The 57,671-nt window shown below is 40.2% G+C and carries 47 protein-coding genes, 2 rRNA genes and 1 riboswitch (2 of these 50 only partly in view); of the genes, 44 read left to right on the top strand and 5 right to left on the bottom strand.

From position 1 onward, the window contains the following. Positions 1-786 carry the 3' portion of a ribonuclease Y gene (gene rny, locus MKX69_RS11810; protein WP_002287336.1) on the top strand. 771 nt of this gene lie to the left of the window's left edge, so 786 of the gene's 1,557 nt are visible here — the last part of the coding sequence; its start codon lies beyond the left edge, outside the window; its stop codon occupies positions 784-786. Positions 787-864: 78 nt separating this feature from the next. On the opposite strand, the gene proC is transcribed toward rny, so the two are convergent. After that, a complete protein-coding gene (proC, locus tag MKX69_RS11805) occupies positions 865-1,671 on the bottom strand; it encodes a pyrroline-5-carboxylate reductase (RefSeq protein WP_341010335.1) in 807 nt (268 codons plus the stop codon). A gap of 140 nt (positions 1,672-1,811) precedes the next feature. Here proC and mprF point away from each other — a divergent pair, with 140 nt between their 5' ends. From mprF to thiT, 9 genes are all read left to right on the top strand, one after another. Further along, positions 1,812-4,385, top strand: coding sequence for a bifunctional lysylphosphatidylglycerol flippase/synthetase MprF (gene mprF, locus MKX69_RS11800; RefSeq protein WP_341010333.1), 2,574 nt, complete (start codon positions 1,812-1,814; stop codon positions 4,383-4,385). 153 nt (positions 4,386-4,538) lie between these two features. Beyond that, a complete protein-coding gene (gene ispE, locus MKX69_RS11795) occupies positions 4,539-5,390 on the top strand; it encodes a 4-(cytidine 5'-diphospho)-2-C-methyl-D-erythritol kinase (protein ID WP_025479366.1) in 852 nt (283 codons plus the stop codon). A 244-nt stretch (positions 5,391-5,634) separates the two neighbouring features. Beyond that, on the top strand, positions 5,635-6,573 hold the full coding sequence (locus tag MKX69_RS11790) for a metal ABC transporter substrate-binding protein (protein ID WP_341010330.1): 939 nt from the start codon (positions 5,635-5,637) through the stop codon (positions 6,571-6,573). 22 nt (positions 6,574-6,595) lie between these two features. Next, positions 6,596-7,276, top strand: coding sequence for a metal ABC transporter ATP-binding protein (locus MKX69_RS11785; RefSeq protein WP_002287343.1), 681 nt, complete (start codon positions 6,596-6,598; stop codon positions 7,274-7,276). Continuing rightward, complete coding sequence (locus tag MKX69_RS11780; RefSeq protein ID WP_002287344.1) at positions 7,249-8,073, top strand: metal ABC transporter permease; 825 nt, start codon at positions 7,249-7,251, stop codon at positions 8,071-8,073. Before MKX69_RS11785 ends, MKX69_RS11780 begins: the two co-directional genes overlap by 28 nt. Positions 8,074-8,239: 166 nt before the next feature. Continuing rightward, positions 8,240-9,058 (top strand): pur operon repressor, encoded by an 819-nt coding sequence (gene purR, locus MKX69_RS11775; RefSeq protein ID WP_002287345.1) that lies wholly within the window; start codon positions 8,240-8,242, stop codon positions 9,056-9,058. 502 nt (positions 9,059-9,560) lie between these two features. Further along, positions 9,561-10,934 (top strand): bifunctional UDP-N-acetylglucosamine diphosphorylase/glucosamine-1-phosphate N-acetyltransferase GlmU, encoded by a 1,374-nt coding sequence (glmU, locus tag MKX69_RS11770; RefSeq protein WP_202765425.1) that lies wholly within the window; start codon positions 9,561-9,563, stop codon positions 10,932-10,934. A 93-nt stretch (positions 10,935-11,027) separates the two neighbouring features. Continuing rightward, positions 11,028-11,999 (top strand): ribose-phosphate diphosphokinase, encoded by a 972-nt coding sequence (locus MKX69_RS11765; protein WP_002287347.1) that lies wholly within the window; start codon positions 11,028-11,030, stop codon positions 11,997-11,999. Positions 12,000-12,004: 5 nt separating this feature from the next. Further along, a riboswitch (TPP riboswitch) is annotated at positions 12,005-12,107 on the top strand. A gap of 65 nt (positions 12,108-12,172) precedes the next feature. Continuing rightward, positions 12,173-12,742, top strand: coding sequence for an energy-coupled thiamine transporter ThiT (gene thiT, locus MKX69_RS11760; RefSeq protein ID WP_341010325.1), 570 nt, complete (start codon positions 12,173-12,175; stop codon positions 12,740-12,742). An 80-nt stretch (positions 12,743-12,822) separates the two neighbouring features. On the opposite strand, the gene MKX69_RS11755 is transcribed toward thiT, so the two are convergent. Further along, positions 12,823-13,596, bottom strand: a complete 774-nt coding sequence (locus MKX69_RS11755) for a hypothetical protein (RefSeq protein ID WP_341010324.1) — start codon at positions 13,594-13,596, stop codon at positions 12,823-12,825. A 266-nt stretch (positions 13,597-13,862) separates the two neighbouring features. On the opposite strand from MKX69_RS11755, the gene MKX69_RS11750 reads away from it, so the two are divergent. The 18 genes from MKX69_RS11750 to MKX69_RS11665 all read left to right on the top strand — a co-directional run bounded on the left by MKX69_RS11750 (position 13,863) and on the right by MKX69_RS11665 (position 32,723). Further along, entirely contained in the window at positions 13,863-15,563 is a 1,701-nt protein-coding gene (locus MKX69_RS11750; protein WP_341010323.1) for a patatin-like phospholipase family protein, read from the top strand. Beyond that, a complete protein-coding gene (locus tag MKX69_RS11745) occupies positions 15,533-15,751 on the top strand; it encodes a YdbC family protein (RefSeq protein ID WP_002287352.1) in 219 nt (72 codons plus the stop codon). The genes MKX69_RS11750 and MKX69_RS11745 overlap by 31 nt, the downstream gene beginning before the upstream one ends. Positions 15,752-15,770: 19 nt before the next feature. Beyond that, positions 15,771-16,661: a YicC/YloC family endoribonuclease gene (locus MKX69_RS11740; RefSeq protein ID WP_002298192.1), complete on the top strand. Its 891-nt coding sequence runs from the start codon at positions 15,771-15,773 to the stop codon at positions 16,659-16,661. Between the two features lie 17 nt (positions 16,662-16,678). Further along, complete coding sequence (locus MKX69_RS11735) at positions 16,679-16,963, top strand: hypothetical protein (protein WP_002287356.1); 285 nt, start codon at positions 16,679-16,681, stop codon at positions 16,961-16,963. Between the two features lie 730 nt (positions 16,964-17,693). Then, on the top strand, positions 17,694-18,308 hold the full coding sequence (gmk, locus tag MKX69_RS11730) for a guanylate kinase (RefSeq protein WP_341010321.1): 615 nt from the start codon (positions 17,694-17,696) through the stop codon (positions 18,306-18,308). Positions 18,309-18,312: 4 nt separating this feature from the next. Beyond that, on the top strand, positions 18,313-18,618 hold the full coding sequence (gene rpoZ / locus MKX69_RS11725) for a DNA-directed RNA polymerase subunit omega (RefSeq protein WP_341010319.1): 306 nt from the start codon (positions 18,313-18,315) through the stop codon (positions 18,616-18,618). Between the two features lie 252 nt (positions 18,619-18,870). Then, a complete protein-coding gene (gene priA, locus MKX69_RS11720) occupies positions 18,871-21,279 on the top strand; it encodes a primosomal protein N' (protein ID WP_341010317.1) in 2,409 nt (802 codons plus the stop codon). A gap of 14 nt (positions 21,280-21,293) precedes the next feature. Beyond that, positions 21,294-21,785: a peptide deformylase gene (gene def / locus MKX69_RS11715; RefSeq protein ID WP_002287369.1), complete on the top strand. Its 492-nt coding sequence runs from the start codon at positions 21,294-21,296 to the stop codon at positions 21,783-21,785. Further along, positions 21,778-22,716 carry a methionyl-tRNA formyltransferase gene (fmt, locus tag MKX69_RS11710; RefSeq protein WP_002301208.1) on the top strand — a complete coding sequence of 313 codons (939 nt, stop codon included), beginning with the start codon at positions 21,778-21,780 and terminating at the stop codon, positions 22,714-22,716. The genes def and fmt overlap by 8 nt, the downstream gene beginning before the upstream one ends. Then, positions 22,716-24,074 carry a 16S rRNA (cytosine(967)-C(5))-methyltransferase RsmB gene (gene rsmB / locus MKX69_RS11705; RefSeq protein ID WP_002298188.1) on the top strand — a complete coding sequence of 453 codons (1,359 nt, stop codon included), beginning with the start codon at positions 22,716-22,718 and terminating at the stop codon, positions 24,072-24,074. The genes fmt and rsmB overlap by 1 nt, the downstream gene beginning before the upstream one ends. Positions 24,075-24,086: 12 nt before the next feature. Next, a complete protein-coding gene (locus tag MKX69_RS11700) occupies positions 24,087-24,827 on the top strand; it encodes a Stp1/IreP family PP2C-type Ser/Thr phosphatase (RefSeq protein ID WP_002287376.1) in 741 nt (246 codons plus the stop codon). After that, positions 24,824-26,893: a Stk1 family PASTA domain-containing Ser/Thr kinase gene (pknB, locus tag MKX69_RS11695; RefSeq protein WP_341010314.1), complete on the top strand. Its 2,070-nt coding sequence runs from the start codon at positions 24,824-24,826 to the stop codon at positions 26,891-26,893. The genes MKX69_RS11700 and pknB overlap by 4 nt, the downstream gene beginning before the upstream one ends. 164 nt (positions 26,894-27,057) lie before the next feature. Next, positions 27,058-27,957, top strand: a complete 900-nt coding sequence (gene rsgA, locus MKX69_RS11690; protein WP_002287379.1) for a ribosome small subunit-dependent GTPase A — start codon at positions 27,058-27,060, stop codon at positions 27,955-27,957. A 12-nt stretch (positions 27,958-27,969) separates the two neighbouring features. After that, positions 27,970-28,620, top strand: coding sequence for a ribulose-phosphate 3-epimerase (gene rpe, locus MKX69_RS11685; protein WP_002287380.1), 651 nt, complete (start codon positions 27,970-27,972; stop codon positions 28,618-28,620). Beyond that, the gene (locus MKX69_RS11680; RefSeq protein WP_002287382.1) at positions 28,621-29,259 is read left to right on the top strand and encodes a thiamine diphosphokinase; all 639 of its coding nucleotides are present in this window, start codon (positions 28,621-28,623) and stop codon (positions 29,257-29,259) included. 154 nt (positions 29,260-29,413) lie between these two features. Continuing rightward, complete coding sequence (mreC, locus tag MKX69_RS11675) at positions 29,414-30,268, top strand: rod shape-determining protein MreC (protein ID WP_002298185.1); 855 nt, start codon at positions 29,414-29,416, stop codon at positions 30,266-30,268. Positions 30,269-30,271: 3 nt separating this feature from the next. Further along, entirely contained in the window at positions 30,272-30,781 is a 510-nt protein-coding gene (gene mreD, locus MKX69_RS11670; protein WP_002287385.1) for a rod shape-determining protein MreD, read from the top strand. A gap of 253 nt (positions 30,782-31,034) precedes the next feature. Further along, positions 31,035-32,723 (top strand): C40 family peptidase, encoded by a 1,689-nt coding sequence (locus MKX69_RS11665; RefSeq protein ID WP_341010309.1) that lies wholly within the window; start codon positions 31,035-31,037, stop codon positions 32,721-32,723. Positions 32,724-32,790: 67 nt separating this feature from the next. On the opposite strand, the gene MKX69_RS11660 is transcribed toward MKX69_RS11665, so the two are convergent. Continuing rightward, complete coding sequence (locus tag MKX69_RS11660; protein WP_341010307.1) at positions 32,791-34,590, bottom strand: M3 family oligoendopeptidase; 1,800 nt, start codon at positions 34,588-34,590, stop codon at positions 32,791-32,793. Positions 34,591-34,712: 122 nt separating this feature from the next. Here MKX69_RS11660 and MKX69_RS11655 point away from each other — a divergent pair, with 122 nt between their 5' ends. Together MKX69_RS11655 and MKX69_RS11650 are read left to right on the top strand one after the other, a co-directional pair. Then, the gene (locus tag MKX69_RS11655; RefSeq protein ID WP_002287389.1) at positions 34,713-35,219 is read left to right on the top strand and encodes a VanZ family protein; all 507 of its coding nucleotides are present in this window, start codon (positions 34,713-34,715) and stop codon (positions 35,217-35,219) included. 78 nt (positions 35,220-35,297) lie between these two features. Further along, positions 35,298-36,023: a YebC/PmpR family DNA-binding transcriptional regulator gene (locus MKX69_RS11650; protein ID WP_341010305.1), complete on the top strand. Its 726-nt coding sequence runs from the start codon at positions 35,298-35,300 to the stop codon at positions 36,021-36,023. Between the two features lie 77 nt (positions 36,024-36,100). Here MKX69_RS11650 and MKX69_RS11645 read toward each other — a convergent pair whose 3' ends face one another. After that, positions 36,101-37,501, bottom strand: coding sequence for a L,D-transpeptidase family protein (locus tag MKX69_RS11645; RefSeq protein ID WP_341010303.1), 1,401 nt, complete (start codon positions 37,499-37,501; stop codon positions 36,101-36,103). 171 nt (positions 37,502-37,672) lie between these two features. Then, complete coding sequence (locus MKX69_RS11640; RefSeq protein WP_341010301.1) at positions 37,673-38,647, bottom strand: L-lactate dehydrogenase; 975 nt, start codon at positions 38,645-38,647, stop codon at positions 37,673-37,675. Between the two features lie 352 nt (positions 38,648-38,999). Here MKX69_RS11640 and pth point away from each other — a divergent pair, with 352 nt between their 5' ends. The 14 genes from pth to MKX69_RS11570 form a co-directional block, all read left to right on the top strand. Beyond that, positions 39,000-39,560, top strand: a complete 561-nt coding sequence (pth, locus tag MKX69_RS11635; RefSeq protein WP_341010299.1) for an aminoacyl-tRNA hydrolase — start codon at positions 39,000-39,002, stop codon at positions 39,558-39,560. 16 nt (positions 39,561-39,576) lie between these two features. Continuing rightward, positions 39,577-43,098 (top strand): transcription-repair coupling factor, encoded by a 3,522-nt coding sequence (mfd, locus tag MKX69_RS11630; protein WP_341010297.1) that lies wholly within the window; start codon positions 39,577-39,579, stop codon positions 43,096-43,098. Positions 43,099-43,112: 14 nt separating this feature from the next. Next, on the top strand, positions 43,113-44,702 hold the full coding sequence (locus MKX69_RS11625; RefSeq protein ID WP_341010293.1) for a putative polysaccharide biosynthesis protein: 1,590 nt from the start codon (positions 43,113-43,115) through the stop codon (positions 44,700-44,702). Between the two features lie 17 nt (positions 44,703-44,719). Then, complete coding sequence (locus tag MKX69_RS11620) at positions 44,720-44,989, top strand: RNA-binding S4 domain-containing protein (protein WP_002318863.1); 270 nt, start codon at positions 44,720-44,722, stop codon at positions 44,987-44,989. 66 nt (positions 44,990-45,055) lie between these two features. Then, positions 45,056-45,481 carry an FtsB family cell division protein gene (locus tag MKX69_RS11615; RefSeq protein WP_002287409.1) on the top strand — a complete coding sequence of 142 codons (426 nt, stop codon included), beginning with the start codon at positions 45,056-45,058 and terminating at the stop codon, positions 45,479-45,481. A 45-nt stretch (positions 45,482-45,526) separates the two neighbouring features. Beyond that, complete coding sequence (locus MKX69_RS11610) at positions 45,527-45,997, top strand: S1 domain-containing RNA-binding protein (RefSeq protein ID WP_002287412.1); 471 nt, start codon at positions 45,527-45,529, stop codon at positions 45,995-45,997. 119 nt (positions 45,998-46,116) lie between these two features. Further along, entirely contained in the window at positions 46,117-47,562 is a 1,446-nt protein-coding gene (gene tilS / locus MKX69_RS11605) for a tRNA lysidine(34) synthetase TilS (protein WP_049142428.1), read from the top strand. Further along, complete coding sequence (hpt, locus tag MKX69_RS11600) at positions 47,562-48,107, top strand: hypoxanthine phosphoribosyltransferase (protein WP_002287415.1); 546 nt, start codon at positions 47,562-47,564, stop codon at positions 48,105-48,107. Before tilS ends, hpt begins: the two co-directional genes overlap by 1 nt. A gap of 89 nt (positions 48,108-48,196) precedes the next feature. Continuing rightward, a complete protein-coding gene (gene ftsH / locus MKX69_RS11595) occupies positions 48,197-50,305 on the top strand; it encodes an ATP-dependent zinc metalloprotease FtsH (protein ID WP_104856508.1) in 2,109 nt (702 codons plus the stop codon). Positions 50,306-50,521: 216 nt separating this feature from the next. Then, positions 50,522-51,409 (top strand): Hsp33 family molecular chaperone HslO, encoded by an 888-nt coding sequence (gene hslO, locus MKX69_RS11590; protein WP_002298174.1) that lies wholly within the window; start codon positions 50,522-50,524, stop codon positions 51,407-51,409. Continuing rightward, positions 51,410-52,414 carry a tRNA dihydrouridine synthase DusB gene (dusB, locus tag MKX69_RS11585; RefSeq protein ID WP_002307694.1) on the top strand — a complete coding sequence of 335 codons (1,005 nt, stop codon included), beginning with the start codon at positions 51,410-51,412 and terminating at the stop codon, positions 52,412-52,414. 110 nt (positions 52,415-52,524) lie between these two features. Continuing rightward, a complete protein-coding gene (gene lysS, locus MKX69_RS11580) occupies positions 52,525-54,021 on the top strand; it encodes a lysine--tRNA ligase (protein WP_002296055.1) in 1,497 nt (498 codons plus the stop codon). Between the two features lie 680 nt (positions 54,022-54,701). After that, a 16S ribosomal RNA gene (locus MKX69_RS11575) occupies positions 54,702-56,261 on the top strand. Between the two features lie 344 nt (positions 56,262-56,605). Beyond that, a 23S ribosomal RNA gene (locus MKX69_RS11570) occupies positions 56,606-57,671 on the top strand (it continues 1,849 nt past the right edge of the window). The 16S and 23S rRNA genes sit together here, the layout of an rRNA operon.

Genomic DNA, 57,671 nt, shown 5'->3' with positions numbered 1-57,671 from the left:
CCAATCCGAAGAGAAATCGCACGGATGACCTTGGAAAAACTGATACAAGATGGACGAATCCATCCAGCGCGTATCGAAGAAATGGTCGAGAAATCTCGTAAAGAAATGGATGAACGTATTCGCGAATACGGGGAAGAGGCAGCGTTTGAAGTCGGTGCTCATACACTTCATCCAGATCTAATCAAGATCATCGGACGTCTGCGATTCAGAACTAGTTATGGACAAAACGTCTTGAAGCATTCGGTCGAGGTTGCAAAATTAGCTGGTATCTTAGCAGCAGAGCTTGGCGAAGATATCCAATTAGCAAAACGTGCCGGGTTGCTCCATGATATTGGGAAAGCACTTGACCATGAGATTGAAGGATCTCACGTTGAGATCGGTGCGGAATTAGCTGCCAAGTACAAAGAAAACCCAGTAGTAATCAACGCAATCGCTTCTCATCATGGAGATGTGGAAGCTACTTCTGTTATCTCTGTCCTTGTAGCTGCAGCAGATGCGCTCTCAGCAGCAAGACCTGGTGCGCGAAGTGAATCATTAGAAAACTACATCCGTCGTTTAAGAAGTCTGGAAAATATTTCGAACAGCTTCGCCGGTGTAGAATCAAGTTACGCAGTTCAAGCTGGACGCGAAGTTCGGGTAATGGTCAAGCCAGAAGAAATCTCGGATTTAGACGCTGTTCGTTTAGTACGTGATATTCGTAAACGAATCGAAGAAGAACTTGATTATCCTGGACACATCAAAGTAATCGTTATTCGGGAAACTCGTGCAACTGATTATGCTAAATAATAAAAAATACAAAAGAAGAGCCGCGGCAAAAGCCACAGCTCTTCTTTTTTTGTAAGGCACGAAAAAACATTGCTATCATTATTTTTTATTCAACATCTCAAGATCTTTCTCGATCGTCGTATTGATTCCTTTGATGACGGCTGGGATGAATCCTGCTTCTTCTAAGGCAACTACACCTGCAACAGTTGTACCTCCAGGAGAAGAAACTTGGTCTACAAGTTCCCATGGATTTTTATCACTTAAAAGGAATTTTTGACAAGAACCCATAATTGCTTTTGCAGCAATCTCAGTGGCTGTCTGTTTGGACAAACCATTCAGTACACCAGTCCGTCCCATCGCATCGATCAGCATGTAAACGAATGCGGGTGAGCTGCCAGCAAGGCCAATGAATGTACTGAAATCTGATTCTGCTAAAGGATAGACGCTGCCGATTGCTTCAAAAATCATCGTAGCTTGCTGAAGCTGTTCCTCCGTGGCAGCTTCATTTTTGCAAATCGCAGAAACGCCTGCTCCTACGCTGACATTGACATTCGGCATCACACGTACGATGGAGGCCTGAGGATCTTCAAGCGCTGTTTCTAAATCTGTTAATGATTTTCCTGAAGCAATAGAAATGAATAAGACTTTCTGGCTATATTCTCTTAGTTCTTCCAATACTTTTTCAATGATTTTTGGTTTCACGGCTAAAAGAACGATATCTGATTGTGATGCAACTTCCTGATTACTTTTGCATGCATGGACGCCAGTTTCAGCAGCAAATTTTTGTGCATTTTCAAAATGTCCACTGGAAACGAACACCTCTTCTTTCGAGACTGTTCCTTTTTTTAATAAACCATCAATAATAGCTTGTGCCATATTCCCTGTGCCGATAAATCCTACTTTCATGTTATCCTCTCCTTTAGCATTAGGATATCTTTCTTTTTCTATCATCGCAAGCAAAGAACAGGTCTAAAGTGGAAAAATTAAAATAAATAAGATAACATTGAGGTATGACACAAAAGTATACAAGTTAGGAATGGGAAAATGTGAAAAATAAACGATACTTGATGCTGCAATGGATAAAGGAACATAGTCTGATTTTAAAACTGATTTTTTTCGGCTCCGTGTTAATCTTTGTGGCAAATCAAGTCGCAAATATTGCTAATGGCATGAGTTGGCAAGATATTTGGCAAAGGATGGGACAACAAAGCCACATGACGATCCTGCTCATGATTATGGCTGGACTGCTGGGTGTCACTCCGATGTTGTTGTATGATTGGGTGACGATCAGAGTCTTAGAAAAACAAGGAAAACCAAAAATGGAAAGAAAAGAGTTTCTTCTTGCTGCGTGGGTAACAAACACGATCAACAATCTCGCCGGTTTTGGTGGTGTGGTAGGAGCAAGCCTGCGAGCTAGTTTTTATGGAAAGCAGACAAATAGAAAAATGGTTTTAGCTACTGTATCAAAAGTCGCACTATTTATGCTGACTGGTTTGTCTATATGGTCGTTTCTTACATTCATTGATGTCTTTTTTATTCAGTCAGAAAGTATTTTTCGAAGCTATTGGATCTGGCTTTTCGGCGGTAGTTTTTTAGCACCAGTCATTTTCTTTTTTGCTTATCTAAAGAGAAAGACATTGTTCTTCGAGTTTTATCCAAAAGGCTTGCTTGGTCTGCTACTGGCATCCTTTGGACAATGGACGGGAGCCCTTGCGGTATTTTTGATCATCGGCAAGTTGATGAGAATAGATATTTCGATGCTTTCGATCTATCCTATGTTTATGATTGCTACATTGATAGGAATGCTGACGATGGTCCCAGGTGGAATGGGGACTTTTGACGTTTTGATGATCTTAGGAATGAGTCAATTGTCTGTTCGGCAAGATGTAGCAGTAGTTTGGCTATTATATTATCGGTTGTTTTATTATGTTCTACCTTTTATGACGGGACTTCTATTGTTCATCACACATACAGGAGTCAAAATCAATCGATTTTTAGATAACATTCCGCGACTGTTTTTCCAAAAGGTTGCGCATATCGTGCTCGTAAGTGCTGTCTATTTTGCGGGAATCATGATGGTACTTCTATCAACAATCACTAATCTGTCTGCAATCAGTCGGCTATTTCAAGTATTATTGCCGTTCTCATTCAATTTTTTAGATCAGACAGTGAATCTATTGGTTGGCTTTTTATTACTCGGCCTTGCTCGAGCACTTTCAGTAAAAGTCAAAAAGGCATTTCTGCCTACGATTGCTTTACTATCTTTTGGTATTTTAAATACAATCACACGTACGTTATCTTGGCAGTTGATATTGGTATATGTCTTGATTCTGTTAGCTGTGTGGTTATCCAGAAAAGAATTTTATCGAACAAAATTCGTTTATTCTTGGGGAGCTATAATCTTTGATGCTAGCTTGTTCGGCTTTTTGTTTATCGTTTACGCAATCGCAGGTTATCACAGCGGACGCTTTTTAGTCGGTCGAATAACAGGAAACCATTTTATTTTGTTTCCTTCAGATGATGTGTGGTTCTCAGGGCTTATTGGTTTGGGCATCTCATTGCTAGCTTTAGTGGCGCTTTATCAATATTTAGCTGAAGATACTACGAAGCTTGGCAGTGAGTACGAAAAAGACCGTTTTGACCGTTTATTGGAAACATACGGAGGCACAGCTACAAGCCATCAGCTTCGCTTGTCAGGTTACAGTTATTTTTATTACCAAGAAGATGAGCAAGATCAAGTCGTTTTTGGTTATCAGATCAAAGGAAACAAATGCTTTGTTTTAGGAGATCCAGTTGGCAATCCTAAAATGATGCGGGCAGCAACGAATCAGTTTATGAAACAAGCAGATTGTTTAGGCTATCAGCTTGCGTTTTATAAGATATCAGAAAGCTACGTAGTGATGCTTCATGAATTGGGTTTTCACTTCACGAAAGTAGGTGAAGCAGGGATTGTTGATCTAGCAACAGAAGACTTGTCTCGGCTGAGTCAGCAACTTGAATATCAACGTTTGATGAAAGAAGGATACCATTTTACTTGGTACGATCAACTGCCAGAAGAATTACATCAAGCTGTAAATGAAGTTTCACAAAAATGGCTTCAAGGTGCACGAGAAAAATACTTCTCTGTGGGACGATTTGATAAATCATATGTATTATCTAACGGTGTCGGTATTGTTCGTAAAGATCAAAAAGTCGTTGGCTTCATCACCGCTCAGCCGATGACGAAGAAGCAGGCGGGATATGATTTGTTGCGGGTCTTACCTAAAGAATCTGAGGAATTAGCTGACTATCTGTTAGCCAATCTGTTTATTGTATACGAGAAAATGGGCTACTCGGAAGCCAATCTAGGCTTAGCTCCATTAGCTAATGTTGGAGAAACAGATTTTTCTTTCTTTCAAGAAAAAGTCATGCATATCGTATATAATTATGGTAATTTTTTCTATTCCTTCCAGTCTGCTTATGAAAAGAAATTAAAATATGTCGATCATTGGGAAGGACGTTACTTTGCTTATAGGAAAGGAAGTAATTTCGGATTTGCTACCATGCAGCTACTCAGTCTGATAGGAAAAGAAAAAGGAAATGTTCCGAGTTTGGCAGAAGAAGTGCTCACAGAATTATAAGAATCACTAGAACTTGTTTGGATTATGAAGAGAAAATTCTGTGAAAGCTGTTGAAACGATGACAAAATCAAGCACTAGGCAGACATAAGCTATACTTTTATTTTTCCCTATGATAGAATACTTGCGACTTAGACTTTTCGAATGGGTGAGAGGATGGAATTGATTGAAAAAGCGCCAGCCAAGATAAATTTAGGACTGGATGTATTATATAGACGGCAAGATGGGTATCATGAGTTGGAAATGGTGATGTCGAGCGTAGACTTGGCAGATCATCTATTTTTTGAAGAAATAACAGAAGACAAAATCATTGTAGAAACAAATAAAGCATTTTTACCGGTAGATGAACGGAACAATGTTTATCAAGCTGCTTTATTGTTAAAAAATAAATACAATATCAAAACCGGTGTCAAGATCTTTGTTAAGAAGAATATTCCAGTAGCAGCTGGATTAGGCGGAGGAAGTACAGACTGTGCAGCTGCTCTAAGAGGGATCAACCAATTATGGAATCTGGGCTGTTCGTTAGAAGAACTGGCAGAAATCGGTTTGGAAGTCGGTACAGATGTTCCTTACTGTGTCTACGGAAGTACGGCATTTGTCGGTGGCAAAGGGGAAGAAATCCAAGTATTACCTTCTATGCCACAGTGCTGGGTTGTGTTGGTCAAACCAAGAATGAGTGTCTCTACACGTACAGTGTTTAGAGAAGTAGATACGCAAGCCATCCAACATCAAGACATCCACGGACTTGCTGAAGCCATCCGAGAGCAAAATTATCAGCAGATGATCAAAAAAATGGGAAACAGTTTAGAAGATATAACGGGAAAGCGGCATCCAGTCATCCATCAAATCAAAGAGCGTATGATCAAGTACGGAGCAGATGCTGCATTGATGAGTGGAAGCGGACCAACCGTTTTTGCCTTGTGTCAACATTATTCAAGAGCGCAGAGAGTATATAATGGGTTAAAAGGTTTTTGTGAGGAAGTTTATTTAGTACGAACCCTGCAATAAAATATAAGAAGTAAAATAGGTGATGAAAAACTGAGGAATCCTAAAATGGTTTTCTTCAGTTTTTTATTGTAGTGAAATGACTAGATATGAGCAGCAACTCATCCATTTTACGATTTAATCAAGAATATACATGCTTAAATCAGAAATTGATGGATTTCTATTGACTGTGTTTTTTTATTTTGATACATTAGTTCACGCTAATAAATCGTAAAATTACGATTTGTTCATTGAAAGGAGCATATAAATGAAAAAATATCTTTTGACAGCTACGGTAATGATAGGTGCTTTACTGTTTGCAGCATGTGGAAATACGAACAAGGAAGCAGACAAAAAAGAGGATTTGACGATCGTTACGACTTTTTATCCGATGTATGATTTTACAAAAGAGATCGTAGGGGATGAAGGAAACGTGAAACTTTTGATCCCTGCTGGAACGGAGCCGCATGATTTCGAACCAAGTGCAAAAGAAAGAGCAGAAATTTCCGATGCAGATGTTTTCGTGTATAATAGTTCAGACATGGAATTTTTTGTGGATTCGTTAAAGGATTCAGTGGATAGTAAACAGACCTTGATGATCGAAGCAGCTAAAGGAATCGACCGTTTAGAATCGCAAGAAGCAGACGAACATGAAGAGTCAGAAGAAGGGCATGGTCATTCACATGAATACGATCCACATGTTTGGCTCGATCCGGTATTAGCTATAAAAGAAGTCAGAACGATTGCTGAAGAATTAGGCAAAAAATATCCAGATAAAAAGGAAACATTTACGAAGAATGCCGATGCTTATATCAAAAAGCTTGAAGCACTGGATCAAAAATACTCCGATGAGCTAAAAGATGCAACAAACCGCACATTTGTCACTCAGCATGCTGCTTTTGCTTATTTAGCGAATCAATACGACTTAAAACAAGTAGCGATTTCGGGCGTTTCACCAGATCAGGAACCCACACCAAGCCGCTTAGCTGAACTAAAAGAATTTGTGAAGAAAAACAACATCAAAGTGATTTATTTTGAAGAAAATGCCTCTTCGAAGGTAGCTGAGACATTGTCGAATGAAACAGGAGTGAAGCTAGAAGTGTTAAATCCTTTAGAAAGCTTGACTAATGAACAAATCAAAGCAGGCGAAAATTATATTTCTGTCATGGAAAAAAATCTGGAAGCTTTAAAAGAAAGTATCAATTAAGTTTTAGAATGGAGGTTGTAAGGTGCGTTATATCGAAATATCTGATTTGACCTTTTACTATGATGATGAACCTGTACTAGAAGATGTCTCTTATCATGTAGATGCGGGTGAATTTGTCATTTTAACTGGAGAAAATGGAGCAGCCAAGTCAACCTTGGTGAAAGCATCGTTAGGATTACTGAAACCTTCAAAAGGAATGATAAAGATTGCTGAGAAAAATCAAGAAGGAAAAAAATTAAGTATCGGCTATATTCCCCAACAAGTTGCATCTTTCAATGCAGGTTTTCCTAGTACGGTGATCGAATTAGTCCGTTCAGGAAGATATCCAAGAGGCCGCTGGTTCAAGCGTCTCTCTGAAAAAGATCATCAACATGTACAGCGTGCTTTAGAAGCTGTAGGGATGTGGGATATGCGAAATCGGCGAATAGGTGAATTGTCTGGCGGACAAAAGCAGCGAATCAGTTTAGCGCGTATTTTTGCTACTGACCCTGACTTATTTGTTCTTGATGAACCAACAACAGGTATGGATGAAGAATCCAGAAATGAATTTTATCGTCTTCTCCGACATAGTGCGCATGTCCATGGGAAATCAGTTCTAATGATCACCCATGATCATGAAGATATCAAACAGTATGCGGACAGACAGATCCGACTGGTGAGAAAGGAGGATTCTCAATGGCGTTGCTTTCATATGAATTCATGAGAAGAGCGTTTCTTGCCGCTATCTTCATTGCCGGAATCGCCCCGATGCTAGGTGTGTTTTTAGTGATCAGAAGACAATCGCTGATGGCTGATACGCTTTCTCATGTCTCTTTAGCAGGGGTAGCGTTAGGATTCTTTTTGAACCTTAATCCTACACTTACGACCATGCTAGTCGTTGTATTAGCAGCTGTGATATTGGAGTATCTGCGAACGATCTACCGAACCTATTCAGAAATCTCCATTGCCATTTTAATGGCTGGTGGTTTGGCGCTAGCGTTAGTATTGATGAATTTGAGCGGTGGGAATTCAGCAACAAGTATCCAATCCTATCTGTTTGGTTCGATCGTGACCATTACATGGGAGCAAGTCATCTTTTTAGGAATCTTATTCGTTGCCATCGGTATATTGTTCTTTTTATTCAAACGGCCGATGTATGTTCTGACTTTTGATGAAGATACCGCCCACGTGGATGGGCTACCCGTTCATTTGATGTCGATGATGTTCAATGTGATTACTGGTGTGGCTATTGCTGTGATGATCCCGATTGCCGGTGCACTTTTGATATCCGCAATCATGGTTCTTCCCGCAGCAATCGGTATGCGATTAGGCAAAAGCTTCAATGTCGTGATTGCTATCAGTGTTTGTGTAGGATTTCTAGGGATGCTGTCAGGACTAACTAGCTCGTTTTATCTAGATACCCCTCCAGGAGCAACAATCACATTAGTCTTTATTGCTTTGTTCCTGATTGTAAATATCATCAAACGAATATTGGTTGCCTTCAGAAGAAAAAATAACTAAATTATAAAGAAAAGAAGCCTTATAAAAACGAAAAATTTTTTATAGGCTTCTTTTTATTTTAATAAATACCGAACTATTTTCTTATTTTTTCATAAAATGCTCGAATTTTTGAAGAAAAACTTATATAATGTAAAACGATAAAATTTCTTAAAAGGAGTTGGAATAGGTGAAAGTACGTCGCAGTGAACGTCTAGTTGACATGACACAGTATTTATTGAATCACCCGCATGAATTGATTTCCTTAACAAGCTTTGCCGAACGTTATGAATCTGCTAAATCTTCCATCAGTGAAGATTTGGGAATCATCAAGAAAACATTTAAAGAACGAGGGTATGGAACCTTGGAAACAATCCCAGGTGCTGCAGGTGGTGTATTGTTCATCCCTGAAATTTCATATGAAGAGGCGAAAAAATATATTGAATCTCTAGCAGAACGTCTATCAGAACAAGACCGTCTGCTTCCAGGAGGATATGTTTATCTCTCTGATTTGTTAGGAGAACCTGAACTGCTACGTCAAGTTGGAAGAATCATTGCTTCTAAATACCTTGGTGAAAAAATCGATGCTGTGATGACTGTAGCCACAAAAGGCGTACCTATTGCCCAAGCTGTGTCCTATTATCTGAATGCGCCATTCGTTATTGTACGCCGGGACTCAAAAATAACAGAAGGATCAACAGTAAGTGTCAACTATGTGTCTGGATCTTCTGAAAGAATTGAAAAGATGGAACTGTCTAAGAGAAGTTTGAAACGTGGTTCACGTGTCCTTGTAGTGGATGATTTCATGAAAGGTGGCGGAACAGTCAACGGAATGAAGAGCTTGATTGAAGAATTCGAATCAGAACTTGTTGGCATCACTGTATTTGCCGAATCAAAATTCAACGGTCATCGCGCCATCGATGATTATACTTCACTGCTTTATGTCAAAGATGTAGATACTCAAACGAAAAATATTACGGTTGTGCCGGGAAATTATTTTTCAGAATAAGAGGTTGTGAAAAAGCCGCTTAGTTTCGAGTAGTAAGAAAAATTTTGTGAAAATGGCTTTCCACATTTTTTCATAAATTTGGCTTAATACCGAGAAACCGGCTTTTGAACACCGTTTATCTAGAGGTTGTGAAATCAGCGTCCTGTCCTGAGTATTAGCTCAATAAACGGAAAAATTGCTCCTCATATTTTGCCGTTTATTGAGCTAATACCGAAGGTCAGCTGATTGAAAACCGTTTAATGAAGAGGTTGTAAGCCTACCGTTTAACTCTAAGTCACAAGAAACGATTTCAAAAAACAGCTTTTCATGTTTTATGAGTAGTGTGACTTGTGACCGAGGAGTTGGCAGGAGAGCACCGGTTACCAAATAGATAGGCCCGTTATGGTCTATCTATTTTTTTATCCAGAAAACGCTGAGATAAAAGAAAATCACTTGTTTTGTTGAAAAAATGGGTATACTGGGATAAACTGAAATCAGCAAACTATATTTAGGAGTGACGCAGTTGGACGCACGTTATGCAATTATTTTGGCGGCAGGGAAAGGTACCCGCATGAAGTCAAAATTATATAAAGTTTTACATCCCGTTTCTGGTAAACCTATGGTAGAACATATCATTAATCGGGTCAGTGAAACGAAACCAGATGAAGTGATTACGATCGTTGGACACGGAGCAGAACAAGTTAAAGCACAACTAGGAGAACGCAGTAAATATGCGTTACAAGCAGAACAATTGGGAACAGGACATGCTGTTTTGCAAGCTGCTTCTTTCTTGGAAGGAAAAAAAGGAACAACGTTAGTTATCAGTGGCGATACACCATTATTGACTACTGAAACGCTGAACAATCTTTTTGAATATCACCAAGGAAAAAATGCAAGTGCAACGATCTTGACGGCACAAGCAGAAAACCCAACAGGATATGGACGAATCATCCGTGACCATATTGGGATCGTAGAAAAAATCGTGGAACAAAAAGATGCAACACCAGAAGAAGCTCTTGTACAAGAAATCAATACAGGAACTTACTGTTTTGACAACGAAGCTTTGTTCGATGCGTTAAGCAAAGTTGGAACAAACAATGCTCAAGGTGAATACTATCTAACAGATATCATCGAAATCTTAAAAGAAGAAGGCAATACAGTTGCTGCTTATCAAACGGATGATTTTGAAGAATCAATGGGAGTCAATGATCGGATCGCGTTAGCTAAAGCAAATGAGATCATGAGAAAGCGAATTAACCAGATGCATATGGTCAATGGCGTAAGCTTTGTCGATTCAGCAACGACATACATCGATGCAGGCGTAGAAATCGGTCCAGACACATTGATCGAAGCAGGTGTACAAATCCAAGGAAATACAGTCATCGGTTCTGATTGTGTCATCGGGGCACATTCAAAAATCGTAGACAGTAGGATTGAGGATCACGTCGTCATTGAAAACTCAGTCATTGAAAGCAGCCATGTCAAGAAACATGCAGATGTGGGACCTTATGCACATTTACGACCAAAAGCTGAAATTGGCGAAAACGTCCATATCGGAAACTTTGTGGAAGTGAAAAATGCTCAAATCGGCAAAGAAACTAAAGTCGGTCACTTGACTTATGTTGGTGATGCTACGCTGGGAGAAGAAATCAATGTCGGATGTGGTGTTGTCTTCGTCAACTATGATGGAAAGAACAAACATCATACGACTGTCGGCGACCACAGCTTTATTGGTTCTAGCACGAATATCATCGGACCTGTCGAGGTAGCTAAAAACAGTTCGATTGCTGCCGGGTCAACAATTACAGACAATATTCCAGAATATGCGCTGGCAATTGCGAGAGCAAGACAAGTCAATAAAGAAGGATATGCAAAAAAACTCCCTTATCTAAACTAAGACTTTTGCAAAATCACTTGATTTATTTAAAAAATATGACTACTATTTATTAGGTAGAATTCTAGAGTTGTGAAAAAGAAAGTGGAGGTCCCCATGTCAAAACATTACTTTGACCCAAGATTAAAAATTTTTGCGTTAAATTCCAATCGCCCATTAGCAGAGAAAATTGCAGCAGCAGTCGGCGTCGAGTTAGGAAAATCATCTGTTACTCAATTTAGTGATGGAGAAATTCAAGTAAACATTGAAGAAAGTATTCGTGGTTCGCATGTCTATGTTATTCAATCAACGAGTAGCCCAGTCAATGATAACTTGATGGAGTTGCTGATCATGATTGACGCACTGAAACGAGCAAGTGCAAAAACAATCAACGTAGTCATGCCTTATTATGGCTATGCGCGTCAAGACCGTAAAGCACGTGCACGGGAACCAATCACAGCGAAATTAGTAGCAAACATGATCCAAAAAGCCGGTGCAACAAGAATGCTGACTTTGGACCTTCATGCAGTCCAAATCCAAGGTTTCTTTGATATTCCAGTCGATCATTTGATGGGTGCGCCACTTATTGCCAATTATTTCTTAGAGAAAGGAATCAAAGGCGATGATGTTGTTGTTGTTTCACCAGACCATGGTGGTGTCACACGGGCACGTAAATTAGCGGAATTTTTGAAATCTCCGATTGCGATCATCGACAAACGCCGTCCAAAAGCAAATGTTGCAGAAGTAATGAATATCATTGGACAAGTCAAAGGCAAAACTTGTGTACTGATCGATGATATGATCGATACAGCAGGTACGATCACATTGGCTGCCAATGCTTTGAAAGAAGCTGGTGCAACTAGTGTGTATGCTTCATGTACACATCCAGTATTATCCGGCCCTGCTTTACAAAGAATAGAAGATTCAGCTATCGAGCGTCTAGTTGTTACAGACTCGATCTATCTTCCAGAAGATCGTAAAATCGACAAAATCGATGAAGTAAGTGTTGGCGGACTAATGGGAGATGCAATCAAACGTATCCATGAAAACAAACCAGTTAGTCCATTGTTTGAAACAAAAAATAAATAATAAATAAACTCACAAAGGGGAGTCCAATTGGGCTGAGATTGAATCTATTTCTAAACCCTTCGTACCTGTATCGGTTATGCGAGCGTAGGAATTGTGAATAAACAGCTGTTTGACTATTTTCGAAAGCTGCTTCCTCCTTTGTGACTTTTTTATTCAAAGGAGGAAGTTTTTTTATGGGAAAAAATAGAGTTTGGGTAGAAGGAACGATTGTTGCAGCGTTAGCGATGGTGTTGTCGTTGATGCCGATCCAGATCGGCAGCAGTTTTTCTATTTCATTAGGGCAGATTCCATTGACTCTTTTTGCGTTAAGAAGAGGGACAAAGGCAGGGATGCTGGCAGGTTTCATTTGGGGCATCCTACATTTTCCGTTGGGACAAGTTTATTATTTAAGTGTCGTTCAAGTGTTGATTGAGTACCCGATTGCCTATACTTTTGCAGGCGCAGCAGGGCTCATGGCTTCAAATGTCCAAAAAGGCTATGTAGACGATAATACGAAACAAATTAGAAAAAGCATCGTGTTTGGTGCATTGATTGGCGCACTTTCCAGATATTTTTGGCATTTTATTGCAGGAGTGGTTTTCTGGGGAGCGTATGCACTATGGGGGATGAATCCTTGGCTCTTTTCTTTCGTAATGAATGGTGCCAGCGGGTTGAGTACAGCTATTGTAACGATCATCGTTTTATTAGGAATCCAACAAACGATTCCTTCGATTTTTGTGCCAGATAAACGACAGGAGCTGTAAATAAAAAAGAAGCAAGAAACTTGAGACAGAATCATGTCCTAGTTTCTTGTTTCCTTTTTATTTTTTGATAAGAAATAGATCTACTTCAATAGCAGATAAGAAAGATCGGCATCTTCCACCAATTGCCAGTGTCGATCGGTGACAGAGTAGATTAAAGTAGCGATGATTTCCTCTTCTCGATACCGGGTGCCTTTTAATTTCCAAATATAATCTTCAATCACATAGATTGGGATACGATATTCACCATCGATCAAACCAACTTGATCAAAAGAAAAAATGATCCCTTCCTGCATCAAATTACGCATTTCTTTCAATAATTCCACACTGATTTTTTCAACAGGTGTTTCTTTTTTGAAAAAAGATTTTTTTACATTGATCTTATCTGACAAGATCGAACTTAATTTACTAGCAAAAATCCTATAAAATTCATCTAAATAGCGATAATAAATCCGATTCAGCTGATCATTAAGATCGAAGTATACAAAATTATTCTGTAGTTTATAAAAAAACGGCGAATGAAGATGTGTTTTCATATGACCAAAATATAATAATTCTGAAATTTCTAAAGGTGTCAATTCTTTCAGCATCGTTAAATCAGTAAAGTCGATCCACTTCAATTCATCGAATCCACGCCTGTTACGAGAAGAGGAAAAGAAACGCTGGATATTTTCTGTACCACGGATTACTTTCAGTCCTGTATGGGATTCATATTCTCCAGCAGAAGCAGATGGATCAAGCAAGAGCAAGTTTTGAGGAAAATGCACGATACTGTTTGCAAAGTCAGTAGCAGTCAGCCCTTTTGTTAAAACAGCATTACTTGTGGTATCAATATGTACATAAACTGACTCAGTCATCATGTTCCTCCTCTTATTTACTCTTAATCTCTTTTATTTTACAACATTTGCATTAAAAAAGCTTGTTTCTTTTATTTTAAAATTCCATTACAAAATCACGTTTTCATTGAAAACACTCTCATTTTCAATTAATTTTTGTGATTTTTGTATTTTTTTATTTAAAGGAGGTTTTATGAATTGTTTTCTTATGGAATCTACAAAGTCGAATACGAGACTCATGACCTTTTTATGACGTACTGGTATACTTGAAGAAAAAGGAGAGAGCGATGGAGATAAAAAAAGTTTACTTTTCACAGAAAATGTCGCTGTATTCGCCTATCCAGCAAGCAAAACAACCCCTTCCATTTTTTCAAAGTCATCAAGAAAGTAGAGACGCTTTTTGGCGTTCTGCAAAAAAGCAATGTGCTTTTAAAGCAGTATCGAAAAAATATACCGTCTATTTTACTATTGCTAAAAGTAGAGGAAATGTTATTTTTAATAATCTGTTGATTGAAGGTGAAACTTTTGAATGGAAAAATTTTTTTCGGTATATGGAAGCTTGCGCTCGTTTTTTTATTAAAGAAAACTGTTGTTTTTTATTTCAATTTCCTCTATCAGAAGAATGGTTGCGTATTTTTCATAAAAACGGCTATCAAGGAACCACACAATTAAATAAAAAGCTGGTCTATCATACAGCACTTGTTTTAGGTGGAGGAGGAGCGCACGGTGCTTATCAGATTGGTGTGTGGCAGGCGCTGAAGGAACATGATATCAACTTTGAGATTATCACAGGTACCTCGGTAGGTGCGTTGAACGGCGCATTGATTTTACAAGGAGATATGAAAAAAGCTGTGAATTTATGGAAAAAGCTGTCGACAAGACAAGTGCTTGCGTTACCAGAAATGGCTGCGGTTGAAGACCTTCGTGAACGCTTCTATCGAGAAAGACGCCAAATGACGAAAACAGCACTAATTGAAGGCGGGGTTTCTTCTGCTCCATTGGAAAAGATGGTCAAAGACAATTTGGATTTGTCCTTACTCAAACATAATCCCAAAATACGTTTATATACGGTGTCTACTAAACTGCCAGAACTAGCGGAAGTAGTGACTGATATCCAACAGACAAAAACAGAAGAAATACCAGCTTGGATACTCGCCTCTGCTTCATTTTATCCCGCTATGGCTTATCGAAAGATCGGAAAAAATAAATATGCAGACGGTGGGTATCGCAACAAAATACCTATTGATATTGCGATTAACAAAGGAGCAACAGAGGCATTTGTCGTAGATGTGCAAGGGCCAGGCCCAGCGAAAAAAATTCGTATGCCAGACATTTTTATCCATTGGAAATGTCAAACATTGTGGACACTAGGCAGCTTTCTGCTTTTTGATGGCCAACGGAACCAATTAAATTTACAATTAGGCTATCTGGAAATGAAAAAAAGATTAGGCTATTACTATGGGAACTGGTATACATTTCATTCTGTTAAATCTGCAAGAACATACTGGCGAGGATTTTTGTCTTACTTAACAAAAGAAATTCAGTTAGAATTATCTTTTTTCAAAAGCATAAAATTTTGGCAAAAACTGCGTAATTTATATAAGAACAGGGTCGTACCAGAGACATGCGGATTGGCGATGCTAGAACTTTTAGCAAAAAAACATTTTTTATTGCCCAATGAAATCTATCAAGTAGACATGATGATTCAAATGATCTGCCAACAAGATATAAAAAGTATGCCGGATGATTTATTGGCACAAATTGGTCAATTAAGTACTGAAGAATGGCGAAGGTATCGAAAATACCAGCAAAAAATACAAAATGAGCGCACGAAAACTGTTTATTTTGATTATCTGCTACAAGGAAAACGCAAGGATCGTTTGCAGCATGAATTGCTTAAGCAACCAGTTGACACATTACTGATCCTATATTTATATTATCTCAAGGAGGAACAACCATGGCACAAGAATTTTCATATGAAATCGTAGAAGAAATCGCTATATTGTCAGAAAACAACAAGGGGTGGCGTAAAGAACTGAACCTAGTCAGCTGGAATGGTCGCCCGCCAAAATTCGATCTTCGAGATTGGGCGCCAGACCATGAAAAAATGGGGAAAGGCCTGACATTGACGAACGAAGAGTTTGAACAACTGCAAAAAGCAATAGAAAATATGTAATGAGGAAGGACCCTGTCGAATGAAAAGTATGACTGGTTTTGGCAAAGCCATCCGCGAAACAAAAGCGTATCAGTTAGATATTGAAATAAAAAGTGTCAACCAGCGTTTTCTAGATGTTCAAATACGAAGTCCTAAAATCCTGAACTTTATTGAAAACGATTTTCGTCAGCTTATTAAACAGCAGTTAAGCCGCGGTCGAATCGAAGTATTTGTGAATCTAGCTTATATTGGCAAAAACGAAAAACAGATCGTCATCAACTGGGAATTGATTGATTCACTTATCACTCAACTGACAGACGGAATTCAACAACGATACGGTAGTCAAAATCAAGTGTCAATTAGTCGGATGGCGGAACGCTTCGCGCTGGACGAAAACTTCGTAACGGTAGAAGAAAAACCGGAAGAGAGCATGGAAGAATTGGCACAGTTAGCTCTAGATACATTGAAAAGCGCACTTGATTCTATTGAGGCGAGTCGAGAAAAAGAAGGTCAAGCTTTAGCTTTAGTGTTGAAAAAGAATACTGAAGAATTCAAAGAAGTACTAAAAAAACTCGATAGTTTTGTAGAAATCTATGAAAAGGAATTTCAAATAAGGTATCAAAAAAAGCTGGAGGAATTTCTTGGAGCGAAAGTCGATGAGCAACGGTTGTTGACGGAGCTAGCCATCTTGTTGGAACGCGGAGATATTCACGAGGAACTGGATCGTCTGGCGATCCATGTACAAAAACTAGATGAACTTATCGAAGCACAATGTCCTGTAGGTCGGGAATTAGATTTCCTGATCCAAGAAATGAATCGGGAAATCAACACGATCGGTTCCAAATCAAATGCAATCGAAATTAAAAATCAAGTCGTCCAGTCTAAGACGATCTTAGAAAAAATCAGAGAACAAGTACAAAATATTGAATGACGAAAGAGGTAGAGATAATGAAATACTATGACGTAACGTTCCACGAATTAAGTGGAAAAACTGTGGTTAAACGGGATATCCCTTCTGAAAAAAACGGCTTTGACGTATGGAAAGATGCCTGTGCAGACTATAATGAGAACGAACTGTTTATTTTGATCAACGACGGTGCTTACGTGACGATGAATCGGAAATTTATTGTTCGAATCGACACAGAAGAGGTAGAAGATCCGACAGAAAAAGCACGTTCTCGAAAAGATGAGATCATGGGTGTAGTGAATACTTTGTCCAATATGGGCTTTTAGCAAGGATGCTGAACAAAGAAATACAATAAATAATCAGAATTGGATTTCTTCGCTTAGCTTCTTTGCTCTAGGAATACATTTAAAGGTTGTGACAAAATTCGTGTCACAACCTTTTTTTATTTTGAATAAGTGATGTTCAAAAACCATTTTCTCGGTATTAAGCCAAATTTATGCAAAAATGTGAGAAACCATTTTCACAAAATTTTTCTTCATACTCGAAACTAATCGGTTTCTTCACGACCTCTTATACACGGCGTTCAAAAGCTTGCATCTGCGGTAATAACCCCAACCAAACGAAAAACATGAGAAGCTGTTTATGTTTGGCTGTTCTTATTACTTGATGCAGGACAGCTTTTTTACGACCTCTCATACACGGCGTCCAAAAGCTTGCATCTGCGATAATAACCCCAACCAAACGAAAAACATGAGAAGCTGTTTATGTTCGGCTATTCTTATTACTTGATGCAGAACAGCTTTTTTACGATCTCTTATACACGGCGTTCAAAAGCTTGCATCTGCGATAATAACCCCAACCAAACGAAAAACATGAGAAACTGTTTATGTTTGGCTGTTCTTATTACTTGATGCAGAACAGCTTTTTTACGACCTCTTGGTACAGGGTAGCTTTTTTACCAATTTCTAGCTATAATTAAAGATAACCTTGAAAGTTGCAGAAAAAAAGTGCAAAATAAACGATAAGTACAAAAAGACTAGTTGAAAGGACGTCGTCATGTCAGAGCGTGGATTATTAATCGTGTTGTCTGGTCCATCCGGTGTAGGAAAAGGCACAGTACGAAAAGCAATTTTTGAGAGTGAGGATAATGATTTTCAGTATTCGATCTCAATGACTACCCGTAAAATGCGTGAAAGGGAGGTCGAAGGCGTTGATTATTTCTTCCGAAGCAAAGAAGAGTTTGAATCAATGATCGAAGCTGGAGAGATGCTGGAATACGCAGAATATGTCGGGAATTATTATGGAACTCCTTTGTCATATGTCAACAAGACATTGGATGAAGGAAAAGATGTTTTCTTGGAGATTGAAGTCCAAGGAGCAAAACAAGTCAAAGAAAAAGTGCCCGATGGTGTATTCATCTTTTTGACTCCACCAGATTTAGCGGAATTAAAATCACGGATCGTAGGCCGAGGAACAGATGCAGATGAAGTAATCGAAGAACGAATGAAAGTTGCAAAAGAAGAAATCGAAATGATGGCTCTTTACGACTATGCTGTTGTAAATGATGAAGTGCCGCTAGCAGTTGAACGAATCAAAAACATTATTGCCAGTGAACATTTTCGAGTAGATCGCGTAATCGGTAAATATATTAAAATGTTAAAGGAGATGTAGTCTTATGATGTTAAAACCTTCAATTGACTCACTATTAGATCGTGTAAATTCAAAATATTCTCTAGTGATTTTAGCAAGTAAACGCGCGCATGAATTGGATGCAGGTGCACAGCCTACTCTAGATTCTTTTGATTCAGTAAAAAGCGTCGGTCAAGCTTTAGAAGAAATCGATGCAGGAAATGTAGTCAATGATCCACATCCTGAATTAAAACGTGAACGTTTGAAGATGGAAGAAGAGGAACGTCAAGCACAAAAAGAGCGTGAACAACACGAATTGGAATCACGTATCCGTGAAGAGCAAAAAATGTAATAAAGAAAAATAGAGCGAACATCTAAAAAGAAAAGCAAACCCAGCTGTTTCCTTTTCAAACATTCGCCACTTATTGTCTGGTAGAAAAGGCTGTGTCTGAACTTTTTGACACAGTTCTTTTTTTTCTTATCTGCTGTTAATCTTTTGTTAGGATTTGGCAGAAAATAAGACAAATCCATCGATCTCTAGTAAAATAGGCAAGGAACTTTTTGTCGCTTGATAAGAAAAGACAAAAAAAGGAGGAAACGAACCATGATATTAACAGCTGAAGTCATTGTGGACGTACCTACTATGCAGACCGATCAGCCATTCACTTATTTGGTTCCCTCTGAAATGGAAACAGCTTTGCAAGTCGGGATGCGAGTAGAAGTCCCTTTTGGTAATGGCAATCGTCATGTCCAAGGATTTGTTATGGCTATCCAAAAATCAGAAGAATCAGCTAATCCATCTTTGAAGGCAGTTATTCGTTTGCTAGACCTTGCTCCGGTGGTCAATGAAGAATTGCTTTCATTAGCTGATTATATGAAAAAAATTACTTACGCATTCAAAATCACTTGTCTACAAACGATGCTTCCGAGTGTGATGAAAGCAGAATATGATAAATTGATCTATCCTTTGGCAGACACACCAGAAGTTCAGGTATTGTTTGATCAGCGGGAAGTGATTTCCTGGAAGGAAGCAGAAGAAGAAGGCAGCCTTTCTCAATTGATTCGCTGGCGCCAAGAGCAATTAGTAGATATCAAATATGAAGTCCATACACGAAATAAAGTAAAAACGATTCGTTTGGTCCGTTCTTTGTTAACTGAAAAGCAAATCGAAGAAGAATGGGCAAAATTACGGCAAAATGCCAAGAAACAAAAAGAACTTCTTTTGTGTTTATCTGAACTGAGCCAAGAAGAACCAATTGCTTATTTCAAAAATAAAGGAATCAGTACTGCTGTCTTGAATCAAGGAAAAGAAAAGGGCTGGCTGGAGTTTATAGAATCAGAACGTTATCGCGACCCTTATAAAGACCGAGTATTTGACCAAACGACGGCATTGGAACTGAATGCAGAACAAAAAAATGCTGTCGAACAAATCATCACAGCAGGTCAGCAGCAAAAAGATCAGGTCTTTTTGCTGGAGGGAATCACCGGCAGCGGGAAAACAGAAGTATATCTTCAAGCAATCGCTGATGTTTTGTCAGAAAATAAAACGGCTATTATGTTAGTGCCTGAAATCGCATTGACTCCGCAAATGGTCGAGCGATTCAAAGGACGCTTCGGAGAATTAGTTGCGGTCTTACATAGCGGACTTTCCCAAGGCGAAAAATATGATGAATGGCGCAAGATTGAGCGGGAAGAAGCGCAAGTAGTAGTAGGCGCACGATCTGCTATTTTTGCCCCGCTGAAAAATATCGGGCTGATCATTATCGATGAAGAACATGAATCAAGTTACAAACAAGATGAGACACCGCGTTATCATGCGAGAGATCTAGCAATTTGGCGCAGTAAATATCATCATTGCCCAATAGTTCTAGGAAGCGCGACGCCCTCTTTAGAATCAAGAGCACGAGCTCAAAAAGGCGTTTATCAGTTATTGCAGTTAAACCACCGAGCCAAAGCAGCTGCACAGCTTCCAGCTATTGAGATCGTAGATATGCGTGAAGAGTTTCAGAATCATCGGACCTCTACTTTTTCTGCTAATTTGCAGGAAAAAATACAAAATCGATTAGACAAAAAAGAACAAACTGTCCTACTGCTCAATCGTCGAGGATATTCGTCTTTTGTGATGTGTAGGGACTGTGGATTTGTTCTTCCATGTCCTAATTGCGATATCTCTCTTACACTGCATATGGATACACGTTCAATGCGCTGCCATTATTGCGGACATGAAGAACCTATTCCCAATCGCTGTCCTAATTGTGGCGGCAATAAAATCCGCTACTATGGAACAGGTACTCAAAAAGTAGAAGAGGAACTCCGAGAACTTTATCCGCAAGCTAGGATTTTGCGTATGGATGTAGATACCACTCGAAGAAAAGGGGCACACGAACAGATTTTACAAAAATTCGGTACAAAAGAAGCAGATATATTATTAGGGACACAAATGATTGCTAAAGGTTTGGACTTTCCAGAAGTGACATTAGTTGGGGTGTTGAATGCTGATACCTCCCTGAATTTACCGGATTTTCGTTCTAGTGAGCATACATTCCAATTGCTTACCCAAGTTTCAGGACGAGCAGGGCGAGCGGAAAAAGCAGGCGAAGTCGTGATCCAAACATTCAATCCTCAACATTACGCCATAGAATTGGCTAAAAAACAAAATTATGAGCAGTTTTATCAGCAGGAAATGCATGTACGGCATCGTGGAGGCTATCCTCCTTATTACTTTACTGTGAAAATAACCGCCAGCCATCCTGAAGAACAAGTGGCGGCAAAGAAAATCTTTCAGATTGCCAATCAGCTAAAAGAAGTGTTAAGCCCTCAAAGCTTGCTATTAGGGCCAACGCCCAGCATGATTTTGAGAGTGAAAAACCGATATTATTATCAACTAATCATCAAATATAAACATGAACCGAATCTTCCTCATGTTTTGGATGAAATTTTGAATGGAAGCCAGAAAGAACAGCGACAAGGTCTTTTTGTGGCAATTGACAACGAACCATTAAACTTTATTTAAGAAAGGGCCAAATTATGCGCTATCCTATATTGATCCACCCTAATGATAAATTAAAAAGAACTGCTCAGCCAATCGATGTAATCACGGACGAGACAATCGCTTTATTAGACAATTTATATGAGACAATGATTGCGAATGACGGAATAGGGATCGCTGCTCCTCAAGTAGGACAAAACAAGAGAATTGCTGTGATCGAAGTAGATGAAGGCGAGAAATTTGAACTGATTAACCCAGAAATTATCGAAGCAAAAGGTGAAAGCCTTGACGTAGAAGGTTGTCTCAGTATTCCGCATGTCTATGGAACGGTCAAGCGAGCAGATGAAGTGACCGTGCGTTATTATGATCGAGACGGAGAAGAGATAGAAGTGACGGCTTTTGGCTATTTAGCCCGTGCCTTCCAGCATGAAATCGATCACTTAGACGGTATCTTGTTCATTGAGAAAATGATACAGCAGATCCCGGAAGAAGAACTTGAAGAATATATGGAGGAACATCTTGATGACTAAGCTAGTATTTATGGGCACACCTGCTTTTTCTGTGCCGATTCTTGAAGGGCTGATAGAATCAGGTTACGAGATCCAGGCAGTGGTAACACAGCCCGACCGTCCAGTTGGGCGGAAACGAGTAATTACGCCGACACCGGTAAAAGAAGCGGCTCTGAAGCACGGTATCCGTGTGTTGCAGCCAGAGAAAATCTCCGGTTCGCCAGAAATGGAAGAAATCATTGAATTGGCGCCTGATGTGATCGTCACTGCGGCATTTGGCCAATTCTTGCCTGAAAAGTTATTGCAAGTACCAAAATTAGGGGCAATCAATGTCCATGCTTCTTTACTTCCTAAATATCGGGGAGGTGCGCCTGTTCATTATGCCATCATGAATGGGGAGAAAGAAACTGGTGTAACGATCATGGAAATGATCAAAAAAATGGATGCAGGCGGAATCTATGCGCAAGAAAGCATACCAATCACTAAACAAGATGATGTAGGGACGATGTTTGAAAAGCTTAGCCTTTTAGGAAGAAAGCTATTGCTAGAAACATTGCCCAATATTTTGGATGGACAAAAACCAGTACCTCAAGATGAGTCAGAAGCAACTTTTTCGCCAAACATCACACGGGAACAAGAAGCAATCGATTGGCATAAAACTGCAGAAGAAATTGACAACCAAGTACGCGGAATGCGTCCTTGGCCAATTGCATTCACGACCTATGAGGGCATACGCTGGAAATTATTATCGGTTGAAGTATTGGCAGAAACTACAGACAAAGCACCTGGTACGATCATCCGGAAAGACAAAAAAAATCTATGGATTGCTTGCGGTAAACAGACCGTCTTAGCCATCAATGAATTACAGCCAGCTGGTAAAGGAAAACAGGCCGTACATGATTTCCTTAACGGAAGCGGTCAGCAAGTTCAGATTGGTCAGCAGGTGAAATAATGAAAAAAATCCCTAAAAAAATGAAAAAATCAGTACGATATATGGCATTACTGACATTAGAGCGAGTGAACAAGGGTGGCGCCTACTCGAATCTTTTGTTGAATGAGATGATCAAACAAAGCGAGCTAAATCAAAAAGATGTGGGTTTATTTACAGAATTGATCTACGGTACAATTAGCCATCAGCGACTATTGGAATTTTACGTTGCACCATTGATCGCTAAAGCAAAAAAAGTGGATGACTGGGTCAAGACGCTTCTTTATCTTTCTGTATACCAATTAGAATTTTTAGATAAAGTCCCTGCACATGCTATTTTAAACGAGGCGGTCGAAATCGCAAAAGTAAAAGGAAATCCTGGGACAGGGAAATTTGTAAATGGTGTCTTGAGGAATTATCAGCGTCAAGGAGCACCAGATCTGCAAGGCATTGCTGATCCTATCGAAAGACTTTCTGTCAAAATCAGCCTGCCTCTATGGATGACGAAACGACTGGTGGATCAAATCGGATACGAAGAAACTGAAAAGCTCGGTTTATCGCTATATCAGCCTAGCCATGCTAGTGCCCGAGTAGATACACGCCGACTTTCCAGAGATCAGGCCATCACTGTTTTGCAAGAAGAAGAGATCACAGCTGAAAAAAGCCAAGTCAGTCCATACGGTATAGTAGCGAAAAAAGGGCATTTAGCTTCTAGCTCATTGTTCCACGATGGCGTCATGACGATCCAAGATGAAAGTTCGATGCTTGTAGCGCCGTCTATGCAAATCGAGCCTGAACATCATGTCTTAGATGCCTGTGCAGCACCCGGAGGTAAGACGACGCATATTGCTTCTTTTTTAGATCCGTCATGCGGTGGAGAAGTGGTCGCTTTAGATGTACACGAACACAAAGTCAAACTCATTGAAGATAATGCAGCACGTCTAGGTGTCTCTTCTGCTGTCTACGCTCAAAAGATGGATGCTAGAGAAGTCAGTAAACAGTTCGAAGCAGAGCAGTTTGATCGGATTTTAGTAGACGCGCCTTGTTCAGGTCTTGGGCTGCTTCGGCGAAAACCAGATATTCGTTATAAAAAACAGCCGGATGAATTAGCGAATTTACCAAAAATCCAATTGGAAATTTTAGAAAGCTGCGCACCAGCTTTAAAGTCTTCCGGTATTCTGACTTATAGTACTTGTACGATCTTAAAAGAAGAAAACCAAGACGTTGTTTCTGCTTTCTTGGAAAGACACCCTGATTTTGAGAGGATTGATGTTTTGACCAATCCTATGCTACAATCATCAATCGAAGAGAAAATGTTGACTTTGTATCCGCATCAGTTTTACACAGATGGATTTTTCATTTGTTGTTTGCGCAAAAAGTAATGAGGTGAAAAAATGCAGATTGAATATCAATCAGATGTAGGAAGACGACGTAACACAAATCAAGACTATGCCAGTGTATTTACCAGCCGTTCAGGTCTCAAGCTTGCTGTATTAGCAGACGGGATGGGTGGTCATCGTGCCGGAGACATTGCCAGTCAGATGGCGGTAACGAATCTAGGCGAAGCTTGGGAAAAACAAGAAGCTGTTGACGATGAAAAAATCGCCCAATGGTTCATTCAATCGATTCAAGAAGAAAATATGCTGATTTATCAGCGTGGACAAGAACAGCCGGAATATAACGGTATGGGAACAACAATCGTAGCGGCCGCTCTGTCAGATGACTGGTTCACGATTGCCAATGTTGGGGATAGCAGAGCTTATTTGATTCGTGAAGATAAAATCATGCAATTGACGGAGGATCATTCTTTAGTCAATGAACTAGTCAAATCAGGAGAAATCAGCGAAGAAATGGCAGTGAACCATCCAAGGAAAAATATTTTAACACGTTCTGTCGGCATGCCTGGAACAGTCGAAGTAGATGTTTCTACTCATCTTTGGCAACTAAAAGATCGACTGCTGTTATGTTCAGATGGCTTGACGAACATGCTGTCTGAAGAAGAAATAGGAACGATCATCAATCAAGAAGGCCCATTGTCTCATAAAGTAACTGAGCTGATTGATCGTGCCAATGAAGCAGGCGGAGCGGATAATATCACCGTTCTTCTTATCGAATATAAGGAGGACAGTGTATGATCGAGTTGGGAAAAAAATTAAATGGCCGTTATCAAATCACTGGAAATATCGGTAGCGGTGGTATGGCAAATGTATTTTTGGCGCACGATTTAATCTTGGATCGTGATGTAGCAGTTAAAGTCTTACGATTTGACTTTCAAAATGACCAGACTGCGATTCGACGATTTCAGAGAGAAGCTTTAGCAGCAACAGAACTCGTTCATCCAAACATTGTTAGTGTTTACGATGTTGGTGAAGAAGACAACATGCAGTATCTGGTGATGGAATACGTCAAAGGAATGGACTTGAAACGATATATCCAAACACATTATCCTGTTCCTTATGAAACAGCAGTAAATATTATGCAGCAGATCCTTTCTGCTATTTCTTTAGCTCATAACCATCAAATCATCCACCGAGATTTGAAACCCCAAAACGTACTGATCGATAATGAAGGTGTTGTAAAAATCACGGATTTCGGGATTGCTATCGCTTTATCTGAAACATCGATCACGCAGACGAATACGATGCTAGGATCTGTTCATTATCTGTCCCCTGAGCAGGCCAGAGGAAGTATGGCAACGAAGCAGTCAGATATTTATGCTTTAGGGATCATCCTTTATGAGATGTTGACGGGTAGCGTACCGTTTGATGGTGAATCTGCTGTAACAATTGCTTTAAAACATTTTCAAGATGATCTTCCATCTATAAAAGCACTTGATCCAAATGTGCCACAAGCACTGGAAAACGTGATTTTACGGGCAACGGCTAAAGAACCTGCAGACCGTTATAAGTCAGCCGAGGAAATGTCTGATGATCTTTCTACAGTATTATCACCAGCTCGTGCAAACGAAGAAAAATGGCAGCCTCATGTGATGGATAATGAAACAAAAGTTATCACACCCCTTACGGAAGATGCACCAATGCCTGATTCATTCAAATCTATGCCTCTGCCAAAAGACAAGCCAGAAAACGAAACCTTACCAGAGGAGGAAGAAGTTCTGCCTGATCCTAAAAAGAAAGGACAGAAAAAATGGTGGCTGATCCTATTAGCTATTCTTGCTGTTTTAGGAATCGGAACAGCTGTATTCTTTGCTTCTGGCGGGCGAGGAGAAGTTGTTGTTCCTGATGTTTCTGATCTTTCTGAAGCTTCTGCTAGAGAAACACTCGCAAAAGCGAAATTAGAAGTAGCAACAAAAACAGAAGAAATTGCAGATGACAAAATCGAAGAAGGTAATGTAGTGAAGACAGACCCGGCAGCGGGAACGACAGTCAAGCAAAAACGCGAAGTCACTCTGTATATTAGTAGCGGCACGAAAAAAATCAAATTAGATGATTACAGTGGTAAAAGTTATGAAGATGCCGAAGCAAGTTTGAAAGAATTAGGGTTTTCTGCTGACTTGATTCAAAAAGAAGAGGAATTCAGTTCAGAGGTAGAAAGCGGAATGATCATTTCGCAATCTCCATCAGAAGATACAGAAGTCGATCCTAAAACAGACACGATTACTTTCACAGTCAGCAAAGGACCAGAAACAGTGACTTTGAGTAGTCATGTAGGAGAAAACTACGAAACTGTTCGTAATTGGCTTGTTACACAAGGATTCAATATCAATAATATTAGTGCTACTTATGACTATAGCGACACTGTACCATCAGGTTCGATCATCAGTCAGGATCCAGCCTCGGGTGAAGTTGTAGCAGAAGAAACTTACATCAATTTTGTCGTAAGCCAAGGAACAGAGCCTAAATTGAATGATATCTCCGGCTATACAAAAAGCGAAGCACAAAGTTATTTAGCTAGTGTCGGTGCAGAATATATCGGGCATGAGACTTCCGAATATTCAAACACGGTGGATAAAGATAAAGTGATTCGTACAGTACCAGGGGCAGGAACGACAATTACCAAAGGAATGGTTGTGAACGTAATTTACTCTAAAGGACCAGATCCAGCGTCTTCTAGTTCTGAAAAAGACTCTTCAGACAGTTCTAGCAGCTCAAGTAGCTCCAGTAGCACAAGCAACTCTTCAAAAGAAGAATCTTCCAGCTCCACAAGTTCATCAGCTAGCCCCTCAGAAAGTTCAAAATAAGTGCTGAATAAAATATATCAGAAGGGAATGCGACATTGATTTGTTGCATTCTCTTTTTTGTGTTTCTATCTCTTTTGATCAATTTTCAAGCCTTATACTTTGAGAAGTTTGCATGGAATAACACCTACTTTCCTCTTCGTATGGTAAAATAAACAAAAACGGAGGTGGCACTTATCAAAGGACAAATCAGAAAAGCAATCAGCGGTTTTTACTATGTATACGCAAACGGAGAGACCTATCAAACAAGAGGAAGAGGAAATTTCCGGAATCGGAAAATCACGCCGCTTGTCGGAGATCAGGTGATCTTTGAGAGTGAAAATCAAACAGACGGCTATCTTCTGGAAATCTTGCCGAGAAAAAATCAATTAGTTCGCCCACCAGTCACAAATGTTGATCTTGGAATCATTGTCACAAGTATCGTAGAGCCTGCATTTTCTTATAATCTACTTGACCGCTTTCTAGTTACCTTGGAATACGAGTCGATCGAACCGATTATTTTTTTGACAAAGACCGACTTGTCAGACGACCCAGAAAAAATCGAAGAGATCAAGCAAACCTATACTAAAATAGGCTATCCGGTGATTGTACCCAATCATACGGGTGATACGACAGAACTGATCCGTTACTTCCCAGAACGGCTATCGGTCTTTATGGGTCAGTCTGGAGCAGGAAAATCGACGCTACTGAATCAAATATCACCGGAACTGAATTTAGCAACAGGAGAGATTTCTGATGCACTTGGAAGAGGACGGCATACAACACGTCATGTGGAACTGATTCCTATCTATGGCGGGTTAGTAGCAGATACACCAGGATTTAGCTCGATTGACTTTTTGACAATTGAAGCAGGAGAACTGCCGAGACAATTTCCTGAATTTGTAGAAGCTTCTGTCCATTGCAAATTTAGAGAGTGCATGCATGCTAAAGAACCTGGCTGCGAAGTAAAACATAGAGTAGAAACAGGTGGTATCGCACAGACACGTTACGACAATTATTTGCAATTCTTACAAGAAATCGAAAAAAGAAAACCAATGTATGCAAAAAAAGAAGGTAAACGAAAATAGGAGGAAACAAGAATGAAGATAGCACCATCCATTTTGAGTGCAGATTTTGCCAATTTACAAAGAGACATTGAGTTAGTGGAAAAAGGAGGAGCGGATTACATCCACGTAGATGTAATGGATGGCCAATTTGTCCCAAATATCACATTAGGGCCAAATATTGTTCAGGCAATCCGTCCTGTTACTAAATTACCGTTAGACGTCCATCTGATGATCGTTGATCCAGAAAACTACATTCCAGCATTTGCAAAAGCTGGAGCAGATATCATTACTGTCCACGTCGAAGCAACTCCTCATATTCATCGGGCACTTCAAATGACAAAAAGCTTAGGAGTTAAAGCTGGAGTAGTTATCAATCCAGGAACACCAGTCTCCATGATCAAACATGTTTTGCCTTTGGCTGATCAAGTACTAGTCATGACTGTCAATCCTGGGTTCGGCGGACAAAGCTTTATTGAAGAAACAGTAGAAAAAATTACGGAACTCGCTGATCTACGTAGAGAGAACAATTGGACTTATGCAATCGAAGTAGATGGCGGAATCGTTCCAGAAACAGCAAAAATCTGTAAAGATGCAGGGGCGGATGTCTTCGTTGCAGGATCATATATCTATGGAGCCGAAAATCCAGTCGGACAAATCGAACGATTAAAAGAGGCATTAGACTAAATGAAAATTTTATTAGCTGCTGGAGGTAATCCGCAAAACTGGCCGCAGTCTCTGCTGTCCAAATACGATGCCTATGTCGGGATAGACCGTGGTGCGCTGTACCTGCTTCAAGCAGGCTACCCAGTAGATCTGGCAGTGGGTGATTTTGATTCATTGTCGAACGAAGAGCAGAAGGAAGTATTTGCAAAAGCCAAAGAGTATACCCGTTCCCCTGCAGAAAAAGACGATACAGATACACAGTTAGGTATCTTAAAAACATTTGAACGTTACCCGCAAGCGGAAGTCACTTTGATTGGAGCTACGGGCGGAAGATTGGATCATCTTTTAGCCAATCTCTGGTTAGGTATGGAACCTCGCTTCAAACCCTTTGCCCATCAGCTTATTATCAGAGATTGTCAAAATTATTTGTCTTATTATTTGCCTGGAGAGCATATAGTAAGACAGATACCAGATATGAAGTATTTAGCTTATTGCTGCTTGACTCCCGTCTCGAATCTTACATTAAAAGGCAGCAAGTATGTATTGGAAAATAAAGAAGTAGAATATCCGACATCTTATGCAAGTAACGAATTTCTTTCAGATACCGCAGAATTTTCTTTTTCAGATGGTATGATTGCAGTTATTCAAAGCAAAGATTGATCCATAAACAAATAAAAAAATTTGTCTTTCAGGCTAAAAATGACAGAATCTATTATTTGCTAAAAAAAAGCTTAAGAGGAGCAACTTACCTTTTGTTTCACGGCATTTAGTGATAAAATTGAACACAAGAGTCTAATTAATTCGAGGTGTCTTTGTGAAGAAGTTCAATCCTAATAAAAATATTATTATTACCTTGGTTATTGTTATCATCGTGGTGACGATACTAAGTGTGACCGCTGCGCAGCGAGCGAATGAAGGAAAGCCCAATTTCTTCCAATCCATCGTTAATGACAGTGTTGCAATGGTTGATAAAACAATCTCTGCCCCAGTACGGTGGGTACGAAATGGAGTAGATTCTGTCCATAATCTTTTTTCAACTTATGCCGAAAATGAGCGGCTAAAAGAAAAAATCGATAGCTATGATGACGTTTCACAGCAAAACAAGAATTACGAGAGAGAAATCGAATCGTTGAAAAAAGAACTTGAGTTGAATCAGACGCTGACTAGTTACGAAAAAGTAACGGCAAATGTCATTACTCGTTCGCCTGACAGTTGGCAGGACATGCTGATCGTAGACAAGGGTTCTAAAGACGGTATCGAAGCAAATATGGCAGTCATGTCGCAAAAAGGATTGATTGGCCGAGTGATCGAGGTCAATACGGCTTCGTCTAAAATCGAATTACTGTCATCCTCTAATGAAAGCTCCAATCATTTTCCAGTACGGGTATCTTCGGCTAATGGCGAAGCGTTTGGTTTGCTTAAAAACTATGATGAAAAGCTCCATGCCTTAGTGGTGACCCAATTAACTGGTGATACGGATATCAAAGAAGGGGATGTTGTCCAGACATCCGGTCTTGGAGGGAATTCTCCAGCTAACTTGCCGATCGGTACGGTTATTAAAACGAAACCAGATAGTTATGGGCTGGATCGGGAAGTTTATGTGAAACCTTATGCAGAAATGTATGACGTGTCAGTTGTGACGATTGTCCAACGGCTAGCGGAGGATTAGTCCATGTTGAAGAAAGAAACAATGAAGTACTATCTGCCAATCGTTTTGTTCTTTTTGATGTTGATAGATGGTCATTTAACAAGAATGCTAGGGGAGTGGTCGAAAGGCACCTATATGTCAAATGCCCACTTTCTGATATTGGCATTATTATGTTGCAGTATGGCGTTTGAAAAACGTTATTTACTGATTACCACGATTGTTCTCGGGGCTATCTATGACGCTTACTATATTGGCGTTATCGGTATCTATGCAGTAGCTCTCCCTTTAATTGTATGGTTGATGTATGTAATGAAAGACGTTATCCATGTCAACATCTTTACTGAATTTTTCAGTATGATCATCTTTGTCACGGGTTATGAATTGTTTACGATGGTGGTCCAGTTGATTTTTAAATTAGCAGTAGTAAATAACACGTATTTTATTACAAGGTTTTTAGGACCTACACTGCTGTTGAACATGATTATATTTGTATTATTCATTTTTCCATTTAAGAAATTATTCAGTGATGAATAATTTCTTTTTTTATTTTTAGGTCGAAAGCGAAAAAAATCGTTGTTATCTTAAGAAATGCTAGACTTAACGCGGCTTTTTCATGATCATTTTCTGAAACGAACAGTTTTGTCATTTTTAAAAGTTGTTTTGAAACATTTTTGTAACATAACTATTATATCGTTGACATACTGCTATGGTACAATTTTTATATCGTTAAGAAAGACTTAAATATATTTAGATATTTATTAAATTAAGCCAGTCGGAGGAATGAAGAGTGAAAAAGAGTTTAATATCAGCAGTAATGGTATGTTCAATGACCTTGACTGCCGTAGCATCACCGATCGCTGCCGCGGCGGACGATTTTGATTCTCAGATACAACAGCAAGATCAAAAGATTGCAGACTTGAAAAATCAACAAGCAGATGCACAATCACAAATCGATGCCTTAGAAAGCCAAGTTTCTGAAATCAACACACAAGCACAAGACCTATTAGCAAAACAAGATACATTGCGTCAAGAATCTGCACAATTAGTAAAAGACATTGCAGATTTACAAGAACGTATTGAAAAACGGGAAGATACAATCCAAAAACAAGCACGCGAAGCACAAGTAAGCAACACAAGCTCAAACTACATCGATGCTGTATTGAATGCTGAATCATTAGCAGATGCTATTGGACGCGTTCAAGCAATGACAACGATGGTAAAAGCAAACAACGACTTGATGGAACAACAAAAACAAGATAAAAAAGCTGTAGAAGACAAAAAAGCTGAAAACGATGCTAAACTAAAAGAATTAGCTGAAAACCAAGCTGCTTTGGAATCTCAAAAAGGCGATCTTTTATCTAAACAAGCTGATTTGAACGTACTGAAAACTTCATTAGCTGCTGAACAAGCAACTGCTGAAGACAAGAAAGCTGACTTGAACCGTCAAAAAGCAGAAGCTGAAGCAGAGCAAGCTCGTATTCGTGAACAACAACGTCTAGCAGAACAAGCTCGTCAACAAGCTGCACAAGAAAAAGCTGAAAAAGAAGCACGCGAACAAGCAGAGGCTGAAGCACAAGCTACTCAAGCTTCATCTACTGCACAAAGCTCAGCAACAGAAGAATCATCAGCTACACAATCTTCAATGACTGAAGAATCATCATCAGCTACACAATCTTCAGCAACAGAAGAATCAACAACACCTGAATCTTCAACAGAAGAATCAACAGCGCCTGAATCTTCAGCAATAGAAGAATCAACAACAGCGCCTGAATCTTTAACAACAGAAGAATCAACAACAGTGCCTGAATCTTCAACAACAGAAGAATCAACAACTGTACCTGAATCTTCAACAGAAGAATCAACAACACCTGCGCCTACAACACCATCAACAGATCAAAGTGTTGATACAGGAAACGGCACAGGAAGTAGTACTCCGGCTCCAACGCCAACACCTGAACAACCAAAACCTGTAACACCTGCAACACCTGCGCCTACAACACCATCAACAGATCAAAGTGTTGATACAGGAAACGGCACAGGAAGTAGTACTCCGGCTCCAACGCCAACACCAACACCTGAACAACCAAAACCTGTAACACCTGCTCCAGCTCCTTCTGGAAGTGTGAATGGTGCAGCAATCGTAGCAGAAGCTTACAAATATATTGGTACTCCATATGTTTGGGGCGGTAAAGATCCAAGTGGCTTTGACTGCTCAGGGTTCACACGCTATGTTTACATGCAAGTAACTGGTCGTGACATCGGTGGTTGGACAGTTCCTCAAGAATCAGCTGGAACAAAAATTTCAGTTTCTCAAGCAAAAGCTGGAGACTTGTTATTCTGGGGATCACAAGGCGGAACTTACCACGTAGCGATTGCTTTAGGCGGAGGACAATATATCCATGCTCCTCAACCAGGCGAAAGCGTAAAAGTTGGTTCAGTTCAATGGTTTGCACCTGACTTTGCTGTCAGCATGTAAGAATGATTAATCAAAAAGAGTTAGCCCATTCTGGACTAACTCTTTTTTTATTGTGATAAAATAGAAATCAGATAAATTCTTCTGTCAATTCCATGAACGTTTGGATATCTTCAGTCACCATGTCGATACCTGCTTGCCAAAAATCTGGTTGGGTAAGATCGACATTCAAATGTTTCTTCGCAAGATCTTCCGTCGTCATTGAGGCAGTATCGCGTAGTAAATGGATATATTCTTCTTCAAAATTTGCTCCCTTTTGGTTGGCGTAAGCATAGATGCCCAAACTAAAGAGGTAGCCAAATGTGTATGGGAAGTTATAAAACGGTACGTCATCAATAAAGAAATGCAATTTTGCAGCCCAGAAATATGGATGGTAAGTAGCTAAAGCTCCTTGATAGCCTTCTTTTTGCGCCTCAACCATCATCTCTGTGATCTTATCTTCTGAGACTAATCCTTCTTGCCGTGCTTCATAGAATCGATTTTCAAAAATGAATCGGGAATGGATATTCATGAACATAGCTAAAGCATTTTGCAGTTTTGTATCTAGCAAATTGATTTTTTCTTCTTTTGTTTTTGCGACTTTTAATGTAGCATCGGCTACGATCAGTTCTGCGAATGTACTTGCTGTTTCTGCGACATTCATGGCATATTCGCGATTTAAAGAAGGTAAATCCCACATCGTGCTGCTATGGAAAGCATGTCCTAGTTCATGAGCAAGTGTCGCAACCTCATTAACAGAATTACTGTAGGTCATAAAGATCCTTGATTCTTTTGTTTCTGGTAACTCAGTACAATAACCACCAGGACGTTTCCCAGGACGATCTTCTGCTTCGATCCAGCTCTTTTCAAAAGCAGATTGGGCAAATTTAGCCATTTTTGGACTGAATTTGTTAAAGTTTTCGATAATAAATGCTGCTGCTTCGTCAAAACTAAAGGTTTTTTCTTTCAAATCGCCTAAAATAATAGGTGCATCTTGATCTTGCCATTCCATTTTTTCTTTACCGAAAAGATTAGCTTTTCTAGTCAAGTAATCAACAAGGGGTTGTTTGTTTTTCTGGATTGTATCCCACATGACAGACAATGTTTCTTTCTTCAACCGATTGTACTCTAATGGTTTTTGTAGAAAATCTGTGACACCATGAAGTTCATAGTCAGAAATTCTAAAACCATCTAAATGATTCAAAGTATCCGTGAAGAGGGGTGCCTTTTCTTTCCAGGCTTCTTCCCATGCTGCGAAAAGTGTTTCTCTGACTTTTGGATCTGGATCGCCCATCATCTTATTGAAGGCTTGTCCAGCAGATAATTCGACTACTTGTCCATCTTGTTCGAAGGGAATCGAAATGCTGGCTACAATCGTATCATAATGACTGCTCCAAGCATTTAGACCATCTAAAGAAAGCGTATTTATAATGTTTTCTTCAGCTTCTGATAATAATTGTGAGCCATCACGACGAATCTCGTTTAAACGAAAAGCAATTGTTTCAAACGAAGATTGAGAAAGCATCTGATTCCAATCATTGTCAGATATTTCTGCAAATTTCTTTGACAATACAGTTTCGGCTGATTGCAGACGAGGCAGCATTGCGTAAAGCTTGCCCGATAAGACCTTTGCATCTGAATCATTGACATTGGCAGAAAGCAATGCAGTAATATAGCTGCTGCATTGGGTAAAGCCATTCGTAATCGTTTCTTGCAATTGAAGAATAGCGTTTAACTGCTCTGCATTGTCAGAACTAGGTGACCATTTTGTTACGCGGTGATAATACTCGTTCATTTGGTCTTCCAATTGCTTCATCCGTTGGTTCAAAGCATCAGAATGACTGCCTCCGGAAAAAATAGAATCTAGATTCCAATTTAATGAATAACTCATGAAAAAACTCCCTTCATATTGTAATACAAAATTAAGTATAGCACTTTTTTATGGAAGAAGTCTCTATGAAAATGATTGTTGTTTCTTCAAAAAAAGTCTAAGATAAAATACAGAGGTGACTTATGAATTCTTCAAAAAAACAAATGAAAAACGGAAATATTTATTTAGTAATCGCACTGATAGTCGTTATAATCTTATTTTACAGTTCTTCTCAAACTTACGGACAGCAATCACAAGTTTCGCGATTAGAAAGCTGGCTGCCTAATCAGCCATTTAAAGACACATTAGCGGGTATACGTTTTAATTATGGTGGAAGTATGGTGAGTATCGACCATCTGGGCTACGCCAAATTTTTAGAGTTCTTTTTAAGGAAGGGCGCACATTTCGGTACCTATTTTATTTTGGGAGGCAGCTTGTTTTTAGGTGTTTTCCCCAAGCTAAAAATTTGGTGGCTGACAGCGATCCTTGCTTGGCTTTCAGCAACAGGGTACGCAGGTTTGGACGAATTCCATCAGATGATGACCGGTGGACGAACACCTATGTTCCAAGATGTCATGTTGGATTCGATCGGTGCTCTGACTGCTGTGATATTATGTGTGCTTTTTGCGGCATTCAAGAAGCGTTTATAGATTGGCTGTGGCTTTGTTTTTTTGTGAAATAGTACTAGAATAGAAGTGTATTCTCAAAAGAACAAGGGAGGAAAAATCATGTCAGGACATAGTAAATGGCATAATATCCAAGGAAGAAAAAATGCCCAAGATGCAAAACGAGGGAAAGTCTTTCAGAAACTTTCTCGTGAAATTTATATGGCAGCTAAAGCAGGCGGTCCTGATCCATCTATGAATCCAGCTTTGCGGCTTGTTGTGGACAAAGCAAAAGCTGCAAATATGCCTAACGACAATGTGGAACGGGCGATTAAAAAGGCTACGAGTGCCGTAGATGAAACGAATTACGATGAAATCACGTATGAAGGATATGGTCCGGGTGGAGTAGGAATCTTAGTCCATGCATTGACAGATAACCGTAATCGGACAGCGACAAATGTCCTCCGAGTAGCTTTTACTCGAAACGGTGGATCACTGGGAGAAACGGGTTCAGTCAGTTACTTGTTTGACCGCAAAGGATATATCGCTATTGAACGCGATGGGTTGACTGTTGATGAAGAGACGATGTTTGAGGATGTATTAGAGGCGGGGGCAGAAGATCTGCAAACTTCTCCTGAAGTATTCGAGATTTATACTGCACCAGAAGATTTTGCTGCTGTACGAGATGAGTTGGAAAAAGAGTTCACTTTGGCGCAAGCAGAATTGACGATGATTCCACAAACGACGATTGATTTAAATGAGGAACAAAAAGAGCAATTGGAACGTCTAGTAGATAAGCTAGAAGACGATGATGATGTTTCAGAAGTCTTTACTGCTGCTGAAATGTAAGTAGCACATGGTTAGATAATAAAAAGAAAGCACCTGTACCAATCGTACGGGTGCTTTCTTTTTATATATTATTTTTGTTAGAAGACCAATACAGGCGTTCCTTTTTCGACCATCCCGAATAATTCCTTCATTACACTTGGTGGGGTGTTGATGCAGCCGTGTGAACCGCGGGTTTTCCATAAGTCTCTACCGTATTCAGGTTGCCAGTCTGAATCGTGGATACCAACACCTGTCCAGTCAATCGGCATCCAGTAGTTTACCGGACTCTCGTAAGGTGTTCCATCGTCATTTGTTCCTTTTAAAGTTGCATCTTCTTCTTTATTCCAAACATAGAAGACTCCAGCAGGTGTAGGTGTAGTTGGCTTTCCGGAAACGATATCTGTTTCAAGGGCCGCTTTTCCGTCTTTGTAATACCACATATGCTGGTTCTCCAGATCAACTTCGATATACGTATCTTCGATCAATGGATGATCAGCGGTTGTGCCACCTTGCACAATGGGTGAACGAGTAAAATCTTGGCCTGCCAGAATCGCTTTTTTCAATGCTTCTGTCTCGCTGTCTGTTTGGATCGTCCAACTGTAAGTGCCAACTGGGACCGTAACTTCTCCTCTTTTTGTACTTTTAAATTTTGTGTCATTCGTACTTGTGTTATACTTTGTGCCTAAATCTGTTACATATTGACGTACTTGTTCTGTATCTAAATTGACTTTTCCATCATTGTAGGTCAGCCAACTCATAATATCACTTGATGGGATCTGGAAAGTCTCACCGTTTATACTGTAAGTAGCTTTTACATTTGCGATAGCATTCATGGATGCGAGTTGTTCTTTCAGTGAGCTGTCTTCAGATGTTACTTTTGGTTTTTCTTTGAATTCAGTCAATTCAATTGTATCTTTACCAGAGTTTACCGCACTTTTTAATTGTTTGACCGCAGCATCGACGTCGATCGTATTTCCATTGACTTCAGGCTTGATAACGAAAGAGTCACCTGCTTTTTCGATCGTTGCATCAGTAGTAGGTGTCCGGTCTTTGTTCAAATCAGTCAGCTTAGTTGTCAATGTCTGAACGGTAGTGTCTAGTTTTTGGTGGTTTTGACTGACAGGATCTATTTCTTGTTTTTCTGCCGCTGAGACATAAGTCATTCCCCAAGTCCATCCGTTTTGTTCATTTAGGATCGGAGAAAGCTCCGAAGTGAAATCATCTTTGTAGCCGAGCTCGGATTTTGGTACTTCCTGCCAGACTTTTCCATCTTCTTTAATAGCCAGTTTTTTATCAGAATAAGCTTCTTTTAATTTTTCATTTGCTTTTTCGACTGTTAGATTGCTGACATTTATTCCATTTATTTCTGTATTCGGCAAAAAATGCTTTGTGTAGTATGTACTGCGATAGGTATAAAAGCTGATCAGCACTAAGAGAACACCAAGAGCTGAAAGCAAAGCAACATGTTTCGATTTTTTTCGATGCGAAGATCTTGTCATATCGACAACTCCTTAAGTAAAAGTTTAGGGTGGAACGGTCTCATGATAGCATAATTTAGAGGAAAAGACGAAGGTTATCTCTACTTTATGAAAAAATTTAGAAACCATAAGGGTGATAAAAATAAAAAAAACGGAAAACACCGAATAGATGTTTTCCGTCATGTTCAAAGATTATTCAGCGTCTAGTTTAGCAAAAGCTTCATCTAGAATTTCTTTTAATTGCTTAGCAGAAGCAGCCATACGTTCTTGCTCGCTGTCACTTAAAGGAATTTCGATTACTTTTTGGATACCTTGACGGTTGATAACAGCAGGTGCACCAATGTAGATGTCGTTCAATCCATATTCGCCATTCATGAATACTGATAAAGGAAGAACAGCATTTTCATCATCTAAGATGGCACGAGTGATACGTGCTAATGCTACTGCGATACCATAGAAAGTAGCGCCTTTTTTCTCGATAATTGTGTAAGCAGCGTCACGTACGCCAAAGAATAGGTTAACCATAGCTTCTTCATCGATTTCTGGGTTGTTTTTTACCCATTCATAGATTTGCAAGCCGGCAACATTTGCATGTGACCAAACTGGGAATTCTGAATCTCCGTGTTCACCTAAGATGTAAGCATGGACGTTGCGTGCATCAACGTCAACTAATTCCGCAAGTGCTTGACGGAAACGAGCTGAGTCAAGAGAGGTACCTGAACCGATTACGCGTTCTTTAGGGAAACCTGAGAATTTCCAAGTTGAGTAAGTCAAAATATCTACTGGGTTAGCGGCAACTAAAAAGATACCGTTAAATCCTGATTCAACGATTTGTGTGACAACATCGCGGTTGATTTTTAGGTTTTTGTTTACTAAGTCTAAACGAGTTTCACCTGGTTTTTGTGGTGCACCAGCTGTAATAACAACTAAGTCAGCATCATGTGCGTCTGCGTAAGTAGCAGAATAGATTTTTTTAGGTGAAGTAAATGCCAAAGCGTGAGACAAGTCAATTGCGTCTCCTTCAGTTTTAGCAGTATTGATATCCACGATACCTACTTCTTGAGCGATATTTTGAGTAACTAGAGCAAAGGCATAGCTAGAACCTACGGCGCCGTCTCCAACAAGAATAACTTTTTGATGATCTTTTTTTTCTGCAGCTGCAGTCATTTAGTATCAATCCTTCCATTGATTTGTTTTTTCCCATGCTTATGCTAACATTTCTCAAGCCCCATGTCACGCTATTTGGCTATAAAATATAACAGATAACAAGGTTGTATTATATGTAAAAGCTTACATGTGCGTTATTTCACTATTTTTATATATCAATTATTTTATTAAACTTTGAAGAAATTTTTAATTTCTTTATCATTTATTAACGATTCTCTTTTAGCCGAAACGCCTTGTTTTGTGTTATACTATGCATTGACAAGTATAAAAAAGAAAAAAGCTCGATGGACTGGACCGCTAATTAGCAGTCCAGCCTTTTGTGCTGCTTTTTAGAATTAGGTGGAAAACAAAAATGAAAATGATCGTCGGGTTAGGAAACCCAGGTACCAAATACCAATATACAAAACACAATATCGGCTTTATGGTCGTGGATAAAATTGCACGCGAGCATCAAGCTACTTTCAAAAAAAATCCGTTCGAAGCAGAAGTTGCCGAATTTTTTCATAATGGAGAAAAGATCCTTTTAGTCAAACCACAAACATTCATGAATGAATCTGGTCGTGCAGTCGGCCCGCTAATGACTTATTTTGGGATTTATCCAGAGGAATTAGTCGTAATCTACGATGATTTAGATCTGGCAGTGGGAAAAATCCGGCTCCGTCAAAAGGGAAGTGGCGGCGGGCATAACGGTATCAAAAGTATTATTTCCCATTTGAATACGAATGTCTTTGATCGAATCAAGGTGGGAATCGGCAGGCCAGAAGGGAAAAAAACAGTAGTCCAGCATGTGCTTAGTCCTTTCAGCAAAGAAAATCAGCCTTTGATAGAAGAAAGCATGTGTCAATCTGTTAAAGCAGTCGAATATCTCATAGAAGGGCATTCGTTCGTGGATGCGATGAATCGATTCAATTGAGGAAGGAGGAAAAGGAATGGATATTATTCAATTAGTCGGAAAAGATCCGCAAGTAAAAGAATGGGTCAGCAATTTAGAAGAAAAAATGCCTAGACAACTAATCACAGGATTAGCGGGCTCAGCGAAAACACTTCTATTTGCTCGAGCGTTTAAGAAAACAAATAAAAACATGATTATTCTGATGCCAAATTTGTATTATGCGAATCAGTTAGCAGAAGATCTGCAACATGTGATTCCGCAAGATCAGATCCATTTATTTCCAGTGGATGAAGTGCTTTCTGCTGAAATGGCCTTTTCTTCTCCAGAAGCGCGAGGCGAGAGAGTCGCAACGCTTAACGCACTTCAAGAAAAAAAAGCAGGTATCTATTTGTTGCCAGTCGCATCTTTGCACAAGCGACTGCCGAATAAGAAAACTTGGCTACAGGCGCAATTGAATTGGCATATTGGTGATGAGATAGACGTGGAAAATCTTCCTCGCCAATTGACTTTGATGGGCTATGTACGAGAAGAGATGGTCGCAAAACCGGGAGAATTCAGTATTCGAGGAAGCATTATCGATATTTACCCGTTAACGACAACCTATCCTGTTCGTGTAGAACTATTTGATGTAGAGATAGATTCTATGCGGTATTTTGAAGCAGAAACACAACGCTCAATCGAAAAAACGGAAGAAATCTGGGTTTCCCCAACGAGTGAACAAGTCTACGGACCAGAGGATCTAGAACATGGAATAGAGCAAATGCAAAAAATGCTAGAAAAACGGCTTGCTGCGACCACAGAAGAAGCAGACCGCGAGTTTTTGCAAGATTACTTCGGTCAGCTGACTTCAAGCTGGCAAGCAGGTGTCCCGACAGAAGAAGCAAAATTCTACTCAGATCTTCTTTACCAAGAATCTGTGACGATCTTGGATTATTTCCCTTCAAATAGTTTACTAGTCGTTGATGATTATCAGCGAATCATGGAAACAAATCGGGAAATTGAAAGGGAAGCGGCAGAATGGCAGACTCAAAAAATCAGCGAATTGCGGGTGTTTTCTGAGCAGACATTTTCAGCAGATATACAAAAAATCGTGCAGAAGGAAAAGTTCACCACAACCTTTTTCTCGCTCTTTCAAAAAGGAATGGGAAATCTTCGCTTCCAAGCAATCCATAATTTTCAATATCGGACGATGCAACAGTTCTTCGGACAAATGCCATTGCTGAAAACAGAAATGGACCGTTGGCGCAAGCAAAAGCAAACTGTTGTGATTTTTATTCCGACAAAGGACAGGATACGCAAAGCAGAACAAATGCTTCGAGATGAAGACATATTAGTAGTAGAAACAGAAAAAAATGCATTGATCAGAGGACAAGTGCAATTAGTTGAAGGAGCTTTGCAAGCTGGTTTTGAACTTCCTCAAGAAAAAATAGTAGCTATCACAGAAAAAGAAATTTTTCAAAAAACAACAAAAAAACAAACGAGACGTCAAACAGTAACAAACGCAGAGCGATTGAAAAGCTATAATGAATTAAAAGCAGGAGATTACGTTGTCCATGCCAATCATGGTATCGGGAAATACATCGGGATGGAAACGCTAGAAGTAGATGGCGTTCACCAAGACTATATGACTATTTTGTACCAAAACGACGATAAACTGTTTATTCCTGTTACTCAACTGAACCTGATCCAAAAATATGTCGCCTCTGAAGCCAAAGCGCCTCGCATCAATAAGCTAGGCGGAAGTGAATGGACGAAAACCAAGCGAAAAGTCTCTTCAAAAATCGAGGATATCGCTGACGATCTAATCAAATTATATGCCGCAAGAGAGTCAGAAAAAGGATATGCTTTTGGACCTGATGACGCCTACCAAAAAGAATTCGAAAATGCCTTCCCCTACTCTGAAACTGATGACCAGTTGAGAAGTGCAGCGGAGATCAAACGGGATATGGAAAAAGAAAAACCAATGGATCGGCTACTCGTAGGTGATGTTGGTTATGGGAAAACAGAAGTAGCGCTTCGAGCGGCCTTTAAAGCGATAAAGGAAAGCAAACAAGTAGCCTTTTTAGTTCCAACAACGATCTTGGCACAGCAGCACTATGAAACGATGCTGGAAAGATTTGAAGGTTTCCCCGTAAATATCGGGCTATTAAGTCGTTTCAGAACAAGAAAGCAACAAAAAGAAACCATCGAACAACTGCGTACAGGTCAAGTTGATATTGTTGTAGGAACCCATCGAATCTTGTCAAAAGATATTGAATTTAGCGATTTGGGTCTACTGATTATTGACGAAGAACAACGTTTTGGTGTAAAACATAAGGAACGATTGAAACAGTTACGTGCACAAGTGGATGTTTTGACTCTGACTGCAACACCGATTCCGAGAACTTTGCATATGTCGATGTTAGGCGTGCGGGATCTTTCAGTAATCGAAACACCGCCTGCGAATCGTTATCCGATCCAAACATATGTTATGGAAAAAAATCCTGGGGCTATTCGCGAAGCAATCCATCGAGAAATGGGACGAGGTGGACAAGTATTCTATTTATATAATCGGGTAGAAACGATCGAACAAAAAGTAGAAGAAATCCAAGAACTCGTTCCGGAAGCACGGATCGGTTATGCTCATGGGCAAATGACAGAGGCGCAATTAGAAAATACGCTTTTTGAGTTTATTGAAGGTCAGTATGATGTTCTTGTCACTACAACCATCATTGAAACAGGAGTAGATATCCCGAACGCAAATACGTTGTTCGTTGAGAACGCTGATTATATGGGATTATCCACGTTATACCAATTGCGAGGGCGGGTAGGAAGAAGCAGCCGTGTCGCATATGCTTACTTTATGTATGAGCAGCAGAAGATCCTTAACGAAGTCAGTGAAAAACGTCTTCAGGCAATCAAAGATTTTACAGAACTGGGATCTGGATTCATGATTGCGATGCGGGATCTTTCCATTCGCGGTGCAGGTAATCTCTTAGGTGCTCAGCAGCATGGATTTATTGATGCAGTCGGTTTCGATATGTATTCTCAAATGCTAAGCGAAGCTGTTTATCGTAAACAAGGAAAGAATAGTCAAGTGGAGAAGACCACTGTTGAGATCGACCTCGGTGTCGATGCGTATCTACCTGAAACATACGTGGCAGATCAACGGCAGAAAATCGAGATCTATAAACGAATTCGTGAACTTGATTCGCAAGAAATGCTAGATGAACTAGAAGATGATCTGCTCGACCGTTTTGGAGAATATCCAGAAGAAGTAGCACATCTCTTGACAATTGGGCAGATCAAAATGGATGGCGATCGAGCGCTCCTAGAAACGATAAGGAAACAGGAGGCGCATATAGTCTTTACTCTAAGTAAAGTTGGAACAAAACGCTATAGTGTGGAACAGTTATTCGAAGCACTGACAGCGACAAAACTAAAAGCCAGTCTAGGCGTTGAAAAAGAACAGATGGTGATACGCTTGACGATCCCCAACCAAATGGAAGAAGCAGTATGGCTTCAGGAAATCCAAAAGTTTGTCAAAGCGTTGCGTGAGCAAAAATATCTGTCAGCGTAGGAAGGAGCAATGATTTGGATCATAAAGAAATGCGGCGCGTCATGCAAGGAGCATTTGTATTGACGATTGCTTCTTTCATAGCAAAAGTATTAAGTGCCCTTTACCGAATTCCCCTCCAAAACTTAGTCGGCGACGAAGGTTTTTATGTTTATCAGCAAGTTTATCCAATTTATGGGATAGCAATGACTTTAGCTTTATCCGGTCTTCCGCAGTTCATATCAAAGTACGTTGCAGAAAGAAAGAATCCTTTCGAGCGAAAGCAAGCTTTGCAAAATCTTTATCCCTTAGTATTTTGGACAGGTGTCTTTTTGTGGTTGTTTGTCTTTGCATTTAGCAGCTGGATTGCTTGGATGATGGGAGACATACAATTGAAACCGCTGATCCAAGTAGTTTCCTTTACCTTTTTGCTGATGCCTGGTCTATCTTTTTATCGAGGGAATTTCCAAGGAAGATTCTTGATGGAACCAACTGCTGTTTCTCAAGTAGTTGAGCAGTTCGTTCGTGTTTTTGTGATTGTCTGTAGTGCGTTTGCTTTTAGAAAGCTTGGATGGACGGTGTACCAAACAGGGACGGCAGCAATGAGTGGAGCTGTTTTTGGCGGTTTATGCGCATATGGGATCCTTCACTACTATGAACAAAAGATTCATGGAGGAGCGTTAGGCTTCCGACGGTTTCCATTGTTCAAACAGCCGTCAAAGCCCTTGATCCGGCGTTTTCTGGTAGAAGGCGGACTGGTTTCGATTTATAGTGGATTGCTTATCTTTTTCCAGCTGATCGACTCTTTCTTTGTAAAAAATGCTTTGGAAGTTTACGGACTGTCAGAATACGGTGCGAAGATAGCAAAAGGGGTCTATGATCGAGGTCAGCCTTTAGTACAATTAGGTTTAGTGATTGCCACTGCATTAAGTGCGACATTCCTGCCTGCGTTGACTCGTCATTTGACCAACCGGATCTATCGTCAGTTTTTACAGACAGCCAAAATATATCTTAGATTGACGACCGCTTTAGCATTAGCTGCGTCTTTGGGATTAGCCTTGCTGCTCCCTTATATCAATTATGCGTTGTTTAAAGATTATGCGGGAAATGCAGCGCTTGTATTGTTTGTTTTTTCCATTGCTTTCACTGCAGTCATCCAAGCTTATCAAAGTATTGCTCAAAGCAAGAACTCGTTTCGCCCTTCTTTAAAAGGCGCAGGATGGGGACTATTGGTAAAAGGATTGACTACTTCTTTTCTGACCGGTTTATTAGGAACAGCAGGTGCAAGCCTGTCTACCCTTTTAGGATTAGGTGTGACGCTTTGGTATTTTGTTCGAATCGAAACAAAAGAGCTAAATGCTTTTTGGAAAGAACGGCATTTTGGACGGAAGTTGATGATCAGCCTTCTTTGTATGGCAGTAGTACTGCTGCTGTATTATGGTGTATTGAATATAGTGTTTGGTCCTGTAACTCATCGTTCCACTGCTTTTTTTGTCAGCGTGATAGGAGTTGGGATCGGGGCTTCTGTGTTCATTTATACAGTGATCCGTCTTCGTCTGTTTACAGTACGAGAATGGCTAATGTTGCCTTTTGGTAAGAAAATCCTGCGATTAAATAAAAAAAATTAAAAAGTGAGGAATAAGATATGCGATTAGATAAATTTTTAAAAATTTCCCGAATCATCAAAAGACGATCAGTAGCAAAAGAAGTAGCTGATAAAGGAAGAATTCAAATCAACGGTAAATTGGCGAAATCTTCCAGTGATGTCAAAGTAGGCGATATTTTGAAAGTCCAGTTCGGCAACAAAACGTTGGAAGTGAAAATCACGGAATTACATGAATCAACCAAAAAAGAAGATGCACAAAAAATGTACGAAATTATTTCTGAAAATCGCACAGAAACACTAAAGAAATAGATTAGACAAGCTTTCACGATATTGGTATAATGAAAAAGACAATCAAAAAGATTGGAGCGAATCCAAGTGACGAAAAAAAGCAATAAAATCGCTGCGCTAGATACGGAATATGCAAAGAAAAAGTATGCTGAATTTCAGCAACAACAACGTCAACTGATTTTTCGAAGACGCAGACTGGCTGCAATTTTTGTTGGTGCTTTGGTCATTTTCGCGATAATAGGTGTGCAGATTTTCCATGACATGCAAAGGATGCATCAATTGAACGAATTGAGAGTCGAAGCAAATACTGAAATGAAAGAAGTCAACGCAGACGTTGATCAGCTGCACCAAGATGTTTCATTGCTGAAAGATGATGAGTATGTAGCTAAACTTGCCAGAAGCAAATTCTTTTACTCAAAAGACGGTGAAAAAGTTTATCCTATATTAGAATCAAATACAGACAGCTCGACAAATGAAACAGATCAATCAACTAGTTCTACAACTGCAAAATAAGCAGGAATATAAAAAAGGGAAATAATTAGGAGGAACATTTTTTTTATGTCAATCGAGGTAGGAGCAAAACTGCAAGGAAAAGTATCAGGAATCACAAATTTTGGTGCGTTTATTGATCTAGGTGCTGGAAAAACGGGTCTAGTTCATATTAGCGAAGTGTCAAATGGCTATGTAAAAGACATCCATGATGTTTTAAGTGTAGGAGATGAAGTAACAGTTAAAGTTATTTCAGTAAATGATGATGGAAAAATCGGACTATCTATCCGGAAAGCGCAGGAACAACCTGCTGAATCTGGAGAAGAAAGCCGTCCTAAAAAATATCAACAAAAAGATCCCCGTGACAACCGAAATCGTCCAGCACAGAAAAAATCTTTTTCTCGCAGTCAACCTTCAGCTCAAAAAGAAGACTTCGATTCATTGATGAGTTCATTTTTGAAAGATAGCGATGACCGCTTATCTTCATTGAAGCGAAACACAGAAGGAAAGCGCGGTGGCCGTGGCGGACGCCGCAGCTAAAAAGCCGCAAATAAGGATAGTGCGACTATTTGGGTCATAGTATCAACAGAGGGCAGGTTAATTGTCGTTTTAGACGTTTTCCCGCTCTCTTTTTTTTAGGAAGAAAGGGTGTGGAAAGGATGAACGTTGAAAAAGGCGGGAAAAAAGCACCGCTATTACAGCAGTCATTTATTCGGCACGGGAATGAACAAGGATTCTGGCAACAAGGATCGAGAATTTTAGCAGCGGTATCAGGTGGTGTTGATTCGATGGTTTTGCTCCATTTACTTTTACAAGTGCAACGCCAAATCGGTTTTTCTTTAGGTATCGTCCACATCAATCACCAATTAAGAGAAGAATCAGCAGAAGAAGCTGCCTATCTTCGCTCATATTGTGAAGAGAAGAATCTCCCTTTATATGTAAGTATTTGGGAAGATCCAGCCAAATCCGCCATAGAAACAGAAGCTCGTAACTTTCGTTATCAAGAATTCACTCGCGTGATGGAAGAAGGACAATATGACACATTGATGACTGCTCATCACGGAGATGATCAAATCGAGACGGTGTTAATGAAAATCGTTCGTGGGGGACAGTTAAATACTTTTTCTGGAATCAAAGAAGTACAACCATTTGCTGCTGGCAGACTGGTTCGTCCGTTGCTGAGTTTTAGCAAAGAAGACCTATATACTTATGCAGCGGAATCGCAGCTTGTTTACTTTGAGGATCAGACAAACCAATTGTTAGATGTCCAGAGAAATCGGCTTCGTCATTTGGTAGTTCCTCAATTGAAACAAGAAAATACACAGGCGTTGAGACATTTCCAGCAATTTTCGCAACAGATCCAATGGGCAGACCAAGTCATTCAAAAATATATGGGACAGTTGATCGAAAAGGAAGTCGAACAGTGGGAGGAACAATTTCGATTTTCTGCAGAAATGATTGAAGAAATGACAGATGCTGAACGATACTATTTTTTTTACTCCTTTTTCGACAAAGCATTCTCAAAAACAGGGATTATTTTGAAAGAACAACAAATGGAGTCGATTTTAGACCAGTGGCAACAGAAAAAAAGCCAATGGCAACTCAGTATTGGCAATAATTGGATACTGAAAAGAGAGTATCATTTTGTTGTACTCGCTAAAAAAGAAAAACAAGCAACTAGCCAGACAGAAGACCAGCGCTTGTTGCTGATTCCAGAACAAGGAATATATTTGAATGAAACAGAATGGATTGGTCTGGTCAAACCTGAAAATGCAGGGGACATCAAAGCAACAGATTCATGTTCTCTATTTTCTCATGACATTTGGATTCCTGCTGATGTGCAACTGTATGTCGAAAAAAGAAAAGCAGGAGACCGCATTAAATTAACAGAGAATCTCACAAAAAAAGTATCTAGATATTTTATCGATCAGAAAGTACCTAATTCACAAAGGCAGCATGCTTGGATCATTACAGATGCCAAAAGAAATATATATAGCTTGATACCTTTTGCCTTTTCATATTTGAGTATTCGTGAAGAAACTGATAAAATACACTACATACTTCTTTACAAATATCAAAAAGAAGCAATTGGAAGGAGAACCTGATGTTGGAAAAGGATATTGAGAGAATTTTGATCTCACAAGAAGAGATACAAGTTCGTTGCAAAGAACTAGGCAAAGAGTTAACAGAAATTTACCAAAACACCAATCCCCTAGTAGTAGGTGTCTTAAAAGGAGCGGTACCATTCATGGCAGATATCGTTCGTTCTATCGATACGTATTTGGAATTGGATTTCATGGATGTTTCAAGCTACGGGAATGCAACAGTCTCGTCAGGGGAAGTAAAAATCGTCAAAGACTTAGATACGAATGTAGAAGGTCGCGATCTGTTGATCGTTGAAGATATCATTGACAGCGGAAGAACACTTGCTTATTTAGTGGATCTTTTCAAATACCGCAAAGCAAAATCAGTCAAAATTGTTACACTACTTGACAAACCTGAAGGAAGAGTAGTAAATATCGAAGCAGATTATGTTGGCTTCAACGTACCAAATGAATTTGTGGTCGGTTATGGCTTGGATTATGCAGAAGCATATCGTAACCTTCCGTACATCGGTGTATTGAAACCTAGTGTTTATCAATCGAATTAATGCTGTATCTCAATTAAATTATGGTACAATAGAATGGTCAGGATTGATAAAAAACTGTTAAATTAAATTGACGCTTAGGGAGGGCAACTATGAACAAAAAGAACAACGGCATGATGAAAAATGCCTTGTATTATGTCCTCGTAATCTTAGCGATGGTAATGGTCGTTTATTTTATTTTTGGTAATAACGGCCAGCGATCGTCAGATATCGAGTACTCAAAATTCACAGAACAACTACAAGCAGGCAAGATCAAAGAATTTGAAGTGCAGCCTGCAAATGGTGTATATAAGATCACTGGTGAATACAAAGAACAGCAGACCGTCGCTAACAGCGGTGGGTTAGCTATCTTAGGTTCAACAGATACGACTACTACCCATTTCACAACAATCATTTTGCCAAATGATACAACATTGAGCCAAGTAACAGAACTGGCAAAAGAAAACAAAGTTGCTACAACAGTAAAAGAAGAATCAAGCAGCGGTATATGGGTTTCCCTATTGCTTAGCTTCTTGCCAATCGTAATCATCATCTTTTTCTTTTACATGATGATGGGACAACAAGGCGGCGGTGGCGGTGGCGGCCGTGTCATGAACTTTGGTAAATCAAAAGCCAAAGAAGCAGACAAAAAAGCTAATCGCGTACGTTTTTCTGATGTAGCGGGTGCGGAAGAAGAAAAACAAGAACTAGTTGAAGTTGTTGAATTTCTGAAAGATCCTCGCCGATTTGTTGAATTAGGTGCCCGTATCCCGGCAGGTGTACTTTTAGAAGGACCTCCAGGAACAGGTAAAACCTTATTAGCAAAAGCTGTTGCCGGAGAAGCTGGAGTACCGTTTTACTCGATCTCGGGTTCTGATTTCGTAGAAATGTTTGTCGGTGTCGGAGCAAGTCGTGTTCGTGATTTGTTTGAAACAGCAAAGAAAAACGCACCAGCTATCATTTTCATTGATGAAATTGATGCGGTAGGTCGTCAACGTGGTGCCGGTATGGGCGGCGGACATGATGAACGCGAACAAACATTGAACCAATTGCTTGTAGAAATGGATGGCTTCGACGGAAATGAAGGAGTAATCGTCATTGCTGCAACCAACCGTTCTGATGTACTAGACCCAGCGTTACTACGTCCAGGTCGTTTTGACCGCCAGATTTTAGTTGGACGTCCAGATGTAAAAGGTCGTGAAGCAATCTTGCGAGTCCATGCACGGAATAAACCGATGGCAGATGACGTTGACTTGAAAGTTGTGGCTCAACAGACACCAGGTTTTGCCGGAGCAGATTTAGAAAATGTCTTGAATGAAGCAGCGTTAGTAGCTGCTAGAAGAAATAAAAAGAAAATCGATGCTTCTGATATCGATGAAGCGGAAGATCGCGTGATTGCAGGTCCAGCTAAAAAAGATCGCGTAATCAGCAAAAAAGAACGCGAAATGGTTGCTTATCACGAAGCTGGTCATACGATTGTCGGATTAGTATTGAGTCGCGCTCGGGTCGTCCACAAAGTAACGATCATCCCTCGCGGACGCGCCGGCGGATATATGATCGCTTTACCAAAAGAAGATCAGTTCTTGATGACGAAAGAAGATATGTTTGAACAAATCGTAGGCTTACTTGGTGGACGTACAGCTGAAGAAATCATCTTCAATGTCCAATCAACTGGTGCTTCCAATGACTTTGAGCAAGCGACAGCTCTAGCACGAAGCATGGTAACAGAATATGGAATGAGTGATCGTTTAGGTCCTGTTCAATATGAAGGAAACCATCAAGTGTTTGTTGGCCGCGACTATGGTCAAACAAAAGCTTACTCTGAACAAGTCGCTTTCGAGATTGATCAAGAAGTACGAAAAATCTTGATGGAAGCTCATGATAAAGCTCGAGAAATCATCGAAGCTCATCGTGCACAGCATAAACTGATTGCTGAAAAACTTTTGGAATTCGAAACATTGGATGCCAAAGCAATCAAGTCATTGTTTGAACACGGTGTGATGCCTGAAGGTACTGAGTCAAATGATTATCCAAGCGAAAAAGAAGCGAAAACTTTTGAAGAAGCAAAACGTGCTTTGGAAGAAAAAGACGCTGAAAAACAAGCGGAAGAAAAACGTGATTTTGAAGAAGCAAAACATGAACTGAATGAGGAAAATAAAGCAGAACATGATTCAGATTCTCAACAATCAGAAGATAATCATTCAGACGATCAATACAAATAAAAAAATATAGGTCAATTGATCTGATATGACTCCCGAAAACCGGAACAAAAACCGGTTTTCGGGAGATTTCTTTATTTAAGATGTAAATAGGATGATGTCCTGTTTTCTAGATGATTCTGAATTATTTTTAAAAGAAGCATTCCAAAGTTGAAAAAAGCAGTAGTTGCTAGTATGATTCACTATGAGTTTAAAAACGGAAAAAGGAGTACATAACAAATGAAAGATTATTTGGTTAAGGCACTTGCTCACGACGGATTCGTCCGAGCATACGCCGTTCAAGCAACAAATACCGTAGCGGAGGCACAAAGACGTCATGATACTTGGCACACCTCCTCAGCTGCTTTGGGACGGACATTGGTCGGTAGTCTGCTACTTGGTGCGACGCTCAAAGGAGAAGACAAACTAACTGTTCGAATCCAAGGCGATGGTCCAGCAACAGGAATTGTAGTAGATGCAAATGGAAAGGGAGATGTGAAAGGTTACATCAAAAATCCGCATCTCAGTCTTCCTCTAAATAGTGAAGGTAAAATCGATGTGCGGGGAGCAGTTGGAACACAAGGAATGTTTACTGTCACAAAAGACTTAGGATTAAAAGAACCTTTTTCTGGGCAAACGCCGATTGTTTCTGGAGAAATCGCTGAAGATTTTACTTACTATCTTGCTATCTCAGAACAAATCCCTTCAGCTGTTGGACTGAGTGTATTGGTCAATACTGACGACAGCATCAAGACGGCGGGAGGATTCATGATCCAAATCATGCCAGGTGCCGATGAAGAAACAATCAGCAAGATCGAAGAACAATTAAAAACGACACCAAGAATCTCTACCCTCTTAGATGAAGGACAGACACCAGAAGAAATATTGAAAGGATTGCTTGGTACAGAAGAATTGAACATTTTGGAAAAAATGCCTGTTCAATTCAAATGTGACTGTTCAAAAGAAAAATTTGCAGAAGCAATTATCGCGTTAGGTGCAGAAGAAATCCAAGCAATGATAGACGAAGATCACGGTGCAGAAGCGGTTTGTTCTTTCTGTAATAACAAATACAAGTATAGTGAAGAAGAATTAGCTGGATTGAAGAAAGAAGCCTTAGGAGGGATTTAAGTGGAACACACATGGAAAATCGGCAATGTGGAAATCCCTAATCGTGTCGTTGTTGCACCGATGGCTGGAATAACAAATTCAGCATTTCGAGTCACTGTCAAAGAATTTGGTGCAGGCTTAGTCGTATGTGAAATGATCAGTGACCAAGGTATTCATTTCAGAAACAAAAAAACTTTAGAGATGCTCCACATTGAAGAAACAGAACATCCATTAAGTTTACAGATATTTGGCGGAAATAAAGATAGTCTAGTTGAAGCTGCTCAATTTGTCGAAGAAAACACAGCTGCCGATATAATAGATATCAATATGGGCTGTCCAGTAAATAAAGTAATCAAAGCAGAAGCAGGAGCAAAATGGCTTTTAGATCCTGAGAAAGTATACGAAATGGTCCAAGCTGTTTCTTCAGCAGTAGATATCCCAGTAACAGTCAAGATGCGTATTGGTTGGGATGAAGAGCACGTCTTTGCTGTAGAAAATGCATTAGCAGCACAATCAGCTGGAGCGAGTGCCATCGCTATGCATGGACGTACACGGGTTCAGATGTATGAAGGAAAAGCGGACTGGGAAGTATTGAAAGAAGTGAAAAAACATTTGACGATCCCATTTATGGGGAACGGGGATGTCAAAACGCCAGAAGATGCAAAACGGATGCTTGACTATGTCGGTGCAGACGGTGTGATGATTGGTCGTGCAGCGCTGGGCAATCCATGGATGATTCACCGCACACAGCATTATCTCGAAACAGGAGAACTGATTCCTGAACCAACACCAGCCGAAAAAATTGCTACAGCTAAACTTCATTTACAACGCTTAGCAGATCTCAAAGGAGAAAAAGTAGCTTGTAGAGAATTCAGAACACATGCGGCTTATTATTTAAAAGGGATTCCTCGAGCAGCGAAAGTGAAAGTAGCAATCAATCAGACAGAAAAACAGCAAGAAATCAATGACCTGCTGGATCAATTTGTAGAAAAAGCGGAAAAAGTACTATTGAAACAAACGTTGTGATTTCTAAGTTTTTCGTGAATTTTCAAGCCGAAATTCCAAGTTCGGCTTGCTTTTTTTGTGTTTCATTGGCATTATAGGAAAGAGATTAACATGAGAATGGAGGAACTTTTGTGACACAGGAACAACAACATCAAGTAGAAGATTTAAATGATCAAATGCTTGTACGTCGTCAAAAAATGGAACAATTGCGTGAAGATGGAATCGATCCATTTGGAAAACGATTTGAACGCACGCACAACTCAGAAGAATTGCATGAACTATTTGATCCAAGAACAAAAGAAGAACTAGCAGAAATGGGATTGACCGCTAGTGTAGCTGGTCGTATGATGACTCGCCGAGGAAAAGGGAAAGCTGGATTTGCGCATCTACAAGATCGTGAAGGCCAAATTCAAATTTATGTAAGAAAAGACCAAGTAGGTGATGAGGCCTATGAAGTATTCAAACATGCAGACCTTGGAGATTTCTTTGGTGTAACTGGACAAATCATGAAAACAGACACAGGCGAAGTTTCTATCAAAGCTTCAGAAATCACGATTTTGTCAAAAGCACTTCGTCCACTGCCAGATAAATACCATGGCTTAACGAATATTGAACAACGCTACAGACAACGCTACTTGGATTTAATCAGTAATCGCGAAAGCTTTGACCGATTTATGAAACGAAGCCAAATTATCAGCGAAATCCGTCGCTATTTAGATGGCAATGGCTATATTGAAGTAGAAACACCAGTATTGCACAATGAGGCAGGTGGAGCTGCCGCACGCCCATTTATCACGCATCATAATGCACTGGACATTGATTTATATTTGCGTATTGCGCTAGAACTTCATTTAAAACGACTAATTGTTGGCGGAATGGAAAAAGTTTATGAAATCGGCCGCGTTTTCCGTAATGAAGGAATTGATACTACACATAATCCAGAATTTACGATGTTAGAAGCATACACAGCATATACTGATTTCAATGATGTAATGAATCTGACAGAAGGTATTATCCGTAACGCAGCTGAAAAAGTACTAGGAACAGCAAAAATCACATATGATGGACAAGCTGTCGACTTAGAAAGTGACTTTAAACGCATCCATATGGTAGATGCAATCAAAGAACAAACTGGTGTAGACTTCTGGCAAGAAATGACATTGGAAGAAGCATTAGCTTTAGCCGAAAAACACAATGTAGAAGTAACCGAAGCTATGGGTGTCGGACATGTTATCAATGAATTCTTTGAAACATTTGTTGAAGAAACATTGACACAACCGACGTTTGTATACGGACATCCAGTCGAAGTTTCGCCTTTAGCGAAGAAAAATCCAGAAGATCCTCGATTCACAGATCGATTCGAACTATTCATCGTGGGGCGCGAATTTGCTAATGCCTTTACAGAACTGAACGATCCAATTGATCAAAGAGAAAGATTCGAAGCGCAAGAAAAAGAACGTGAACTAGGAAATGACGAAGCTCACGGTGTAGACGAAGACTTCTTGGAAGCCTTAGAATACGGTATGCCGCCAACTGGTGGTCTAGGTATCGGGATCGACAGATTAGTAATGTTGCTAACTGATGCACAATCAATTCGGGATGTTTTGCTATTCCCAACAATGAGATAATCGAATAAAAGCTGTCTAAGGAATTCCTTAGGCAGCTTTTGCTGTGTAGAAAGGAATAAATAATAACGAAAGTTCAAAAGCTAATGCCGACTATTCTAGACATTAAAGAAGACGAAAACGAACGATAAAGAAAGAAAAGTTATGAATAATCGCTTATTGAAAAAAACTTGAAAAAATACAAAAAATTCGTTGACCAAGCTAAATTTAGTTGGTATATTATTACTTGTCCAAAAGACAGAAGAAAATATTTATTCAAAAACATAACAAAAAAGTTATTGACATGTTACTAACGTCATGATAAGATAACTGAGTCGTTAAAAAAGAACCACTTGCGAAGCTTGATTCTATCGAAAAAAACTTCAAAAAAGTTCTTGACAAATAACAAACGACAAGTTATGATGAATGAGTTGCTGAAAGATTTCGAAAAACGAAATCGAAAAAAACTTTTAAAAAAGAGTTGACAATCGCTTGTCTCTCTGATATGATATAAAAGTTGCTACGGCAGCCAAAAACGAATCGGGAAACACTCCCGATGAAGTAGACCTTTGAAAACTGAACAAAGTAAGACAAACCAAATGTGTAGGGCGTCTTGATTCAATTCAAGACAACAAACATTTTTAACAAGCAAGCAATATGCTAGCAAACAAATTGAGCTTAACAATCGCAAGATTGTTCGAACTTTTTATGAGAGTTTGATCCTGGCTCAGGACGAACGCTGGCGGCGTGCCTAATACATGCAAGTCGAACGCTTCTTTTTCCACCGGAGCTTGCTCCACCGGAAAAAGAAGAGTGGCGAACGGGTGAGTAACACGTGGGTAACCTGCCCATCAGAAGGGGATAACACTTGGAAACAGGTGCTAATACCGTATAACAATCAAAACCGCATGGTTTTGATTTGAAAGGCGCTTTCGGGTGTCGCTGATGGATGGACCCGCGGTGCATTAGCTAGTTGGTGAGGTAACGGCTCACCAAGGCCACGATGCATAGCCGACCTGAGAGGGTGATCGGCCACATTGGGACTGAGACACGGCCCAAACTCCTACGGGAGGCAGCAGTAGGGAATCTTCGGCAATGGACGAAAGTCTGACCGAGCAACGCCGCGTGAGTGAAGAAGGTTTTCGGATCGTAAAACTCTGTTGTTAGAGAAGAACAAGGATGAGAGTAACTGTTCATCCCTTGACGGTATCTAACCAGAAAGCCACGGCTAACTACGTGCCAGCAGCCGCGGTAATACGTAGGTGGCAAGCGTTGTCCGGATTTATTGGGCGTAAAGCGAGCGCAGGCGGTTTCTTAAGTCTGATGTGAAAGCCCCCGGCTCAACCGGGGAGGGTCATTGGAAACTGGGAGACTTGAGTGCAGAAGAGGAGAGTGGAATTCCATGTGTAGCGGTGAAATGCGTAGATATATGGAGGAACACCAGTGGCGAAGGCGGCTCTCTGGTCTGTAACTGACGCTGAGGCTCGAAAGCGTGGGGAGCAAACAGGATTAGATACCCTGGTAGTCCACGCCGTAAACGATGAGTGCTAAGTGTTGGAGGGTTTCCGCCCTTCAGTGCTGCAGCTAACGCATTAAGCACTCCGCCTGGGGAGTACGACCGCAAGGTTGAAACTCAAAGGAATTGACGGGGGCCCGCACAAGCGGTGGAGCATGTGGTTTAATTCGAAGCAACGCGAAGAACCTTACCAGGTCTTGACATCCTTTGACCACTCTAGAGATAGAGCTTCCCCTTCGGGGGCAAAGTGACAGGTGGTGCATGGTTGTCGTCAGCTCGTGTCGTGAGATGTTGGGTTAAGTCCCGCAACGAGCGCAACCCTTATTGTTAGTTGCCATCATTCAGTTGGGCACTCTAGCAAGACTGCCGGTGACAAACCGGAGGAAGGTGGGGATGACGTCAAATCATCATGCCCCTTATGACCTGGGCTACACACGTGCTACAATGGGAAGTACAACGAGTTGCGAAGTCGCGAGGCTAAGCTAATCTCTTAAAGCTTCTCTCAGTTCGGATTGCAGGCTGCAACTCGCCTGCATGAAGCCGGAATCGCTAGTAATCGCGGATCAGCACGCCGCGGTGAATACGTTCCCGGGCCTTGTACACACCGCCCGTCACACCACGAGAGTTTGTAACACCCGAAGTCGGTGAGGTAACCTTTTGGAGCCAGCCGCCTAAGGTGGGATAGATGATTGGGGTGAAGTCGTAACAAGGTAGCCGTATCGGAAGGTGCGGCTGGATCACCTCCTTTCTAAGGAATATTACGGAGACTACACAATTTGTTTTTACTTTGTTCAGTTTTGAGAGGTTTACTCTCAAACACTTTTGTTCATTGAAAACTGGATATTTGAAGTAAATGTAAGTAATACAAACCGAGAACACCGCGTTGAATTTGAAAGCTGAACAAATTGTTTAGCCTGAAGCAAAATAGGCGGACGGCCATAAAATCTTTGATTTTATGAGACGATCGATCTTTTTGCCGTACAGGCTGATTTGTGAGCTGGATAGAGTTTTTTAATAAGTTCAATTGCTTATTTTCTTGATCTAACTTCTATCGCTAGAAGAAGGATCAAAACCCAACCGTAAGGTTGATAAGGTTAAGTGAATAAGGGCGCACGGTGGATGCCTTGGCACTAGGAGCCGATGAAGGACGGGACTAACACCGATATGCTTTGGGGAGCTGTACGTAAGCTATGATCCAGAGATTTCCGAATGGGGGAACCCAACATCTTTAATAGGATGTTACGATTGTGTGAATACATAGCACATTCGAGGTAGACGCAGAGAACTGAAACATCTAAGTACCTGCAGGAAGAGAAAGAAAATTCGATTCCCTGAGTAGCGGCGAGCGAAACGGGAAAAGCCCAAACCAGCAAGCTTGCTTGTTGGGGTTGTAGGACTCCAATATGGTAGTTCTTTCAGATAGTCGAATGACTTGGAAAAGTCAGTCAAAGAGGGTAAAAACCCCGTAGACGAAATGTGGAAGACACCTAGGAGGATCCTGAGTACGGCGGAACACGAGAAATTCCGTCGGAATCCGGGAGGACCATCTCCCAAGGCTAAATACTCCCTAGTGACCGATAGTGAACCAGTACCGTGAGGGAAAGGTGAAAAGCACCCCGGAAGGGGAGTGAAATAGAACCTGAAACCGTGTGCCTACAACAAGTCAAAGCCCGTTAATGGGTGATGGCGTGCCTTTTGTAGAATGAACCGGCGAGTTACGATTGCATGCGAGGTTAAGTTGAAGAGACGGAGCCGCAGCGAAAGCGAGTCTGAATAGGGCGTTTGAGTATGTAGTCGTAGACCCGAAACCATGTGATCTACCCATGTCCAGGTTGAAGGTGCGGTAAAACGCACTGGAGGACCGAACCCACGTACGTTGAAAAGTGCGGGGATGAGGTGTGGGTAGCGGAGAAATTCCAAACGAACTTGGAGATAGCTGGTTCTCTCCGAAATAGCTTTAGGGCTAGCCTCGGAATTGAGAATGATGGAGGTAGAGCACTGTTTGGACTAGGGGCCCATCTCGGGTTACCGAATTCAGATAAACTCCGAATGCCATTCATTCATATCCGGGAGTCAGACTGTGAGTGATAAGATCCATAGTCGAAAGGGAAACAGCCCAGACCACCAGCTAAGGTCCCAAAATATATGTTAAGTGGAA

Source organism: Enterococcus sp. FSL R5-0957 (genome assembly GCF_038008005.1).
In the GTDB taxonomy this organism is placed as follows: Bacteria; Bacillota; Bacilli; order Lactobacillales; family Enterococcaceae; genus Enterococcus_B; species Enterococcus_B faecium.
Note: the sequence above shows the minus strand (reverse complement) of the source record. Positions and strands in the feature narration are given on the sequence as shown.

Coding starts and splice junctions, on each gene's coding strand:
- fmt (WP_002301208.1), top strand. CDS start 21,778: ATGACTAAGCTAGTATTTATGGGCACACCTGCTTTTTCTGTGCCGATT.
- MKX69_RS11745 (WP_002287352.1), top strand. CDS start 15,533: ATGGCACAAGAATTTTCATATGAAATCGTAGAAGAAATCGCTATATTG.
- MKX69_RS11735 (WP_002287356.1), top strand. CDS start 16,679: ATGAAATACTATGACGTAACGTTCCACGAATTAAGTGGAAAAACTGTG.
- MKX69_RS11765 (WP_002287347.1), top strand. CDS start 11,028: ATGTCAAAACATTACTTTGACCCAAGATTAAAAATTTTTGCGTTAAAT.
- rsmB (WP_002298188.1), top strand. CDS start 22,716: ATGAAAAAAATCCCTAAAAAAATGAAAAAATCAGTACGATATATGGCA.
- MKX69_RS11740 (WP_002298192.1), top strand. CDS start 15,771: ATGAAAAGTATGACTGGTTTTGGCAAAGCCATCCGCGAAACAAAAGCG.
- MKX69_RS11620 (WP_002318863.1), top strand. CDS start 44,720: ATGCGATTAGATAAATTTTTAAAAATTTCCCGAATCATCAAAAGACGA.
- MKX69_RS11790 (WP_341010330.1), top strand. CDS start 5,635: ATGAAAAAATATCTTTTGACAGCTACGGTAATGATAGGTGCTTTACTG.
- MKX69_RS11610 (WP_002287412.1), top strand. CDS start 45,527: ATGTCAATCGAGGTAGGAGCAAAACTGCAAGGAAAAGTATCAGGAATC.
- ftsH (WP_104856508.1), top strand. CDS start 48,197: ATGAACAAAAAGAACAACGGCATGATGAAAAATGCCTTGTATTATGTC.
- MKX69_RS11780 (WP_002287344.1), top strand. CDS start 7,249: ATGGCGTTGCTTTCATATGAATTCATGAGAAGAGCGTTTCTTGCCGCT.
- pknB (WP_341010314.1), top strand. CDS start 24,824: ATGATCGAGTTGGGAAAAAAATTAAATGGCCGTTATCAAATCACTGGA.
- pth (WP_341010299.1), top strand. CDS start 39,000: ATGAAAATGATCGTCGGGTTAGGAAACCCAGGTACCAAATACCAATAT.
- MKX69_RS11755 (WP_341010324.1), bottom strand. CDS start 13,596: ATGACTGAGTCAGTTTATGTACATATTGATACCACAAGTAATGCTGTT.
- def (WP_002287369.1), top strand. CDS start 21,294: ATGCGCTATCCTATATTGATCCACCCTAATGATAAATTAAAAAGAACT.
- hpt (WP_002287415.1), top strand. CDS start 47,562: ATGTTGGAAAAGGATATTGAGAGAATTTTGATCTCACAAGAAGAGATA.
- ispE (WP_025479366.1), top strand. CDS start 4,539: ATGGAATTGATTGAAAAAGCGCCAGCCAAGATAAATTTAGGACTGGAT.
- MKX69_RS11660 (WP_341010307.1), bottom strand. CDS start 34,590: ATGAGTTATTCATTAAATTGGAATCTAGATTCTATTTTTTCCGGAGGC.
- thiT (WP_341010325.1), top strand. CDS start 12,173: ATGGGAAAAAATAGAGTTTGGGTAGAAGGAACGATTGTTGCAGCGTTA.
- hslO (WP_002298174.1), top strand. CDS start 50,522: ATGAAAGATTATTTGGTTAAGGCACTTGCTCACGACGGATTCGTCCGA.
- MKX69_RS11650 (WP_341010305.1), top strand. CDS start 35,298: ATGTCAGGACATAGTAAATGGCATAATATCCAAGGAAGAAAAAATGCC.
- MKX69_RS11655 (WP_002287389.1), top strand. CDS start 34,713: ATGAATTCTTCAAAAAAACAAATGAAAAACGGAAATATTTATTTAGTA.
- MKX69_RS11680 (WP_002287382.1), top strand. CDS start 28,621: ATGAAAATTTTATTAGCTGCTGGAGGTAATCCGCAAAACTGGCCGCAG.
- mreD (WP_002287385.1), top strand. CDS start 30,272: ATGTTGAAGAAAGAAACAATGAAGTACTATCTGCCAATCGTTTTGTTC.
- gmk (WP_341010321.1), top strand. CDS start 17,694: ATGTCAGAGCGTGGATTATTAATCGTGTTGTCTGGTCCATCCGGTGTA.
- rpe (WP_002287380.1), top strand. CDS start 27,970: ATGAAGATAGCACCATCCATTTTGAGTGCAGATTTTGCCAATTTACAA.
- proC (WP_341010335.1), bottom strand. CDS start 1,671: ATGAAAGTAGGATTTATCGGCACAGGGAATATGGCACAAGCTATTATT.
- MKX69_RS11640 (WP_341010301.1), bottom strand. CDS start 38,647: ATGACTGCAGCTGCAGAAAAAAAAGATCATCAAAAAGTTATTCTTGTT.
- rpoZ (WP_341010319.1), top strand. CDS start 18,313: ATGATGTTAAAACCTTCAATTGACTCACTATTAGATCGTGTAAATTCA.
- MKX69_RS11645 (WP_341010303.1), bottom strand. CDS start 37,501: ATGACAAGATCTTCGCATCGAAAAAAATCGAAACATGTTGCTTTGCTT.
- MKX69_RS11700 (WP_002287376.1), top strand. CDS start 24,087: ATGCAGATTGAATATCAATCAGATGTAGGAAGACGACGTAACACAAAT.
- priA (WP_341010317.1), top strand. CDS start 18,871: ATGATATTAACAGCTGAAGTCATTGTGGACGTACCTACTATGCAGACC.
- MKX69_RS11750 (WP_341010323.1), top strand. CDS start 13,863: ATGGAGATAAAAAAAGTTTACTTTTCACAGAAAATGTCGCTGTATTCG.
- tilS (WP_049142428.1), top strand. CDS start 46,117: ATGAACGTTGAAAAAGGCGGGAAAAAAGCACCGCTATTACAGCAGTCA.
- mfd (WP_341010297.1), top strand. CDS start 39,577: ATGGATATTATTCAATTAGTCGGAAAAGATCCGCAAGTAAAAGAATGG.